The following is a 57,671-nucleotide window of genomic DNA, read 5'->3' as shown; positions in this document are numbered from 1 at the left end:
GACAACGCTCTTCAATACCATTCTCGGTCGTCATGAGCCTGATAAAGGGGAGATTCATATCCCTAAATCAGCGGTTATTGCTGAAGTTGCACAAGAGATCTACAACACTGAACTCTCAGCTTTTGAGTATATTTTGAGTGGAGATGAGGAGCTATTAGCGCTTCGTGAAGCTGAGGTGGAAGCCTTAGCACAAAATGATGCCGATCAGATTGCTCATATCTATGCACGAATTGAGGAAATTGATGGCTATCGGGCAGAGAGCCGTGCCTATCAACTACTCGATGGTCTAGGATTTAAGGTTGAAGATTATCATAAGCAGGTTAAAGATTTTTCCGGTGGTTGGCGTATGCGCCTCAATATTGGTAAAGCATTGATGTGTCGCTCCGATATTCTTCTGCTCGATGAGCCGACAAACCATCTCGACTTTGAAACAGTTGTCTGGGTGGAAAATTGGCTCAAACAGTATCCCGGCATCTTAATTGTGATCTCTCATGACCGAGATTTTCTCGATAATATCTGCACTCAGATCATTCATCTCTATCAACAAAGAGCAACCGTTTATAGCGGAAATTACAGTGCCTTCCTCCGCTTAAAAGCAGAGAAATTAGCACATCAACAGGCACAATTTGAGAAAAATGAGAAGACTCGTGCCCATCTCCAAAAGTTTATTGATCGCTTCAGCGCTAAAGCAACAAAGGCAAAGCAAGCACAAAGCCGTGTCAAAGCGCTCGAGAAGTTAGAGGATATTGTCCCCGTTGTGGCTGAAAATGAGTTCTCTTTCCAATTTCAAACGCCGGAAAGATTGCCCGATCCCCTCATTCGCCTCGATCATGTAAGCTTTAGCTATCAGCCAAGCGATATGATTCTCAAAGAGATCAATTTTACGGTAACACCTGAGACGAGAGTTGGCATTTTAGGACGAAATGGAGAGGGAAAATCGACACTCATCAAATTGATCGCCGGAGAGAATCTACCCACTTCTGGAACAATCATCGCATCAGAGCACCTCAAAGTGGGATATTTTTCCCAACATCAGGTGGAGTACTTAACACTAAGTGAATCGCCTATTTGGCATTTAACACAATTAGATAGCCAAATTACCACCCAAGATGCACGCAACTTTCTCGGTTCCTTCGGTTTTCATGGGGATAAAGTTTTAGAAGCGATAGCACCCTTTTCAGGGGGAGAAAAGGCACGTCTAGCACTCGCGCTTATTGTCTATCAAAAACCTAATCTACTCCTCCTCGATGAGCCGACGAACCATCTCGATATTGAGATGCGAGAGGCAATTGCAATGGCTCTACAATCATTTAGTGGTGGTCTCTTAATGGTCTCTCATGATGCCTCCCTTTTAGAGCTCTGCTGCGATCAGTTTCTTCTTGTAGCAAATCAATCACTCAAAGAATTTAAGGGTGATCTAGAAGATTATCGCCAATATCTCATTGAGCAGAATCGTGCTGCATCTCGAGCTGAAAAAGGAAATGTAATAACAGAGAAGCGACCACAGCATCATCTCGATCGAGAGACTCGCAAAAAATTACAGACAGAACAGAGACGCCTTACAAAAGAGATCGAACAAGCTGAAAAGAAGTTGGCAAAGTTAGCCCTGAAAATAGAAGAGCTTGAACAGCTATTAGGTGATCCTAGCAGTTATGAGACCCTATCTCCCGAACAGATCTTAACATTTGATCAAGAAAAAAGTACGCTCGAAGCAGAGAGCGAAACATTAGAAGAAGCATGGCTAGAGGCGGCGGAGAAGCGAGAAGAGATCACAGAGCAGCTGGAAAATTAAATCTACTTCCTCACTATCTCGGCACTAAAATAAAAAATGTGATTCGTTATAGTGAAGATACTTAAGAATCCTCTTAATATTGAATACCCTTAGATATCACTAAATACATTATCTTTATTTGTATAATAATTATCTTTCAAATTAATCTTTACAATTAACTACTCCGCTTATAACTATTTTGGTGAATATTTAATACTCTAAATAAGTTCTAAAATGGATTATTGCCACTAAAAAGATTACGCTATTAAAATGAGATTAAAAATATTGTGAAAAGATATTGTGACAAGATCTATAAAAATAGATAGAAGACAAATAGATAGAAGATAAGTAGATAAACGATATATTTCTAGAATTAGATAGAGATATAGATAAAAGATAGATTAAAGATAGAATTAAAGATCAACAAAAAAAATATATATAAAGATAATCACCTCTCAAGTGGTGAAAAAAATTAAAAAGTGATATAAGACAGCTATTCAGCTTTTATAACTTTTTATCAAGTTTTATCGGCTGATATCATTAGGAAAATACGGTAGGATTATCGCTGATTTTTAAAATCCTAAATCCTTCTTCATATTTTCTAGATGAAATGTGCTCGCAATGTAAGATCTTCGGAACTTGCACTGCGATCATTCTGTTATCACGCTGTTATAAAGCGTTGAGATGATCTCAATGACACTTGTTAAAGAACACTCTCTAACAGATGTTCCCAGAGAAATTCAACCCTAGATAACAGATCATTATCGCTCTGTAGGGTGTAATTTGAATAGATAAGGTCTTGAATAGATAAGGTTCTCTTCAATGACCTCACTCTAATCAAAGAGAAGAAGAATAACTACTCTACTTTTATAAACTTATAGCTGATAGGTATTTCGATATGAACAAAGCTGCCTTAAAAGCACTAAAAATAGGCGCCATCGCTACAGCACTCTTGGTGATAACCGGCTGTAGTGATCTTGCTCTCTTCAATCCAAAAGGGGAGATTGCCGAGTATGAAAAGTGGCTTCTTATTATTAGTGCTGCCCTTATGCTCATCGTTATTATCCCCTGTATTATCATGGCGGTTATCTTCCCTTGGTGGTTTAGAGAGTCGAATAAAAAAGCGACCTATAAACCTGAATGGCAAGAATCGAAGATCTTAGAGCGCTTCATGTGGGGCGTTCCCATTGCAATTATAGCGCTTCTGACCTTTATTACAGTGCAAAGCACGATCGATCTCAACCCTAAAAAACGGATTGAGTCGGAGAAGGAGGATCTTGTCATTGAAGTGGTCTCTATGGATTGGCAATGGCTCTTTATCTATCCTGAAGAGGGAATTGCGACAATTAACACCCTCTATCTTCCGGTCGATCGTCCACTTAAATTTCGACTAACCTCGCAGACGGTAATGAATGCATTTTTTATCCCCCAAATTGGTACCCAGCTCGATGTAATGAGCGGCATGGAGAATGTCCTCTATCTGATTGTCAATGAGGAGGGAACCTATCAAGGAGCCTCATACGGATATAGTGGTGCCGGCTACTCTGATATGAAATTTAGAGTCACAGCGCTCTCAGATGAAGCGTTTGAAAAATGGGTTACAGAGCAACAGTCTCACAACGATAACCCTCTCGATTGGGCAAAATATCAAGAGTTTGTCCAAGAGGAACCAATCAATGCCCCGGAACAATATTTCCACCCTATTGAAAAAGGGCTCTATCTTCGCGTGATCTCCCAATTCTTAGATCTCAAAGAAGTTGAGGAGCATATGCGCGAGCATCTCCATGAAGTTAACCGGTTAAAGCCTAATATCGAAGCACTATTGCATCACCCTGCTTCTCCGGTATTAACCCATATCCCCCATCAACAGTAGAGGATTCGTCTATGTTTGGAAGATTAACCATCGATAGTATTCCATGGAGCCACCCGATTCCCCTCGCGGCTTTTGGATTTATTATTCTTATCGTCTTAGCTGTCCTAGCAACGATCACTTTCACCAGAAGATGGAAGTGGCTCTGGACCAATTGGCTTACCACAACCGATCATAAACGCATCGGTATTATCTACATTATCGTCGCCATTATTATGCTACTTCGTGGCTTTGCCGATGCCATCATGATGCGCTCGCAGATGGCATTAGCCTCAACAGGGGATCAGGTCGGTTACTTACCACCAGAACATTATGATCAGATCTTTTCTGCTCACGGCGTCATTATGATCTTCTTCATGGCGACTCCCTTCTTAATTGGATTGATGAACGTGGTCGTTCCTCTTCAATTAGGTCGACGAGATGTAGCCTTCCCCGTATTGAATGCGGTGAGCGTCTGGTTAACGGTAGCGGGAGCAATTTTAATCAACCTCTCACTTGGTATTGGGGAATTTGCGAAAACAGGATGGGTTGCATACGCGCCTCTCTCAGAGAAGCTCTACAGCCCCGGCGTAGGGGTTGATTACTATATCTGGAGTATTCAAGTCTCCGGACTAGGAACCACATTAGCGGCGCTGAATATGTTTGTCACCATCTTAAAAGTGAGAGCGCCTGGGATGAAGCTCTTTCAGATGCCTCTGTTTACCTGGTCAACACTCTGTACCTCCATCTTAATTCTTGCAGTATTCCCGATCTTAACAGCAACAATGTTGTTACTTGGATTAGATCGTTATCTTGGCTTTGAGATCTTCACAAACTCATTAGGCGGTGGTAGTCAGATGATGTATGTCAATCTCATCTGGGCTTGGGGCCATCCTGAGGTCTATATCTTAATTTTGCCGGCATTTGGTATCTTCTCGGAAGTTGTTTCAACCTTTAGCCGAAAATATCTCTTTGGTTATAAGGCGCTTGTTTGGGCCATTATCGCTATCCTCTTTATGTCTCTTACCGTTTGGCTACACCACTTCTTCACAATGGGTGCCGGCGTCAATGTTAACGCATTCTTTGGCGTTACAACGATGCTCATTGCCGTTCCAACGGGAGTGAAGGTCTTTAACTGGCTCTTTACGATCTATCGTGGACAAGTGAAGATGGATGTACCAATGCTCTATGCTGTCGGCTTCCTGATTCTCTTTGTTTTAGGGGGAATGACCGGGGTAATGCTAGCGATTCCAGGGGTTAACTATGCCGTTCATAATACCGAATTTGTGGTCGCCCACTTCCATAATACAATTATTGGTGGTGTTGTCTTTGGTGTTCTTGCCGGCTATAACTTCTGGTTCCCTAAAGCATTTGGCTTTAGATTACATAAAGGCTGGGGATATGCTACCTTCTGGCTCTGGTTTATAGGCTTCCTCTTTGCCTTTATCCCACTCTACCTCGCCGGATTTGATGGTATGCCGCGCCGTATTAGTCAAAATATCGACCCTCGATATGGAACTTACCTCGTCGTTGCACTCTTTGGTGCTGTCTTAATCTTCTTAGGGATTATCGCTATTTTAGTCCAACTCTTTGTCAGTATTAAACAGCGTGAAAAATTGAAAGATCCAACGGGAGATCTCTGGAATGGACGCTCACTTGAGTGGTCAATCCCTTCACCTCCCCCTGTTTATAACTATGCGGTCATTCCACAAGTAGATGATATCGATATGTTCTGGAAATTAAAGCAGGAAGGAAAAGCTTATGATCCTAATCGACAATATCAAGATATCTATATTCCAAAGCACACTGCTCTCGGATTTGTCTCCGGTGGTGTCTTAGCTGGACTTCTCTCTTTCTCACTCGTCTGGAGCATCTGGTGGATGGCTATTCTCTTCTTTAGTGCGGCTATTATCTGGTGGATCATCGAAAGCTTTAGAGAGCATGAAGAGATCCTGATCCCGGCAGAAGAGGTTAAAGCTGCTGATGAAGCCTTCTTAGAACGTGTTAAACAGTATCAACTTGCACAAGGAGAACAGTAATGGCAACAACTACCTTAAGTCGTTCCGATATTCAATTACGCCAAGAAGAGGAGAGTGCTAACAACAAGGTCTTTGGTTTTTGGATCTATCTGATGGCAGACTCCATTATCTTTGGAACTTTCTTTGCGGTCTTTGTCGTTCTCTTACAGAATACAACCCATGGCCATACACCCCATTCGCTCTTCGATCTTGGCAATGCATTTGCTGAAACGGTGGCGCTACTAACAAGTAGCCTCACCTGTGGTTTAGCGATGTTGACGCTAAAAAGAGGAAAGATAGGCGCTACGATCCTCCTTCTGATCATCACCTTTATTCTCGGAGGCATCTTCCTAACATTAGAGATTAGAGAGTTCTTAGGCTTTATCGATATCGGGGCAACACCTCAGAGTAGTGGCTTCCTCTCTGGATTCTTCTCGCTTGTAGGTCTTCATGGTGCGCATCTATCGATCGGTATGGTCTGGATGTTGGTGATGATGTTTCAGCTGGCATTTAAAGGGTCAACCTTAGAGACACGTACACGCATGAAGCTCTTTAGCCTCTTTTGGCACTTCCTCGATATTATCTGGATCTGTATCTTTACTGTTGTCTACTTGATGGGGGTTTCACTATGACCGATCACAATACTACATTAACGGCACCGCAAGAGGCGATTGAGCAAACGACTCAAGAGGGGAAAGGAGAGTTGACAGCCTACTTAGTCGGTTACGGCTTCTCCATTATTCTTACCCTCCTCTCTTTTGGAACGGTTATCTATCTTAGAGAGATGCTCTCAATTGGTGTATTAGCCGGCATTTTAGCGCTGAGTGCTATCACACAGGTTATAGTGCAAGTGGTCTGCTTCCTCCATATTAAAAAAGGGGATAACGATGGCTGGAATGTGGCATCTCTCCTCTTTACCGGCATTATCCTTTTGATGGTTGTCGGTGGTTCTGGATGGGTAATGTACTATCTCCATATGAATATGATGCCCGAACTCCCACTCTAATTGGGGAGATGATTAAATGGAGTATTATTGTGAGAAGAGGTTACCTGATCTCGCTCTATAATCGAGTTTTTTCAATCTAGCTTTTCAACCTAACTTTTCAATCTAGTTAGTTACAAAGCTAAAAGCGATTACTCAAAGCGCGATCTTAAGCACCTCTTCTCACTACTCCTCTTGATAATATTGAGTTAAATAATCACGTGATCTATTGTAATTTTCGTCCATTTTTAAGGCTGATTAAGCATGGAATTATTTTAGGCAATCTCATCCCGGTGATTGCAGGCTATCTCTTAGCCCTCAATAGCACAGAAGCATTTCAATTCTCTCGCTTTATTGCCACGCTTTTGGGAATTAGTGTGGTAATTGCCAGCGCGACAATTGCCAATAATATTATTGATCGTGATATCGATCGCATTATGGCTCGCACCCAAAATAGACCGCTTGTCAATGGCGATATCTCCCTCACCACAGCACTCATTCTCGCCATTTTGGCTGCCATCATCGGCTTCTATCTTCTCTTTTTTCAAGTCAATGCCCTAGCGGGGATCTTCGCTTTAATCGGTTTTATCGATTATATCCTCTTCTATTCACTCATCTTTAAACGAAACTCAACGTTCAGCATTCTCGTTGGAAGCATCTCTGGTGCGGTTCCACCCCTTGTCGGTTATGTTGCGGTAACCGAGCAGATCGATCTCAATGTTCTCTATCTCTTTATCATCTTTGCAACCTGGCAAGTAGCACACTCCTATGCCATTACTCTCTATCGTAAAGAGGATTATCAATCTGCAAAGATTCCTATGGCACCTCTCTTTCTCTCTTTAAAGAGAACCCAAAGAGAGATGGCGCTCTATGTTGGCGCAATGACTATTGCAATCCTATTCCTGACGCTAAAGAGTTTTCATCTCCATGGGATGCAACTTCTAATTATAGCGATTACCCTCTATTGGTTGGTGGATATCTTAAGGCCTATTCAGATGGAAGAATCTCTCTGGGGGCGACGTCAATTTCTCAACTCCCTACTACTCATCATGGCATTCTGCTTTACGATTATGATCGATTATCTCTTAACCCATCTTATCGATCATCTCTAAGCATCAGCGATAATCGGCTGATATTCCCTATATACGAAAAGTTCTTACCACTACAGATACTCATTCCTCTTTAAAAATGCTATTTTGTTTAAAAAGAGAGACGAACAAAGTATCAATACGAAAGTGTCAATATGGAGGATCTCTCCATAAAAACGAATAAAGGAACAGATGAAGGAGTAATAAAGATGAATATACTTATCACGGGTGCATCGTCAGGCTTTGGACTCGAAGCGACTAAAATTTTTATTGAAAATGGACATACCGTTGTCGGTCTTGCGCGAAGACACAAGAAGCTAATGGAGATTAAGCACCTGTTAGGGGAGAATTTCTATCCTCTCACTGCAGATATGGCCAACTTAGAGTCGATTAAAGAGGGTATTGAAAATCTACCAGAGCCTTTTGATCAAATCGATATTTTAATCAACAATGCCGGTCTTGCACTCAACCTCAATCCCGCTTTCGATGTGGACTTTCAAGATTGGCAAACCATGATCGATGTTAATATTCGTGGCTTAAGCTATATCACCCACCTTATTCTTCCACAGATGGTAGCTCGTGATGATGGTTATATTATCAATATCAGCTCCACTGCCGGCAACTATCCCTACTATGGCTCTAATATCTATGGCCCAACAAAAGCATTTGTTACCAGCTTTTCACAAAATCTAAGGGCTGATCTTATTGGGAAAAATATTCGCGTCTCCAATGTTGAACCCGGTCTCTGTAGCGATACAGAATTCTCTAATATTCGCTTTAAGGGTGATGATGCTCGTGCAGAATCGGTCTATGCCGATGTAGAAGCGGTCACCGGTAGAGAGATCGCTGAGATTATCTACTGGCTCACGACACAACCTAAACATGTTAATATTAACCGTATTGAAGTGATGCCCACTATGCAGACCTTTGCCGGATTGACGGTCTATAAAAAGGAGAAATCGCCGAGTTAAACAGATAGCCAAAATGCCTACCCGCCTCTTTTAATGGCAAGTATTCATTGATTACCCTTTATTACCACTACAATATTACCACTCCAATCACCCCTTACACTTAATTTAGCAAGAGCAATCTATTATGAAAATTATCGATCTTCATTGTGACGCCTTAATGAAACTCTCTGATGCAAAAGGAAAACTCTCCTTCAAGGATTCAATAGCGCTCGATGTTAATCTAGATAAACTTCAAAAAGGGGGAGTTAAAGTTCAAGCTTTTGCACTCTTTGTCTCCCCCTCGCTCCCCTCCTCCGATCAATTTCAGGAAGTGATTGCTCAGATCCACTACTTCTATCAGGATATTTTAGAGAAGCATCCAGAGATGCGCCTCATTCGTTCCTGGGATCAGATATCACAACTCAAAGAGGGGGAGATTGGTGCATTTTTAACCTTAGAAGGGGTGGATCCTATCGGAAATGATCTCAAAAAATTGACGCTACTCTACCAATTAGGTGTTCGATCAATTGGCCTTACCTGGAACAATGGAAATCTAGCGGCTGATGGCGTTGCTGAAGCTCGAGGAGCGGGATTGAGTCGCTTTGGTCGTGAAATTGTAAAATGGTGCAATGAACATCAACTCTTTGTTGATGTCTCGCACCTTCATCCAACCGGTTTTTGGGATGTTATATCATTGGCAAAATATCCTATTGCCAGTCACTCTAATGCCATGACTATTTGTGAACATCGCCGTAATTTAACAGATGATCAGATTCGAGCGATGATTGAGCGAGATGCGATGATTCATATCGTTTTCTGCCCACCATTTGTGAAGAAAGGGGGGAATGCCACAATCATTGATGTGATCTATCAGATCAATCATATTGTCGCTTTAGGAGGCATTAAAAATATTGGATTTGGTTCCGATTTTGATGGAATTGAGTCGAAGGTCGAAGGTTTAAGCGATGCAAGCATGTACCCCAATCTTATTGAAGCGCTAAAAGCATTCTACTCTGAAGAGGAGATCGCCGGGTTTGCCTATCAAAACTTTTTAGATCGGCTGCCACAATCATAGCCTCTCACTATTACATTACTATTACTATTACTATTACTATTACTATTCTCAATTCTGCGCCACTCGGTGTCATAGAGCATGAATAGTTGAGTAGCTCAATAGTTGAATGACTCAATAGCTGAATATCTAATATGTAAGTATAAATTTATATTTTTTATTGTAAATAATAGTATGTTGTTATATATTATCAATATTAGATCTACCTACCCATAATGATTTTCGATCACTGATTGATCCCTCAGTTGATCGAAAGCTATCTAAAATCGCAAGATGTCGTATAAAATAGCGATATAAAATATGATGTAAGATATGCATGCAAAATAAAATAGTCGCATCAAATGAGGCGACTATTTTAAGAGTAAACACAATGGTAGTGAACTTATAGAGAGCTCAATTAATAGCTAGATGATGAGAATAACCATCTGATCGCTATTAAAATGGTCACATAAAATTACAACATAGCGTAATTATGAACTCTTTTTAGCAAATTTAATAATAATCTATGATCTACCAAGGTAGCGCTTCAACTTTTTTAGGTGTAACGCGCTTATCTGCAGGTAAGGCTCCCCCTGATTTTGAGGCTTTGCTGTTATAGTTGTTAGATTCCATCCGCTCAAAGCTCTCTCTAAGTTCTGGCGTTACATGATCTGCATAGATATTCTCTTTAGCAGGCGCTTCTTCCCGATAAAGCTCTCCTAAAATATGACGAACACCGAGTGTTAATTCATTGGAGACCACTTTTGCTTTCAGTTGGGAATTGTGAGTCGTCGCTGTTTGGGTTTTACCTAAATCGACATGACGAAAACCAAAATCAATCGCCGTATTAGGGGTTGCTTGATAAGAGAGGCCGGCACCTAATGACCAGGCAAAATTATTTTGAGAGCCTGATTGATAATTAAAATGATTACCATAATTCCCTGTCGATTTTAAGCGAGCATAACCAACACCGGCAACACCATAGAGCGAGAGATCATCCTTAAGCTTATAGCTTAAATAGCTATTGACCATTAGACGCTGACTCTTAATTTTTTGCTGATAAAAATCGCTCTCCGTTAAATTATTGTAGCTCTTAGATTGTGGTAGAACATACTCCAACTCTACACGAAAAATATCATCAAATTGGTAACCTGCAGCAACAGAACCATTGATGCTATTGCTATGCTTTGCGCCTTTTTTGACAACTTCATTCCCGGGAAGCCTAGATTCTCCCATTTTTTTTGCCTCCTGTCTTATCCCTAAAACATTGGCACCAGCATAAAATCCTGTCTCCATTTCAGCCAATGCACAAGGAGAGATACCTACTAATAACATGGAGGCCAATAGGGCGCTCTTTTTCATATCTTTTTCCTTCCCATAAAATAAATTAAAACTAACGATAAAGCTTGATTGATCCCACTTTACCAATTTTTTAACAATACAAGTTATTCTCTTTTTTAGCAATTTCTCTATTATACTGATAACAAATGATATTTTCGACTTTAACTTTCAACCCTCAAAACCAATAATCGGAAAAAAGAAGGGCTGTTATCCCCTCCTTTTTATAATAAGAAATTCTAACGAATAGTTTTAAAGAATAGTGCTAATTAACAATATAGTGAACTCTCTTAGCTAAATGGGTTAAAATTGTATAAGGAATTGTACCGGCCCATGCTGCAACCCTCTCTATTGGTAACCGTTCCCCAAAGATCTCGACAGGTTGATCCCAAGCACTTTTCGGCACGGAACGAAGATCAATCATCATCATATCCATCGCAGGTCTTCCCACAATTTTAGCGCGATGATCTCCCACTAAGACATAAGCCTCCTCACTAATTTCCCGAGGATAACAATCTGCATAGCCACAGGCGATCACTCCGATCGGCATTCGCTCTGTTGCAACAAACCTTGCCCCATAACCGACACTCTCCCCAGCCTCGATCTCTGTGGTATGGATCACTTTTGAACGAAGTGTGATGAGTGGACGTAAACCAAAATCAGCACCTGTTGTTCCTTCTATCGGCGAAACACCATAGAGCGAAATCCCCATCCGCACAATCGATTGATGGGTTGTCGGCGCTCGCAAAATTGCCGCTGAGTTTGCCATAGATTGGGGAAGCCCTAAGCGCTCTAATTGTGCCATTCGCTCAATCTGTTTTGGGAAAAGTGGCGAATCAGCTTCATCAGAGGTGGCAAAATGGGTCATCAAGGTGATTGAAGCAACGGTAGAGAGCGCTCTTAAACGCTCTACAACAGAGAATGCTTCCTCCGGCGTAAATCCTAATCGATGCATACCGGTATCGACCTTTACAAAGATGCCAATCGGTGCGGTAAGATCTGATTCCGCCAACATTCGAAGTTGTCGCTCATTGCCAATAGCGACAAGATAATTACTCTCACTTGCCCGCTGATACTCTTCTGGAGCAAAGACTCCCTCTAAGAGTAAAATCGGCAACTTGCCCCCTTTTTGCCGAATATCATCTGCCTCTTCTCGCATCGCAACAGCGATATAATCTACTGTTCGATTGATAATCGGTAATAGATTCTCCACTCGATGTCCATAAGCATCTGCTTTCAATACAGCACAATGTTGACTCTGGGGCGACTTCCCTTTCAAAATCTTAATGTTATTCTCTAATGCTGCATTAGAGAAGTAGGCGACTAACGGTCTCATATATTTCCTCTCAATCACTCACTATTATCTCTATCTTCTTTCAAAAATTGATAACGTGGCATTGCCTTGGGTTAAGGCGACTCTATTATTGGTGATATGGTGATATTTACATTAATACTTGTACTGATGGTACGCGCCCTGAAAGATTAGATGTAAAAAAGAGATTAGCGACTTCTCTTTGAAGATATCTGCTAATCTCTCAATCTCATCATGATTGGGCCTTAAAATTGTACTACTACTTCTAAAGATGACCAAGCATTGATCCCTGAATGGGGGATTCATTACTCAATATTTATTACTCAATATTTTGGAAGAGAATACCTCCACGCCCTTTTTGGATCTCGATAAACTTCTCTGTCCAATCCCCGGCAATAATCTGCAAGACGGCATGATGCGTTAAAAGCTTATTGCTCAATGCTTCTAGCTTCGGGAAATCCGCTAAAATATTCTCAACACCAATAGAGGCCAACGCATCGAAACGGATAAACATCGGTGCTAAAACGATATCCACCGCGGTCATCGTCTCTCCACTAAAATAGCTACGCCCACAGCGCTCTTCGAGCACTTTTAGGGTCGCTTTCATTGTAGCAAAATGTTGCTCAACTTCAGCTTCACTCTTAGCCCCCATACTCATATATTGCGGACCATATAGCTCGCCTGCAACACCCGCCCAGGCGCGCTGAATAGCTCTCTTTGCCGGCAATTTAGCATAGATTGAAGGAACCTTATGTAGCTCTTCGATATACTCCACAATAGCCATCGATTCGAAGAGAACCTCTCCTGTTGTCACCTTCATAACCGGCACTTTTCCTAAAGGAGACCACTCTTTAAACCACTCAGGTAATTCAGCATGCGGATCGAGCCAGATCGACTCAAAATCAACCGCTTTCTCATTTAATGCAATAAGGACTCTCTGCACAAAGGGGCAGAATGGGTACCCCACCACTTGATAACTCATATTGACCTCCAGGCTCTAATTTATCAGCAACTTATCTCTCTATTATGACGATCCATGTCTCCTAGCTGATCGGTAGCAACATGGGCAAAACATAGGTATATTGCTCCTTTTTAGTCTATCATAAGGGGAGCTTTAAGAAGCGATTATACAAACTTCTCTCCATTTTAAAAATGGAAAAGAGAGAAAATAACACAAATCAACTCCGCTACTGATTCAACCTTTTTTATGGTGAGTCATAGATCATCGAAGAGATGAAATGATTCCTCACTATTGCGCTACAATAGGCTTATGCAAGGACCATTACGCAATGGTCTTATACAATGGCCTTATACAATGCTCTTATACCATCTCTTACAACATAGCGAGTGCAGAATCACTCGACGATATAGAGAGATCGTAGATAGAAATAATCAAAACAACCAGAAACAACCCAAAATAACCAAGAATAATGAAGAAAATAACCGATAAAACAATCGGTTAAAAATATAGTTTACAAACTCAATCTGAAGCTCATAGGGAGAATTCTTATATGTCAATTCAACTTAATAGACTCACTGTTGCCGGTAAAGATGCGGCTACTTTTTTACAAGGGCAGATCACTGCAGATGTTAACCATTTAACCTCAATCTACTCAGAACGTGAGAATCAAGGATTAGGGGCGATCTGTAATCGTCAAGGACGTGTTATTGCCCTCTTCTGGATTATCAAAGAGGATGATGAAACTTTCCATCTCCTCCTACCTAAAGTGTTAGCAGAGCAGATCGAAAAGCATCTAAAGATCTTTATCTTCCGCTCAAAAGTGACTCTCCTCTTAGAGACTCCGACTGCAGATGATTTAGCAATGCTACCGGAAGGACTCTCTATTCCTTGGATCACAACCGACAATAGTGAAGCGTATGTTCCACAGATGTTAAGCCTTGATCTATTAGGTGCCATCAGTTTTAAGAAGGGATGCTATACCGGTCAAGAGATCGTTGCTAGAATGCAATATTTAGGAAAACATAAACGACGCCTCGCCCTCATTACTGCGGAAGATGAAAGTGATCTCCAATGCAATGCCACTATCACTAATCAAAGTGGCAAAGAGGCTGGGACAGTTGTCTATCATCAAGGTCAACAAGCTTTTGCTGTTGTAAGATTAGATGAGGTTACAGATACACCTCTTAAGATCAATGCCACCGTCACAATTGAAAAGATTTGGCATGAGGAAGAAGATCAAGATCAGAATTAATAATGAAGTAATCAATAGCGCTCAATCTCTGATTGAGCTCACTCTAGTACGCTCTGTGCATACTCTATGTCTGCTCAAAATCGGAGAGATCAATCATCGACGCCTTTAAGGAGAGAAAATAGATGAGTCAAAAACATATTGGTATTTTAACGGCTGGCGGTGATTGCCAGGGATTAAATGCGGCATTACGAGGAATTACTCTCGCTGCACTCAAAGAGGGGTGGAAGGTCACCGGTATTCATGATGGCTTTCTCGGTTTAGCGGAGATGGCGCATAGCGAATTAACCTTTGCAAATGTATATGATATTGCCGGCACAGGCGGAACAATTCTTGGGACTGGTCGCGGTGGTGGTAAATCTCAAAATACAGAAGAGGCGGTTGCTGCTTGTGTTGCTAGCTTTAATACACTAGAACTTGATGCCCTAATCTGTCTTGGCGGTGATGGAACGCAACGATTTGCCTCCTATCTTCATGCTGCTGGCGTTCCTGTCGTCACCCTTCCTAAAACAATCGATAATGATATCGCCCATACAGATGTAACCTTTGGCTATGATACTGCCGTTCAAGTCTCCGTTATGGCTCTCGATCGCTTAAGAACTACCGCTGATTCTCATCATCGTCTTATGATCTTAGAGGTGATGGGTCGCGATGCGGGATGGTTAGCGGTGGGAGCAGCCTTAGCGGGTTCTGCTGATATCTGTCTTATTCCTGAAATCCCCTACTCATTAGAGGCGATTGTAGAATATGTCCGCAAAAATATTAAGAATCGTCGCTCTGCCCTTCTCGTTGTAGCAGAAGGGGCGATCTCTCAAGAGAATCATCGCCTTGGCCTGACGCCTAAAAAGCATGCTGAAGCCATTAAGTTGGTCGATAGCATTCCTGAGCTTACCGGGATGCAATCACGCTTAACAACTTTAGGCTATGTGAGCCGTGGAGGCGCACCAACCGCTGCTGACCGCATCTTTGCGACCCAATGTGGTACAAAAGCGATTGAGCTCGTAAAAGAGGGGCGTTTTGGTGTCATGGTGGCAGATCAAGGACGTAAGCTTGTATCAGTACCATTAGAAGAGGTTGCGGGAAATCCTCGTCTTATTCCGGTAGACCATCCTCTGATCGAAACCATGCGTGCTACCAATATCTGTCTTGGTATTTAAAAGCAGTTAAAAATGATCCAGAAGAGAGGGATAAAAAAAGGTGTAAAAAGAGGATGTTACTCCAAATCACCTTTTACATCCCATCTTCTAACAACCTAAATCATGCCGACAGAGGAGGTAAAATATTATGATGTTACGCTTAAAACTGATACCATCATACTCCTTTATCGGAATTTTCCAGTTATATCTATAGAAGTTTATAAAATTGAACAGTATGAAGAAAATTATTAGCACAGCTCATGCCCCAGCGGCAGTTGGTCCTTATTCACAAGGGAATGTCTTTGAAAATTTAGTATTCACATCAGGACAGCTTCCACTAAATCCTGAGACGATGAAATTTCCGGAGGGAGGAATCAAAGAGCAAGCAGCACAAGCGCTTCAAAACCTCAAGGCGATCTTAGAAGCCGCCGATGCCGATTTCAGCACCGTCTTAAAAGTGACCTGCTATCTTGATGATATCAACGACTTTGCCGATTTTAATGAAGTTTATACCGAATTTTTCGGCACTGAAAATGCTCCAGCACGCTCCTGCTTTGAAGTGGGTGCTTTACCAATGGGTGCATTAGTTGAAATTGAAGCGATTGCTTATCGCAAGATCGATTAAGAATCGATAAATCATTAAATAGAAACGACTAAAAGAGAGGGAGCCATACAGATAATGGCTCTCTTTTTTATTGTCTACTTCTCCGTCAAATCAATAAAAAAGGCTAGAAGATCAATCGATCCTCTAGCCTTTTAATCATTGCTTTCAGTGACTAACTTCTCCCTACTGCGCAGATGTATCTGCTACTTTTGGTTGATCGAGCGGCTGATCGAGCGATTTATCACCTGCCTCATCACGCTTCTTCTTATCACGATTGAGAAGAATATAGAAGACCGGCGTATAGAGAAGAACTAAGAGTGTTCCCCCAATCATTCCCCCAACAACAATTCGACCAACAACATTCTGCGCCCCGGCGCCGGCACCTGTTGAGAGCGCTAATGGCATAACACCAAAACCAAAGGCCAGTGAAGTCATTACAATTGGACGAAGTCGTTCTTGAGAGGCTCGAATTGTAGCATCGATCGTTGACATCCCTTCCCGAACAAGATCACGCGCGAACTCAACAATCAAAATCGCATTCTTAGAGGTCAACCCGATTGTTGTTAATAACCCTACTTGGAAATAGACATCATTCTCAATCCCAAAGAGTCTTGCTGTCACTACCGAGCCAACTACACCGACCGGAATTGTTAATAGCACCGAGATTGGAACCTTCCATGACTCATAGAGCGCCGCCAAGCTTAAGAAGATGACAAAGACAGAAACCAAGAGCAACATCACTTGAGAGTTCCCTGCCTCCTGCTCTTCATAAGAGGTATCGGTCCACGCTACATTGATCCCTTGAGGGAGATGTTCTCTCACCAAAGCTTCAATCGCATCCATCGCTTCCCCGGTACTCTTGCCTGATGCTGCACTAATCGATAAAGGGAAAGAGGCAAATCCATCAAAACGGTTGAGCTGAGGAGGACCATAAGACCAGCGACCTTTCGCAAATGCACTAAATGGCACCATCTCACCCTTCGCATTTCGAACATACCAGCGATTGAAATCATCCGGCATCATGCGATAAGGCGCATCCGCTTTCACTTGAACATGCTTAACACGGCCACGATCGATAAAGTCATTAACATACATCCCCCCCCATGCGATAGAGAGCGCTGTATTGATATCACCAACCGATACCTGCAATGCTTGGGCCTTCTCACGATCAATATCAACATGATATTGCGCCGTATCAAATTGCCCACCGGGACGTAAAGTCGCGATATCAAGATCCGGTGAAGTGGCCGCTAAACCGATAAACTTCATTACCGAGTTCATTAAAGTATCATGCCCTAATCCGATTGTATCTTGAAGCTGGAAGCTAACTCCGGTGGCCGTTCCTAACTCAATAATCGGCGGCGGACTGAAGACAAAGATCTGCGCTTCTGGAATAGTGGTGAAGAATTTCTGAAGGCGATCCACTAATGCTGGAATCGATTCAGAAGCAGATTCACGATCAGCCCAAGGACGCAACTTCACGAAGAACATCCCCTGTTCACTACCTTGCCCTGAGAAGCTAAATCCAGCGACGGTCATAACTGACTCTACCGTCTGCTGCTCCTCTTTGATCAGGTAATCTGCAATCACTTCAAGAGGAATCTCTGTCTGATTGAGCGAGGTACCATTAGGATTGATCGTCATACCAATTAAGATCCCCTGATCCTCATCAGGCAAGAAGCTCTTTGGCAACTTCATAAATTGATATCCAATTGCTCCTAACCCAACAATAAGAAGAACAACAAAGATAATCGGATGCTTCAATACTTTCGCAATCGTTTTAGTATAGGTATCACTCACCTTATCAAAGCCGATATTGAAATATTTAACCGCCAATCCTATAACATGATTGAAGGGAGCAAAAATTTTCTGGAAAAAGCGACCGAGCGCTGTTTTAGGAACATGATGCTCTTTATGATCACGTAATAAGGTGGCACACATTGCCGGTGTAAAGATAATCGCAACAATTACAGAGAGAAGCATCGCCGTAATAATTGTGACGGAAAATTGTCGATAGATAACCCCCGTTGCCCCGCCTAAGAAGGCCATCGGCACAAATACCGCCGAGAGAACAACCCCGATCCCGATCAAGGCACCTGTAATCTGATCCATAGAACGACGAGTCGCTTCGAGAGGGGAGACCTTCTCCTCCTCCATAATACGCTCCACATTCTCAACAACAACGATCGCATCATCCACAAGCAGACCGATCGCCAATACTAACGCAAAGAGCGTTAATGTATTGAGGTTAAACCCTAAAAGATCGAGAATTAACATTGTCCCCGCTAAAACGTAGGGGATCGCCAACATCGGAATAATGGTTGCACGAATATTTTTAAGGAAGAAGAAGACAACCACAAAAACAAGAATAATCGCATCGATCAGCGTCTCTTCAACACTTGCTACCGAATACTCAACGAAAGGTGTTGTATCGTAAGGGAAGGTGTAAGCTAATCCTGAAGGGAAATCGACAGAGATCTTCTCTAAATACTTTTTCACCGATGTTGCCGTATCAAGCGCATTAGCACCTGACGCAAGACTAACCGCCAAACCGGCTGCCGGCGAGTTATTATACTTGACCGCCACCGCTTCCGATTCTGGAGAGAGCTCCACACGCGCCACATCGGAGAGAAGAACCTCACTACCATCTTCATTAACCCGTAGCTGAATAGCTTTAAACTCCTCAGGACTCTGTAGAAGAGATTGTGAGGTGACCGTATAGCTGATCAATTGATCCTGTACTGCCGGCATCGCTCCTAAAGCACCTAATGTTGCTTGTGAGTTCTGCTCTTTAATCGCAGCGACAACATCTGTCGGGGTCATATTGTACTTATAGAGTTTGATCGGATCGAGCCAGATATTCATCGCATAACTAGAACCGAAGAACTGAATCTCACCCACCCCTTCAATTCGACTCATCTGATCTTCAAGTGTCGAAGAGATATAGTCGCCAATATCCCCCGATGACATTGTGCCATCAGGTGAGTAGAAGCCGACAACTAAAAGGAAAGAGCCACTTGTTTTAGCAATGGTCACCCCCTGTTGTTGTACCGCTTGGGGTAATTTACTCAATGATTGTTGAATCTTATTTTGCACCTGTACTTGGGCAAGATCTGGATCAACGCCTTGGTTGAATGTCACAGTAATTTGGAATGTCCCTGAACTTGAGCTTGCCGAGTTCATATAGCGATAACCATCTAAACCACTAATGCTCTGCTCAATAACTTGAGTAACACTCTCTTCAACCGTCTGTGCACTCGCTCCTGGATAGACCCCGGAGATACTAATCTGCGGTGGGGCAATAGGAGGATATTGCGATACAGCCATGTTTCGTACCACTAAGAGGCCGATAAACATCGTTAAGATCGCAAGAACCCATGCAAATATGGGTCGGTCTATAAAAAATCGTGCCATAACAATTATTTAATCCTTTATTGTGTGATGATCATTTAATAAACACGCATTAAACTAATCGATAAGAGTTTACTGCAGCGTATTATCATCAGGAATAACCTCAACTTTTACCGGTTGTCCACCACTTCGCTGAATAGCTGATTGCACCGATTGTAAGCCTTTCACAACAACACGCTCACCTTCATTGAGCCCTTTAGCAATCACCCAATCTTGCTCATACGAACGTGAGATCTCTACCGGGCGAATATGAGCAATATTCTCCTCATCAATCACAACCACTGTACTAACGCCCCCTGGGCCTTGTGTCACTGCCTTTTGAGAGACGACTAACGCTCCCTCTTCAATCCCTTGCTGGACAACAGTACGAACAAACATCCCCGGAAGGAGACTGCCATCATTTTCAAATTGCGCTTGAAGGAAGATCGATCCCGTTGTCGGATCAACAGTTAAGTCAGAAAACTTGATATATCCTACTTTATCGTAGAGTGAACCATCTTCAAGATAGATTCGAACAAGATGGCCATCTTCCCACTCACCGGTCTCAAGATTTTCCACTTTTGTCGGCGTATAGACACCGCTCATAATCTTCTTACGCACAGCGGCATACTCAGCAGAGGAGTAGGTGATATTGACCTTCATCGGATTGAGAACCTGAATCACCGCCATCTCATTGATCTGTCCCGGTGAGACTAATGCCCCTTGGGTAAAGTTCGTCCGCCCAATTTGACCTGAGATGGGGGCTTCCATCTGTGTATAATCAAGATTGATTTTCGCATTTGTCACTTGTGCTTCTGCCCCTAAAACCTCAGCATTTGCCTGCATCAATGCCGCATTTGCATCATCGACATCCTGCTGACTGACGGCTTTCGATTTCTTTAAGGCATTTAAACGATCCGCTCTTAGACGCGCCGCATTCTGATTCGCCTTCGCCCGCTCTAAAGTTGCTTCCGCTTGAAGGAGGCTCGCCTTATAGGTTGCCGGATCGATCTGATAGAGTTGATCCCCTTCATTCACAAAGCTCCCCTCAGTAAAGTTAACCGAAAGAATAATCCCCCCAACCTGTGGGCGAACCTCAGCAATAACTGAGGCCTCAGTTCTACCGGGAAGCTCTGTCTCTACGGTGATATTTTTACGCTCAACCTCTTGGACAACCGCTTGCGGCACCATCATCATCGGAGCGGATTGATGCTCCTCGGAGCAGGCTGCTACCAATAGAGCAAGTCCGATACTTCCTGCAATATTTCGAATATATTTAAAATGATTTCGCTTTCTCATCTTATCTCTCATCTATGCCAAATTAATAGTTTAAGAAGTAATAATCTGTCCTATCGAGCTAGGCTTCTTCTCTATTACTCAATTTTTGTTTCTTGCTCTCTTCGCTTTAAACTGACGATATTTAACGCCTCATCTAATACCCTAATAGAGGCCAAAAATTGCTCTGCTTGCTCTACCCCGACAATGTTAGCAACATCTGCTAACCATTGACCATAAACCTTAGTTCTTAAGTTTTGATAATAAGCCGCCCCTTCAACTGTAACCTGATAGAGGGGAGAGCGCTTATTATGGGGATTGTCGATAGCTTCAATATAGCCATTTTCTAATAATAATGAGATCTGTCGCTGAACTGCTTGCCGGGATGTGGAACGAAGCTGTGCAATTTGTGGAACCGTTAATGGTTCCGGTTCACAATGGATAATAGATAAAATTGTCCAGCAAGAGTGAGTAATATCACTCTCTGCCTCCGTTAATAGATCTTCACTAATCCGATGCAGCTTTGACAAAAGGGTAAATATCTCTTGGAACATCGAAACAAAGAGCTGTTTCTGTTCAAAATGGTGATTTGTAGTCATGATCTCTCTTTTAGAAAGAATTAAAACGGTAGGCTAAATAGTAAGTCTTGACAACAATGTTGTCAATATTTTTCCAACTTAAAAATAAAGAGGAGCGAAAGAGTTTTCATACTCTCTCCACTCCTCTTCTGAGTTATTTTAAGTTTTTCAGAGATCGCTATTGAGTCAACTCTTGACGAACAATCTCTGCACCGGCACTCAATGCTCGTAATTTACCGTTAGCCACAGTGCGAGATAACGGGGTCATGCCACAGTTTGTACTAGGATAGAGCTTATCAGCATCAACAAACTGTAATGCTCTTCTTAAGGTCTCTGCGACCTCCTCTGCCGTTTCAATCTGATTCGTCGCTACATCAATTGCGCCGACCATCACCTTCTTCCCACGAATAAGCTCAATAAGATCCATTGGCACATGGGAGTTTTGACACTCAAGCGAGATAATATCGATCTTCGATTGCTGTAGTTTAGGAAAAGACTCCTCATATTGACGCCACTCTGAGCCGAGCGTCTTCTTCCAATCTGTATTGGCTTTAATACCATAACCATAACAGATATGGACTGCGGTCTCACACTTCAAGCCCTCAATCGCCCGCTCTAAAGTAGCAATGCCCCAATCGTTCACTTCATCAAAGAAGACATTAAATGCCGGCTCATCAAATTGGATGATATCAACTCCGGCCGCCTCTAGCTCTTTTGCTTCTTGATTAAGAATTTTAGCAAACTCCCAAGCGAGCTTCTCACGGCTCTTATAGTAATCATCATAGAGGGTATCGATCATAGTCATCGGCCCTGGCAATGCCCATTTGATCGGCTTTTTTGTATGTTTTCGCAAAAATTTAGCATCCTCTACAAACACAGGACGCTCTCGCGATACCGCATCAAAAACAGTTGGAACACTGGCATCATAACGATCACGAATGCGGACAGTCTCCCGCTTTTCAAAATCGACGCCGGTCAGATGTTCAATAAAAGTGGTGACAAAGTGTTGCCGCGTCTGTTCGCCATCGCTGACGATATCGATACCGGCAGCTTCCTGCTCTATTAAAGAGAGTAAAAGCGCATCTCGCTTAGCTTGCTGCAAAGCTTCCCCCTCTAATTTCCAAGGTGACCAGAGCTTCTCTGGCTCTGCAATCCAAGAGGGTTTAGGTAGACTGCCGGCAGTTGAGGTTGGTAGCAATTTTTTCATTTCAATTATCCCTATTTAATCTTTGTTATCGTTCTTGTTGTGATTGTTGTCGCACTTTATGATGATTCTTAATAATCATCTCTTCTCTTTTTTCTATTTATCGGAGTTACAATAACTCAACCTTCTCTGCCCAATCCTCTAAAATCTGCTGATAAGGCTTGATAAAATCCGCTTCAGTAAAGAGCCCTTGCTCTACAGCAAGACGATTACGCTCCTCACGATCATAAATTATCTGTGTTGATGAGAAATCTTGATTATTTAAGCTCGGCTGATAGATTGCACTTGCCGGTGCATTTCCGTTATAGATCTCCGGGCGATAGATCTTTTGAAAAGTCTCCATCGTACTGATAGTGCCAATCAACTCAAGATTACTATAATCATTCAAAAGATCTCCCGAGAAGTAGAAAGCTAAAGGCGCAACACTCCCTTTAGGCATAAAGTAGCGGACCTCTAACCCCATTTTAGCGAAATATTGGTCCGTTAAAGAGCGCTCACCCTGCTGATACTCCACCCCTAAAATAGGATGCTCATTATCAGTACGAGTGTAGGTTCTGCTCCCGGCAACACTTAGACAGATCACCGGCGCTTTACTAAAGTTTTGTCGATAGAGATCAGACTGTAAAAAGTATTGGAAAAGCTTGCCATGCAATTCGCCAAATTGATCAGGAAGAGAGAACTCCGCACGATCTCGATTATGATTTAATAAAAGAACGCTAAAATCATAATCTCGCACATAGGAGGAGAAGTTATTCCCCACAATCCCTTCAATTCGCTTACCTGTCTTATGATCGATTATTATGGTCTGCAAGATCTCAATCATCGGAAATTGTCTTCCATCTCCCTTAATATCGATATCGACAGAGATAATCTCCACCTCAACCGTATAGCGATCTCCCTTAGGATTATCCCAATTTGCTAAGCTATTGAAGCGGTTATTGATCATATTCAAGGTATTACGCAGATTCTCTTGGCGACTCTCACCGCGCGCTAAATTGGCAAAGTTTGTCGTTAAACGAGTATCATTCGATGGCTCATAATGCTCATCAAAGTTGATTCGTCTAATATTAAAGGTAAATGCTTGTGACATGATTTCTCCTGACTCTCAATAGCAGTAAATGGTTTATATCGGGGATAAGTGGGAGGTTGATGCGCTTGGTAGAACCCTCTTTGCTATTATCATTTTTAAAGGGTTAGCGAGATCGATTGTCTCTCGGGCGGCATCAGTAACTGAGAATCATTGTAGAAAGATCAATAAATGAAGTAAAATGATCATATTTCAATAATCGATGAATTTTACTCATAATTCAATTGCGTGATTCAATTACAAGATTTAATTGCGTGATTTAACTTCTAAGTTCAATAGAGGGATTAATTGTGGAGAATCTTAAAGTTAGATTCATCATGTAACTCATGACAAGATTCACCCTTAAGCTTCTGAAAATCAGAATCAGCCAACACTTAAGAAGAGATTACTTAAAACGATGTTAGAACGAATTCACCTTACCATTGTGCAGCAGGTTGAAAAGCAGGGCTCATTAACGGCAGCGGCAAAAGCCCTTCATCTTTCACAATCAGCACTTAGCCATAGTATTCGAAAATTAGAGCAACGATTAGGCATTGAAATCTGGCGCCGGGAGGGACGACATCTGGAGTTGACTCAATCAGGCGCTTATCTTCTCTCTATCGCCCATCGGGTTTTACCACAGTTAGCGCTTGCTGAAGAGCGGCTACAACAATTTGCGCAAGGGGAACGGGGCGCACTGCGGATCGGTATGGAGTGCCATCCTTGCTATCAATGGCTTCTCAAGGTAATCGCTCCCTACCTCAATGCCTGGCCCGATGTGGATGTGGATGTTAAACAGAAGTTTCAATTTGGCGGAATTGGCGCCCTACTCGGCTATGAGATCGATCTCCTGGTAACGCCTGATCCTCTCTATAAGCCTAACTTACAATTTGATCCCGTCTTCGCTTATGAGCAAGTGTTAGTGGTGGCAGAAGATCACTCCTTAGCTAAGGTCTCCTTTGCAACGCCGAAAGATCTAATTGAAGAGACCTTAATTAGCTATCCTGTCGATATTGGCCGGCTCGATATCTATAATCAATTTCTCTTACCCGCAGGTATTACGCCTAGGCGTCATAAAACAATCGAAACAACCGATATTATGTTACAGATGGTGGCAAGTGGCCGTGGTGTTGCTGCACTTCCTCGTTGGTTAATTGAAGAGTATCAGGATCGCTTACCGATCACCCCAATACGATTAGGAGAAAAGGGAATTGCCAAACAGATCTTTTTAGGCTCAAGAATCACTGATCAAAAAGTTGATTATATGGAGGCATTTATAGCGCTAGCCCGGCAATCACCTCGATAGTGATTCCCAACTCTCTAAGAAAGCATGCGAAGAGTACAAATCTACTCAGGCTCCACAGATCGAACAGGGCAAATCTAATCTAAGCTCATCTTAATCGCAAAAGCAGTCACTATCGGAGTGATAATTAGAGCTGCTAGATCTGCGCCGATCAGAATCAACATCAAACTATTGAGAGAATGCCCTTCTTGGAGCCGTGAAATTAGCTGCACACCCACCAATAAAATGGGGACATAGAGCGGCAAAATAATAATACTCAGCAGAAGACCTGCTTGGCGCAGACCAACTAACAGAGCAACACACATCGCCCCCACAAAGCTTAAAAGTGGTGTTCCTACCAAGAGAATCAGCGCTACCATCATGGACTCTGCTAAGGTAAAGCCCAACATTACCGCTAAAATAGGGGAGAAAATCACCAAGGGAAGCCCTGTCACTAGCCAGTGAGCAATGATTTTTCCAAGGATAATACTATAGAGAGGGGCACCACTGATCGCCATCTGCTCAAGCGAGCCATCATCAAAATCATTTTTAAAGATTCGATCAAGGACAAGAATAGTGGATAGCAATGCCGCAATCCAGAGAATCGCCGGCGCGGCAGTTTTTAGTAATTTTTGATTCTCCAAGCCTAACCCTAATGGAAAGAGGGAGATAATAATTAAAAAGAAGATAAGCGGCATAAAGATCTCCGAGCGATTACGCATCGCAACCCGGATATCTCGCATAATAATATCGATGACGACACTAAGCATGGGCTTGATACCTCTCGATCACTAATGTTTTAGAGACCACATCTTCTGCTGGTGCTTGATGGGAAGTGAAGATAATTCCCCCGCCACACTGATAATGGGATTTCATCTTCTCCTCTAATAACGCAATTGAATCGATATCGAGGGCGGTAAAAGGCTCATCTAAGATCCAGATTGCACTCTCTTCAAGCCAGAGTCGTGCTAACGCAACACGCCGTTTCTGACCCGCCGAAAAGTAACGAATTGGTCGCTCCTCCATTGGCAAGCCTAAAAGTGCAAAGACCTCTAAAATCTTCTCTCGGGCAATACGTTTTCCTCGTAACTTTAAGAGAAATGTTAAATTCTCTATCGCCGTTAAATCAAGATTAAGACTCAACTGATGACCGATGTAGGAGATCTCTTTCGAATAGTGATGAAGCAACTCTCGCCGCTCAATTTGATCGAGATAGATATCCCCCTGATAACGCTGGCTAATACCGGCAATCACACGTAACGAGGTGGTTTTACCAGCACCATTGCGCCCTTTGATATAGAGAGACTCCCCATTTGTTAAACTGAACGAGAAGGGTTGAAAGATCGGTCGATAGTTTCGTGTGACACTGAGAGCTTCCACCTCTAATAGAAAGGGCGCTACCATAGATCTACTCCACAATATGGTCTAAAAGAAGATTGATTCCCTGATTAAGATCAGGCACTGCCACAGCGGTCGACTCAATATCACCTGCAGAGGTGATCGGATCCCCATTGAGGCTAATCTTTGCAGATGCGCTTAAATCATACTTTGTCGCTAATGATGCGGCTCCCGGTATTAAGAGATCTTGATCCCCTATTGTTATCGTCAATGGGAATGATTCGATCGCTGCAATCGGAATTCGCTTCGCCGCTAAAGGTGGTCCTACCGGCTGATCTCGAAGATAGATAAAGAGAACGGCTTCATCTGGAAGATCATTCACCACTGCCTCTGAAAGCGTAATTGTTACAGGAAGTGTTACCGCGTTAGCAGCTGCCGGAGGGAGATTCGCACCACTTCCGGTTAATGTCTCAATCATAGCTAAGATAACCTGGCGATTCTCTGAATCTTCAGGGTAGAGATCCGCTAAGATCGAGAAGAAATGCATCGCTTTATCTACCTTCTGGTTCTCAAAGAGAACAGTACCGTAGTAGAGCAGAAGGCTCTCATTGGTCGCATTATTTAAGACAAATTGATCAAAGAGCGCTTCTAAACGATTATCGAGTTGATAATTATTCTTCGCTAATTGAATATTGAGAAGCGTGTAGTAAGTATTGTCATTCGATGGATCGAGACGATATAGATCGAGATAACTCTTCTCAGCTAATCCTAACTGATCCATATTGAGATAGATCTTCCCTAAAAGATTGAGCTCTTTAGGATCGGTATGATGATCGCGTGAACTCATTAAGTTGAGTGCCGCTAATGTTCCTAATAGATTCTGCTGTAACGGCTCAGGGGGATTAAGATCCATCAAATTGCTCTCTCGCTGGAGATCTTCAATTGTTGTCGCAGCTAACCACTCTTTTACATAAGGTAATGCTGCCGCTCGTTGTGTATCGAGATTCTTAGCATCATCAGAATAGCCGTCAACCCAGAAGTAGAGCGCCGAAAAACTGATAATCGCCCCACTAAAAAGAAAGGTGATCCCCTTGAGTGCCGGAGTTAAGGGGCGATCTTTATGAGCAACAGCCAAAAGATCCTTTGCAAGCTCAATTTTTGTTGCTTCATAGCTCTCTTTATCGATCTTCCCACGGGCTAAATCATCATCGAGTGTCTCTGTTTCATCGATATATTTATCCCGATAAACCTCTTTAAGCCGTGAATACTTTCCTGCACTCTTGCCCCATAGAGCAAAGCCAATAAAGAGGAGCGAGATCAGGATGAAAAGGAGTGTGTATGTTATACCTAGTGCCGTCATGTTAGTTATCTTTTCTCGTCAATATTTCGTCTAATCGTGCCTGATCTTCTGCTGTTAACTCTGGTGTTGCCGTCTCTGCTATCACAGCCGGTTTACGGCGCTTTGCGAAAAAGACTAATACTAAAATCAGTAGCAGCAGGACAAAAGGGCTAAACCAGAGCAACCACGTTACCGGTTTAACCGGAGGGTTATACATCACAAAGTCACCATAACGCTCAACCATAAAGTTAATAATCTGCGCATCGGCCTGACCATCGATAATCATGTCATAGGTTAAATCACGCATATCTTGCGCAAGAGGAGCATCTGAATCAGCAATATTCTGATTTTGACACTTCGGACAGCGTAATTCACGAGTTAGACTCTGAAAGCGGCGCTCATCGACAGGATTATTAAACTCATAGAGATTAACTGAAGCAAAACTCGCTCCTGATGTAAGCAGTAGAACCAATGTGATGATTGAAAATAGATATCTCACTACTGATCTCCCTTCGTCTGATCTGTTTGAGCCTGATCACCATGATGCTCTTTAAAGCTCGATTCATAGATCGCTTTGAGCTCATTATTCCATAGGTCAACTGTCATCTCGCCCACATGGCGATAGACAATCACATTATCTGCATCTAAAAAGTAGGTCTCCGGTGCGCCATAGACGCCCAGATTAAGGCCGATTTTGCCACTCTCATCAGCAATCGTGAAGAGATAAGGGTTACCTAAATCTCGCAACCATTGATAAGCTAATTGTGGATCATCTTTATAATCGATACCATAGATCGGTACACCTGTTGCACCAATCTCCTTGAGTGCTTCATGCTCTGCCTCACATGTTGGACACCAAGTTGCCCAGATATTGAGAAGCGCAGGACCTTGAATATCTTCATCAGTCAAAATTCGCGCTTGCGCCCCTGGTGCGGCTACCTCATAAGCACTAAATGCAGGAAGTGGCTTTCCCTTCAATGCCGAAGGGAGGTAGCTTGCATCATTCTCTAAACTCATAAAGAGAAACGTTAAAAAGCCCACCACAACAACGACAATACCGGCAATAATTGCTCTTAACATCGATCCCTCCTATTGAACTAATTCTATATTATCTGTCGATTGAAGCTGCTTTCGTCCAATGCGATAGCGTCGATCTAGCATCGAAAGAAGTGCTGCGATCGAGATAATGATACCACCCAGCCAGATCCAGCGAACAAAAGGTTTTACATAGAGTCGAATCGCCCATGCATTCTCAGCACGTTCTTCAGCCATTGCTACATAGAGATCATCGAGAAGTGAGGGACGCAATGCAACTTCACTAATCGGCATTCCACTAACGGTATAAGTTCTCTTCTCTGGATACATCATCCGTAGCGGTTTACCATTTTGATAAACCTGAATAACCCCTTTTGTTCCGATATAGTTAGAACCTCGAACCTCTTCTAACTCTAGCAGTTCAAATCCATACTCTCTTACCTGAACAGTCTCACCGACTCGAACTAAACGATCCTGCTCATCACTATAATGGGAGGTGAGGGTAATCCCTACAATTGTCACAATAAGCCCTAAGTGACCCAGATTCATCCCCCAACGAGAGAGCGATTGCGCTTTTAATGCTTGGAAGAAATTATCATTCTTGCGACCATTGAGCTTAATCTCAAAGAGAATTCCAAAGAAGACCCAGTAACTTAAGATAAGGCTAATAACAACTAGAGGATCAAATTGTCCGGCATAGAGATAACTACTGCCCACTCCAAAAATAAGAGCGAGAAGCGCCATAATGCTCAAAGGCTTTTTAATGCGCGAGAAAGAATCTTGCTTAAAGCGAAGAAGCGGGGTAAAGCCTAAAACAACTAGTAAAAGAAGTGAGATCGGAACAAGATACTCATTGAAATACCCCTCACCGACTGAGATCTTCCCAATCTGTAAGATATCAACAATCAGCGGATAGAGCGTTCCTAAAACAACAACAAAGCAGGCCACTGAGAGGAAGATATTATTAAAGAGAATTCCTGACTCTTTCGATACCAAGCTAAGATGTGACTCTTGACGAATCTTATAAGATCTAAAGAGCAATAATAGGAAGGCAAAGAGAGTGATAATTGCTAAAAGGAAGAGGATAAATTGCCCTCTAGAAGGATCCGCTGCAAAGGAGTGAACTGAAGTTAACACTCCAGAACGAACAAGGAAGGTTCCTAACACACTTAAACAGAAAGTTAAGATTGCAATAATCACTGTCCAGAGAGTAAATGCTTTACGCTTTTCAGTCGCAGCTAAGGAGTGAAGGAGCGCTGCACCTAAAATCCAAGGGATCAATGAAGCATTTTCAACTGGATCCCAGAACCACCAGCCGCCCCAACCTAGCTCATAGTAGGCCCACCAGCTTCCCACCGTGATTCCTAATGTTAAAAATCCCCACGCCGCTAAAGCCCAAGGACGAACCCATCTCACTGAGAGCCGATCAATATGGCCAGTGAGCAAAATGGCACACATAAAGGCATAAGGAACAGCAAAACCGACATATCCCATATAGAGAAGTGGCGGGTGAATAATTAAGCCGACATCTTGGAGCAGAGGATTAAGATCTCGCCCATCATAGAGATCGAGCGTTAAGTTTCGTGCAAAGGGATCTGAGGTGAAGATTAAAAAGGCGATAAAACCAACGGTAATCCCCCCTAAGACAGCCAATGTTGCTGATGAGAGCTCTAAAGGCATCTTCCGAGTGTAGAAGACAACCGCTAACATCCAGAGTGTTAAAGTTAAGACCCAGAGCAACATCGAGCCTTCATGTCCACCCCAAATCGCGGTGATTTTATAGATCCCCGGCAATTTTGTATTCGAGTTTTGAAAGACGTAGGAGAAGCTAAAATCACTCACCCAAAAGAGGTGCCCTAAATAGACAAAAGAGAAGGCAACAAGCACAAAAAGCCATATGGTTAATGGCCTTGCGCTATACATCAATTGTGGATTACGAAATTTGATACCGACGAGCGGTAAGATAAAGAGTGCTATAGAAACACCGAGCGCAATATAGAGCGCGAGCTGACCCAACGGAAGCATAGTTTTTATTAATCCTTACTTATTAATTCTATAGAGCTATAAAGCGATAGAGCTTTTGATTCTAATGGAGTGTTGAGTTAAATCGGTCATCAAAGAGATCATCAAACTAATCATCTGTATCACGACCGACTTTCAGTGACGGCGCTTTTTTTATCAGTACCGCTAACGTGAGTACCATTCACTCAACCTCTCTTAATACTCGATCTCTCTCAATTAGATATCTTTCTCTTTAAATCGATGACCTTGTGACTCTAAAGTAGCTGCAACCTCAGGTGGCATATACTCTTCATCATGCTTTGCTAAAATTTCATCGGCCACAAACTGATTCCCTTCAACAAGAACCCCTTTTGCAATGATCCCCTGCCCTTCACGGAAAAGATCTGGCAAAATCCCATCATAAGCGACAATAATCTGTTCTGATGAGCCATCTACAAGCGCAAACTCAACTGCTAAGGTATCGGCACCTTTATGGAGCGATCCCGGCACAACTAAGCCTCCGACACGAATTGTCTTCTCTAAAGGTGCTTCACCATTGTGAACCTGCTCTGGTGAATAGTAGAGATTGAGATTATCGCGTGATGCAAACATTGCAAAACCGATAATTAAGAATGCAGCAATAATTACTGCAATGACCACATAGAGACGCTGTTTCTGCCTCGGAGACATGATGCTCCCCTGCTTCCTTCTATTAAGCTGCTGACCCATTACTCTAATCCCTCCGCTTTCATTGCTCGTTTTAAATTTCGCCCTTCTGCCATCAATGAGACAATGAGCCCTAATAGACAAATTGTGACAAAAGCATAGCAACTCCATACATATACTGTATGTTTGCCCATATCAAATAGACTTAAAAACTCAGCCATTTATTTATAACCCCAACTTTTAATTTAATTCTACTTCATTTTTAAGTTGTCCCGACCATCCCCTCAAGATCGATATTCCTTTCGTACGATATTCCCTACAATGTATCATCACTGCCGGGTATACGCCTGCAATAACTGCTCTTTATAGATCAGATGAGTACTCTTTAATAAAATATAACCGACCGTAAAAAGTAGATAAGCGATCAACATCAACATTAACGGTTTAAACATTGCAGGATCTAAACTCGGTCCGCCTGAAGCAAAGAGGGTGCTCTTCTGATGCAGTGTTGCAAAGAGATAGACCGAAGCTTTAATAATCGGCACAATCACAACACCGATCACCGCTAAAATCGAGATCCCCATATTCGCCTTTTCACGATCTTCAAAAGCGCTATCGAGCCCGATATAACCTAGATAGAGGAAAAAGAGAATCAAGACCGAGGTCAATCGCACATCCCAAACCCACCAGGTTCCCCAAGTCGGTGCTCCCCAAATTGCGCCCGTCACTAGCGTGATCAAGGTATAGACAGCACCTAAAACTGCCGTCGCCCGAGCAATAACGGGGAAGAGTTTAATTCGGAAGATAAGATACATCACGCTCATAAAGGCAATAAACATATAGAGCCCTGATGAGAGAATAGCTGCCGGCACATGGATATACATGATCCGAACGGTATCTCCCTGCTGATAATCTCGGGGAGAATCAAATAATCCATAATAGAGTCCTACCGCTGCAAATAGCGCACTTAAGAGAAATGCCCACGGGATAATTCTCTTTGCTAGGCGTATAAAGTATTTGTAGCTGATGAGGCGTTTAAAGAAGATAAATCGTGGCTTCTTACTCTCTTTTGGAGCAGGTTTTTTCAATTGATCGTTATTGGTCACAGGTAACCCTTTATCCAAGAATTTATTCTAAGATCTCTCATTTTAAGGGAAACAGTATAGCAAATCCTAAATTATCGGCACCAAAAGAAAGTGAAAAATAGACAAAAACAGCATCGATGACAAGAGATAGCCTCTATCTCAGTTAGATAGCGAAAATAACCTCTCTTTCCTGCTGTCGATACAATGATCTTTACCGAAACTCATGTTACTATAAAAAAATGACATGTTCTTTTAGACATCACTATTCTATATACATTCCATATACATTCTATATACATGTATTCAACTCATATAGATGTGTTCATATACATATGTTTCATATGCATGAAATAAACATGAAGGGAGCAGTTAAAAAATGATTAAAACCATCATTCTCCTCAAAGAGTCAGGTTCACTCGAAAAGCGTGTAGCACTCGACCCTAAAAATTGTGAGCGCCTCGTCAAGGCGGGCTTTAAGGTTATCGTGACACCTGATGCCGGCATCAATGCCTACTTTAGCAATAATGCTTATGAGCAGGCAGGCGCAGTTGTAGAGTCACCTACCTTTGATGAGAAGGCGATTATTCTCTCGATCAATGCCCCAACAAAGACCTTGACTCAGAAATTTAAGGCGGGCTCTCTCTCAATTTCCCTCCTTGATCCCTACCGCAATCTCTCTCTTGTAGAGCTTCTTGCAAAACAGGGTGTTGATGCATTAGCTCTTGAATTTATCCCACGTATCACTCGTGCGCAAAGTATGGATGTACTCTCCTCTCAAGCCACTATTTCAGGCTATCAAAGTGTCCTCATCGGTGCGGATCTTTCACCGCGATTCTTCCCTATGCTCACCACCGCTGCCGGCACCATTCGCCCAGCTAAAGTCTTGGTAATTGGCGCAGGCGTCGCCGGTCTACAAGCAATTGCAACTGCAAGAAGGTTAGGAGCTCAGGTTGAAGCTTACGATATTCGCCCTGATGCAAAAGAGCAGGTAGAGTCTCTCGGCGCTAAATTGGTCGATACAGGAGTTAATGCCGCTGGCGAAGGGGGCTATGCTCGTGAGTTAACCGAAGAGGAACGCGCACAACAAGCAGCAGCTCTTGCAAAACATGTTAAAGAAGCACATGTCGTAATTACTACTGCCGCTATCCCGGGGAAAAGAGCACCTATTATCGTGACGAAAGAGATGGTGGAATCGATGCTTCCCGGAGCCGTCATTGTTGATATGGCTGCAGAGACGGGCGGTAACTGTGAATTAACCAAAGTGGGCGAAACCATTAAGGTAGGAGAAGTGATTATTACAGGACCACGCAACCTACCTTCAACTGTTGCGATTCATGCATCAGAGATGTTCTCACAAAATATCTATAATCTGATCGCACCCTTTATTACTGAAGATGGATTTAGTCTCAATCTAGAAGATGAAGTGATCAAAGATTCTCTCATTACCCATGAGGGTAAGATTATCTCTGATCGTATTAGCAGCCTTATTTCAGCTTAATTGCTCAAGGAGATTTTTATGATAACAGGATTTGCAGCGCTCTATATTGTGGTGCTTTCCGCTATTTTAGGATTTGAAGTCATCTCTCGGGTTCCTGCAATTTTACATACCCCATTGATGTCTGGCTCCAACTTTATTCACGGAATTATTCTTGTCGGGGCCATGATTGCACTTGGCCATGCGGATGGTTTCTTCCAAACATCACTCGCCTTTATCGCGGTTGTCTTTGGTGCGATCAATGCGGTAGGTGGCTACTATGTCACCGATCGAATGTTGGAAATGTTCAAATCTAATAAACAAGAGGAGAAATAACAGATGGGATCTCTCTTAGTTAATATTGGCTATTTTATTGCCGCCATTGTCTTTATCTACTCGCTTAAGAGTATGAGTCACCCCTCTACGGCACGCAAAGGAATTCACTATGGTGGATTAGCGATGGTATTAGCCGTAGTGATTACCATCTTCCATCCGGCAATTACTCATCATGCCTTTCTTACCAATCTTCTCTTGATTGTGATCGCTATCGGCATCGGGTTTGTTATTGCTAAACGCTCAGCACTCAAAGTTGAGATGACCGATATGCCCCAGATGATCGCAATCTACAATGGTGTCGGCGGTGGTGCAGCAGCAATTATCGGTGCTATTGCACTTCTACAGATCGGTATGCCGGATGCAAATGATAGCTCTAGAACCTTGCTTCTTGCCGCATTAGGGGGCTTTATTGGTGCCGTCTCTTTTACCGGTTCGATTGTTGCTTGGGCAAAGCTCGATGGTCGTATGACCTCCACAATTCGCTATAAAAATCGCAATATCGTCAACCTATTTCTCTTCGGTTTTGCACTACTCTTAGCGATTCTCCTTGCTTCTGAGCCAGCGCCGCACTACTTTATGCTCTTTCTATTCTTTGCATTCACCTTAGCATTAGGGGTCTTAATTGCGATCCCTATCGGGGGTGCAGATATGCCGGTGATTATCTCGCTCTTTAATGCTTTAACCGGTATTGCCGTCGCCTTTGAGGGGATTGCGCTTGATAATGGTGGATTGATCATTGCCGGAACCGTTGTTGGTGCCGCAGGAACGTTATTAACACTTCTGATGGCAAAAGCGATGAATCGCTCTTTGAGCAATGTCCTCTTCTCTAACTTTGGCGAAAGCAAAAGTGAAGCGGGAGATATTGAAGGCTCCATGACCGAAAGTGATGCGGCTAATGCGGCGATGACAATGGCATATGCTGATCGCGTTATTATCGTTCCCGGTTATGGTTTAGCGGCAGCACAAGCTCAACATAAAGTTGCTGAACTTGTGAAGATCTTAGAATCACGTGGCGTAGATGTGCGTTTTGCAATTCACCCAGTAGCCGGAAGAATGCCAGGGCATATGAATGTGCTTTTAGCAGAGTCAGGAATCCCTTATGAGAGCATCTTCGATCTCGATGAGATCAATGATGAGTTCAAAGATACCGACGTCGTTCTCGTCATTGGGGCGAATGATGTTGTTAACCCGGTGGCTCGTACCGACAAATCAAGCCCAATCTACGGCATGCCAATTCTTAATGCGGATCAAGCAAAACAGGTATTTGTCATTAAACGTGGACAAGGTTCTGGCTTCTCAGGGATTGAGAACCATCTCTTCTATCTCGACAATACCGACATGGTCTATGGAGATGCTCAGAAGGTTGTCAACGAAATGATTACAACGCTTAAATCACTCTAATGAGGACTGACAACTAAAATCTTAGATAAATCTTAGATCAAGGTAAGATTCAAGATAAGATTCAACTAAAGCACTAATCGATTTAACTGATTAGTGCTTTTTTATTGTCCCTCTATTACCTCCCTATAGCCCGCCTTACCACACGCACCTTAGTGCTCTTCTTATTGATCTTCTTATTGCCACTTTTTATTATTTCTCCCATCCCCCACCTCATTAGCCACTCCATTATCCCTCGTACTTAGCACCGGCAACGCTATCTGTTACCTACCGTTATCCACAGCTCAATCTATGACACAGAGATCGCTCATGATGCTAAAGCAGGTAACATGGGGATCTTCAGACCATCGCCCAAATGTTCTTAAAGAATCCACAGAGTTATCCACAACCTACTTATGGAAAAGAGAGCCTTTATGGTTCTACACAGCTTCTCCCAATAGTTATCCTCAAAGTTATCCACAGACTCCTCGCTTCTTTCCACACTTCTAGATAAATCTTGCTATATTGAGAAGAACGCTTATCGTTTATCGCTTACCGATAGTTTATTGAGAGATTGAGGAGGAGAGATCATGAAACAACTCTGCAGCAATGATGCAACCATCTACGCTTTTGACAAAAACAACACCCCCAAATTGAGTATTAAACCTGGCGAAAAAGTCAAAATCATCACCAAAGATTGCTTTAGTAATCAAGTTGATGAGGAGAATCGTTTAGCGGATATCAATTGGAATCAGATTAATCCCGCTACCGGCCCTATCTTTATTGAAGGCGCAGAGGCTGGTGATATCTTAAAAGTGACCATCCACTCAATCACATTGGCAGATCAGGGTGTCTGTGCTGTCGGCCCGGGCTTTGGATTAGTCCCGCTCCCCCAGATGACCCAAAAAATTATCCCCATTGAAGAGCAACAGCTCCACTTTAGTGATGAGATTGTCCTGCCACTGACGCCGATGATTGGCGTGATAGGGGTTGCACCTGATGGAGATCCTATCTCTACAGGAACGCCGGCTGAGCATGGTGGTAATATGGATACAAAGCTGATCAAAGAGGGCGCGACACTCTATCTTCCTATCTTTGTTGATGGAGCGCTTTTTGCCTTAGGAGATCTTCATGCCGCAATGGGAGATGGTGAGATTGGAGGTTCTGGCCTTGAAATTGCCGGGGAGGTGGTTGTAACTCTCGATCTTATTAAGGAGCAAACCTTAACACATCCCGTTGTTGAGAATGAGGGGAGCTTTGCCTTTTTGGTTTCACGTAAAACAATTGATGATGCTTTAACTGAAGCGACCCATCTTGGCGTCCAAAAATTAGCAGAACAGCTCAATATCTCCCTTGAAGAGGCCACGATGCTCGGGAGTATCGCTTGTGATGTCGAAATTAGTCAATTGGTCGACCCACAACTTACCGCTCGATTTGTAATCCCAAAACGATTATTGCCGGCACTCTTTTAAAGAGTCCTCAACTACAATTGCGCTCCTCAAATCGATCATCATCAACGATTTGATCTTTTCTACTCCTTACACATATGGTGAGCGCAAGGAGTAAAAATGAGCATAAAAATGGGGTAAAAACATGTTTTTACCCCATCTCTCTTCTGTCTCAAATCTCAATAGCGATCTAGATCTTAAATCCTTAGACCACTAAACTTGAATGACTTAAATGACAGCTACCTGTCAATTATCAGTTATAAAATCACCATTAACTAGCCGTCTCATCCCAGTTTTTACCGCTACCGACCTCAACAATCAAGGGTACATCCAGTTTAAGGACATCAGTCATTGCGTCAACTAACAACGCTCGAACCTCTTCCATCTGCGCAATAGGCGCTTCCAAAATTAATTCATCATGTACCTGAAGTAGCATCTTGGCGGTCAAGTGGGAATTTTCTGCTAAAGAACGATCCACTTTTAACATGGCAAGCTTAATAATATCAGCCGCAGTCCCTTGAAGAGGCGCATTAATCGCTACCCGCTCTGCCCCCGATCGCGCAATGGCATTACTACTATGAATACCAGGAAGATAGAGCCTACGTCCAAGCGCGGTCTCTACATATCCATGTTTCTTCGCCTTCTCTTTTGCCTCTTCCATATAATTTAACACCCCAGTATAGCGACTAAAATAGAGGCTGATATACTCTTGTGCCTGTGTACGAGAGATCCCTAATTGCTTTGCTAAACCAAACGCGCCCATCCCATAAATCAGACCAAAGTTAATCGCTTTAGCGGCTCGTCGTTCTTCCCCGGTAACCTTCTCTAAAGGAATACCAAATACCTCCGCCGCAGTAGCTGCGTGGATATCCTTCCCCTCATTAAATGCTCTCAACATTGTCTCATCTTGGGAGAAATGTGCCATCAACCGCAACTCAATCTGCGAATAGTCAGCCGCTAATAACAAAGAGCCCTCTTTCGCAATAAAAGCTTCGCGAATACGGCGCCCCTCTTTTGTTCGAATTGGGATATTTTGTAAGTTTGGATTAGAGGAGGAGAGGCGCCCAGTACTTGTTTGTGCTTGATTAAAAGAGGTATGGACACGACCGGTTTCAGAATTGATCTCCGCCACTAATGAGTCGGTATAAGTTGAGCGAAGCTTCGAAAACTCCCGATACTCTATAATAATTTTGGGCAGTGGGTAATCTTCTGCCAATTTCTGTAACACATCTTCTGCTGTAGAAGGCGCGCCTTTAGGGGTCTTCTTAATAACCGGCAAGCCCAATTTCTCAAAGAGAATCTCCCCTACCTGCTTTGAAGAGCTCATATTAAACTCTTCTCCCGCTAGCTCATAGGCCTTTGTTTCAAGTTCTGAGAGATTCTCACCAAATTCAGCACTTAACTGCTCTAGATGCGCAGCATCTACCAAAATCCCCTCATGCTCCATCTTAGCAAGCACCGAAATTAAGGGAACTTCCATCTCTTGATAGACCTTATATTGAGTTGCTTCAGAGCGTAGACGAGGCAGAATACTCCGTTGAAGTTGAAGCGTAATATCAGCATCCTCACAAGCATAGAAACTCGCTGTCTCAATATCGATCTCATCAAAACGTTTTTGTGATCGTCCTTTACCAGCAATCTCCTCAAAAGGAGTGGTTTTAAATCCTAAATAGAGTTCTGCTAAAGCATCCATATTGTGACGATTGCCAGTGGGATCATAGATATAGCTCGCAAGCATAGTATCATCAACAATACCTCGCAACTCAACACCCTGTCGCCTTAAGATATGCCAATCAAATTTAATATTTTGTCCAACTTTCGGAATCTTCTCATCCTCTAAAATAGGCTTTAGACGCGCCATCACAGCATCAATTGCTAATGGATTCTCAAGACCAGCCTGTTTAAAGGGAATATAGATCGCATCCCCCGGCGCCACTGAGAGGGAGATTCCAACAAGATTAGAACGCATAAACTCCAATCCATCAGTCTCTGTATCTAAAGCAAGAAGTGAAGCGCTCGGAATCAGCGTTAAATAGCGCTCAAGATCATTTAGATCAGTAATTGTTTGGTAGAGACGCTTAGCCGGCAAGGAGGGATTGATCCAATGTGCCGCAAGTTCAACTTGATCACTTGCTACCGATTGAGCAACAGGCGGTACGAAGCTCTCTCCCCCATCGGCTTTATCGAGTTCTAAGAGCAATTGGCGGAATCCAAAATCTTGGTAGACCTCTCTAAGACGCTCAATAAAAGGGGGATTCGGTGTTAAATCCTCTACTTTAACGGGTAACGGCGCCTCTAATAAGAGTGTGGTTAACGTTTTAGAGAGATCCAAGAGGTCGAGATTCTCACGTAATCGCTCCCCCACCTTCCCCTTAATCTTCTCTGCATTTTCAACAATGGCATCTAAATCACCCCACTCATGAATCCATTTTGCAGCTGTTTTAGGTCCAACCCCCTGAATGCCGGGAATATTATCGGCACTATCCCCCATTAAAGCTAAATAATCTCGTACCTGCTCGGGATAGACGCCATACTTCTCATAAATTTCAGCACGACCTAACATCTCATTTTTCATGCCGTCATACATTGTAATAACGCCATCTTCTACCAATTGTGCAAGATCCTTATCGCTCGAAGCGATAATGGTGCGTAAACCTTTCGCCTTTGCTTCAACCGCTAAAGTTGCGATGACATCATCTGCTTCAATACCGGGAATCGAAATACGGGGAAATCCCATAAGATCGATAATTTCATATAGGGGTTCAATTTGTGCTCGCAGATCTTCCGGCATTGGAGGACGATGCGCCTTATAATCTTCAAAAAGATCATTTCGAAAACTTTTACCACTTGCATCAAAAACAACACCGAGATAGTCGGGCTTAAATTCTCGTACTAACTTCTCAAACATACTAATCACCCCTCGAATTGCACCTGTTGGTCGCCCATCGGGGCTTTTCAATGGAGGGAGCGCATGAAATGCACGAAAAAGAAAGTTAGAACCATCAACGACTAAAAATGTTTTTGACATGGGTAGAATTAAACCTTTTGATTAATCTATGCTGCAATAGTAAGCGATCGATAAAACGCGCTATAAGATTATTAATATGACCCCTGATTATACAAAAAAAGCAGGAGCTTGGCTCCTGCTTCTCATCTTCTGCACAATAACTTCTAAAATAGAGACTCTATGAGACAAAGTTATTGTAGATAAAGATCACCAATATAATGGATAAAAACCCGGCTAATATTTGGCGAATACGTTTCACGGGTAAAACATAGACCAATTTTGCGCCGATAGGTGCAAAGATAACACTGGTAATTGAAAGCCCTATCACTGCCGGATAGTAGACAAATCCTAAAGAGGATTCCGGAACACCTTCAACGCCCATCCCATTAAAAATGGCATTCCCTGCACCTGCGGCAGCCATAATCATTCCAACGGCAGAGGAGGAGGCGATTGCATTTTTCATCTTATAACCGATCTTACTTAAGACAGGCACAATCATCACACCACCGCCAATCCCAACAAAACTAGAGACAAAACCGATCACACCCCCAACTAATACAAAGAGCGGTTTAGCAAAGTGTGAGACACTCTCCGCCTCCTTCTTAGATGCGGTGCGCAACATGTTATAAATAGTGTAAGCTAAGAAGATACAGAAGAGCAGTTGTAAAATAAGATCATTCATCATTGTCACAACAAGACTACCGATCGAGACACCAATCATTGCGCCAATACCTAGTAGGAAAACAACGCCCCACATCACCGATCCTCTTCTTTGATGAGCAATAACTGAAGAGAGACTCGTAATTCCTACAACAGCAAAAGAGGTTCCTAAAGCAACCTTCATTATCAATTCAGGATCCATGCCGATAGAGACTAAAAAGAAGACTAAAGTCGGCACCACTACCGTCCCGCCTCCAACGCCCAACAATCCTGAAATAAGACCAATAATACAACCTAAAAACAGAAATATTAATAACTCAATACCCATCCCATCCTCTCTTACCTGATATTATCGCTTGCAATAATCGCCCATCAACTCGCGGCACTACCTCGTTCACTTTCTATCTCCTAATGAACAGTAGAAACGGATCGATTAACAATCGTCTATTAAAAAATATGACAAAACGTGACCAAATATAGCGCATCCATAAAGCATCTGTAACCATATATAACCACGCACAATACAATATATAATAATATATTATATATTGTATATGGATTCCTAATTATTATCAGCGGCAGCCATTTTGCCATAAGAGATCAACAATACCACACCTCACAGGGATCCTACCGCTTTTCCCCTCCCTATTTTTCTCATAGCTCTTTTGAGAGAATTCACCCCTAAAAGTAGAAATAGAAATATTGATAAAATTCAAATAGTTAGATAAAACTATTTTTCTAAAGCGATTAAAAAAGAACTTAATGTTTGCTTTTTCCAACTAGAATTGATACTCATAAAGGTGTCGGCTTAATAAAATTTTGTGCTTAGATTGATAAAAAATATCAATAATAGATCACCACAATCTGGGCACATTCAAAGGAGGACTAGGCTAAAGAGAGAAAATACTCTCACGGCTTAGTAGGTATGGTGAAGTAGCATCGAGTCTCACAATAAGAAGAAAAACAAGAGACCAGATAGGCTTATAGATCTAGGAACCTACGTTTGTCAGGCGTAGGTTCCTAGATTACTGTTCAAGATGGCTCTGCGGTAAATTCATCTAATTTACACGGGGGCACATCTTGAAATCGGTAGCGGCAGGCGTTGAGTCCCGTTTTAGACCCCTCCCCTGCAATTGATCGAAGACCAATTCAGAACATTCAACATCAATTCTTCAATCAATATTCTTCAATCATTCATTTAGATCGCTCCTCATAATGCATCTTCATGATGCGTTACACGTAGCAGAGATCCTTGAAACTCACTATAAAACTCAATGTGAAATTCGATATGGAGTTCAATACGATCTTCTCCTGAAATCTTCCCTAAAATCCCCTATAATTGTATAATTTGGTATTTCATTTCCAGTGCGAAATGGTGCGTGCTCTATCATCATCGAAAGAGAAAACTCCACCATTTAATATATTTGATATTTAAGGACTCAATTATGCGATCACACTACTGCGGACTCGTCAACGAGGCGCTTCTCGATAAAACGGTTACCCTCTCTGGCTGGGTACATCGTCGCCGCGACCATGGCGGAATTATTTTCGTAGATCTTCGGGATAGAGAAGGAATCGTGCAAGTGGTTATCGACCCGGCACATCTCACCACTCCTTTTGAAGAAGCAGAAAAGATTCGAAATGAATTTGTTATCAAGATTGAGGGTGAAGTTATTGCTCGTCCTGATGGAATGGTCAATCCTAATATTGTTTCAGGGAAAATCGAAGTTATTGCAAAGCGTTTAGAGATACTCAACAGCGCAGCGCCTCTTCCTTTCCAACTTGGAGATGATAAAACATCTGAAGAGGTTCGCCTTAAATATCGTTACCTCGATCTGCGCGATACACGCATGCATCAAAACATCATGCTTCGCTCAAAAGTAACACGCTATATTCGTAAAGCGCTTGATGAGCAAGGCTTTCTCGATATTGAGACCCCATTTTTAACAAAAGCAACGCCGGAAGGCGCTCGTGACTATGTGGTCCCTTCTCGCGTCCATCATGGTGAGTTTTTTGCGCTACCACAGAGTCCACAACTCTTTAAGCAGCTCTTAATGGTGAGCGGTTTTGATCGCTACTATCAGATCGTTCGCTGCTTCCGTGATGAAGATCTTCGCGCTGATCGTCAGCCTGAATTTACGCAGGTGGATATTGAGACCTCATTCCTCTCCTCTGATCAAATTATGGATATTGCCGAGAAGATGATTCGTGATGTCTTTAAAGAGTCTATCGATGTCGACCTCGGTGATAACTTCCCTCGTATGACTTGGCATGAGGCGATGGCACGTTTCGGTTCTGATAAGCCTGACCTTCGTATCCCGCTTGAATTCACGGATGTCACTGAGTTGATGAAAGGGTGTGAATTTAAGGTCTTTAAGGATGCTGCAAACCGTGAAAATGGTCGCGTAGTTGCGCTTAATATCCCTAATGTTTCCGATCAATTTACTCGTCGTCATATCGATGAGTATACAGAGTTTGTCGGTCGTTACGGTGCGAAAGGCCTTGCCTATATCCGTGTCAATGATCTATCTGCAGGTCGTGAGGGATTACAATCTCCGATCGTTAAGTTCTTAGATGATGCAACTCTAACTGCTCTACTTGAAGCAACTGCGGCAAAAAATAATGACATCATCTTCTTTGGTGCGGATAAAGCAACTATCGTCAATGATGCAATTGGTGCGCTCCGTGTGAAGATCGGTAAAGATCTCAATCTCTTAACCACTAAATGGGCACCTATGTGGGTTGTTGATTTCCCGATGTTTGAATATGATGAAGATGCAAAACGCTATGTTGCCGTGCATCACCCCTTCACAACACCCAAAACAGGTATCGACTCCCTTAGTGACCCAGCAAATGCTATTGCAAATGCTTATGACTTAGTCCTCAATGGAACAGAGCTTGGCGGCGGATCGATCCGAATCTTCAAACATGATGTACAGATGAAGGTCTTTGAACTTCTCGGTATCGATAAAGCTGAAGCTGAAGAGAAATTTGGCTTCCTGCTTGATGCACTTAAATATGGTGCACCACCTCATGGAGGAATCGCATTTGGACTCGATCGCTTAGTGATGTTAATGGCAGAAGCGAGCTCAATCCGTGATGTAATCGCTTTCCCGAAAACACAATCAGCTGCATGCCTCTTAACGGATGCCCCGGCCCATATTAGCCAAGCACAATTAGATGAGCTTGCTATTGCTGTTGTTGAAGGTGAGAAAGAGACACAAAAATAATCATCTACCAGTCGTTAATCCACCGATTAACGATCACAGTACGATAACAATATGGTAATAATTGCATAACGTATTGTGACCGATAAGCAATAAACCCCTATAAGAGCGATCTGTAGACTCCTCTTGTAGGGGCTTTTCATATTGACTAAATTCTTTTCGATCCACCGCTTTTTAGCTTTTTTATAATTTATAGTTTATGAAATCTGAGATGTGAGTTTTGAGTTTAGGGCGATGTTTTATCCCTTATATTTAGATCTCAGTAATAAAAAAATCCCCTAAGGAGGATTTATCCTTAGGGGCAAATTGTCGGTTTTATCTTCTAGGGGGATGCATATAAACCGACAAGGGACATTACTACTTTTACTAATTTCACAAAGAGATAGAGAGAGATAACACCACCGAGCCATAAGCCTATCATCCAAATAAGCTGTGACTTCAATGATCTTTTAGGACCGCGCCCCGACTGAGATTGATCTTGCTTGTTATTTACAGCTAATTGCTGCTCATCTACCGCTTTTTTGAGTGTTTCTCTTCCCTGTTTCATCTTAATAACCCTCTCCTTGCACTTTTCCTCTAAAGACATAGTAGATATAACCTGTATAGAGTAGAACGAGCGGAATAAAGATCAGCGCCCCGACTAATGAGAAGGTTAAAGTTGATTCTGGCGCAGCTGCCGTAAAGATCGTGACCTGAAAAGGTACAATATAGGGAAGCAAGAAGCCCACTAACGCGCCAGCACCTAATACCGCCATCAATAGAGAATAGACAAATGGTTGCCAATGCGTATTAGAATTCCTAATAGAGCGCATCAAAATAGCCGCAACAATTATGGCAACCAGATAGAGTCCACCAAAGAGATAGACCTTCCAGAGATTCTCTGCCATAAAGAGTTGCTCTTGCCAAATCATCACCGTCCAAGCCAGAATAATTGTCGCTAAAAGGAAAAAGAGTAGCGCAATTTTACGGGTTAAATGACGAATATGTGTCTGTAGCTCCCCTTCTGTCTTCTTAATCGCCCAAGTTGAACCTAACAGCGCATAGAAAGCTGTTAAACCTAAACCAGAAACAATGGAGAAAGGAGAGAGCCAAGCCCAAATTCCACCAGCCATTACAAGGTCTAACGCCCCTTTTGAGACATATCCTTCAGGTGCATTGATTGCATCTGCTGCAGGCATAAAGTCAAATCCTTGCACCAAAGCACCTGCAATAACACCTTGGAAGAAAGCGGCAAAGAGCGAACCTAAGAAGAATGCATTATTCCAGAAGTTTCGACGATTTTCTGAGACTCGTCCTCGGAACTCAAAAGAGACCCCTCTAAAGATAAGCGCCATCAGAAGAAGAATAACGGGAATATAGAATCCTGAAAGTACGACAGAATAAGCAATGGGAAAGATCCCAAAAAGCGCAGCACCGCCCAAAATAAGCCAGGTCTCATTACCATCCCAAACCGGGCCGATACTATTCATGAGCGTGGTGCGATCCTCTTCCCGCTTCACAAAGGGGTAGAGCATTCCCACCCCTAAATCAAAGCCATCTAGAACGACATAGATCGCAACACCTAAAAGGATAATGCCTGTCCAGATGATAACTAACATATTGTAATCCATGATAGACTCCTTACTGCTCAGCTACAGCGACATCAGAACTTTGAGGTCCTCTGCGCAAAATACGGAAAAGGATCGTCACTCCAAATAAGAAGACTACGAGGTAAGCAATCACAAAGAGCGCTAATGACACCGTTAAATCTCCTGCGGTATGTATAAAAGAGTGTCCCTCAGTAACGCGCATAATGTTATAGACCAACCAAGGCTGACGACCAATCTCTGTGACAAACCAACCGGCTAAGACTGAGATCAAACCACTTGGTCCCATCCAGAGTGCAAAACGGAGTAACCCTTTCTTCTCACCCAAGGTCTTCTTATGTCTCTGCCAAACACCCCAAATCCCTAAGATAACCATTAAGAATCCTAATCCTACCATTACGCGGAAGGACCAGAAGACCCAACCAACAGGAGGAATATCTTCTTTCGGGAATGCTTTTAAGTTCGCAACTTTACCATCAAGTGTATGCGTTAAGATTAAACTTGCTGCATAGGGAATCTCGATCGAGAAGTAATTTTTCTGCTCCTCTTGATTAGGAATTGCAAAGAGAATAAAGCCCGTTCCTTCCCCCTCTGGCGTTGCATCCCAATGTCCCTCAATTGCTGCTAATTTAGTAGGCTGATGATCCCGTACATTAAGGCCATGGATATCACCAATAACTACTTGGAAAATTGAGACAAAGAAGAGTGTTACCAAAGACATACTCAACATCTTCTTAACCGCCGCATTGCGATGCCCACGCAAGAGGTGCCAAGCTGCTGTTCCTGAGATAATCAACGTTGCCGTTAAAAGTGCTGCTGTCAACATATGCACCATGCGGATCGGCAAAGAAGCACTGAAAAGAATCGCAAGCCAATCTTTCACCACAACAACACCATCCACAATCTCAATCGCACCCGACTCAAGCGAAGGGGGGGTCTGCATAAAGCTGTTAGAGACTAAAATCCAATACGCAGAGAATGTTGTTCCTAATGCAACCATTGCTGTTGCAAAAAAGTGCATCTTCGGACCAACTCGATCTCGACCAAAGAGCATAATCCCCAAAAATCCTGCTTCTAAGAAGAAGGCGGTAATGACCTCATAGATCAGCAGCGGCCCCGTCACAGAACCCGAGAACTTCGAAAACTCACTCCAGTTAGAACCAAACTGGAAGGCCATCACCACACCGGAGACAACCCCCATAGCAAAGGCAACGGCGAAAAATTTTACCCAAAAATTATAAATATCCATATAGACTGGTTTTTTAGTCTTTAACCAGAGTCCTTCTAGCACAACGAGCCACATACCGAGCCCTATTGTTATTGCCGGAAAGATAATATGGAATGAGACTGTAAACGCAAATTGGATCCGCGCTAACAAAATTGCACTCATCATATCTACTCCACAAACATGAGATCTAATCACTTGTAACGTAGCAATTACGACAAAACTACATAATTACTACGATTACAAACCTATACCTTTTTGCTTCTCCTTAAATTAGGGCAAATAGCATGAGTTCAATGTTATCAAATCTTATATTTTATAAATAATACCTTTATTGTGAGTATGATATACTTTTTTGTTATAGATAGATCGATCTAATATTTTGATAGCAATAAAAAATAGCCCCATAAATACAAAGCCCTATAAATAGGGTAAGATCATAGATAGAGAACTGAATAAGTAATAAGGGCGCTTACTAATAGAGTGCCAAATATTTCCCTTATAGCTTCATTTCATCCTCTTCTAAGATCGTTCGATCATGCCTAACAAAACCTATTTGTTGCAATAACTCAACTAACAACAACTAACAACAACTAACTGCAGCAATTAACAAAACAATTAACCGAACAATAAGTCATTATAAAAGCAAATATCCTAGGCGATGGTGTTTAAGAGAGGAGTCTCCCTTCAGGGGAAGCTATAAGTGATAGTAAGGCAAAGAAAAAGGGAAATAGTAAAACTGGAAAAAGTAGTAAAATAGGGAATATAGAGGGAATAATATGGAAAATAGACAACTACACTACTTCGTGACAGTCGCGGAATTAGGCAGTGTCGCGGCAGCTTCAAGAACACTACATATTGCCCAGCCAGCAATTACTCGACAGATTAAAAATCTTGAGGAGAGTGTCGGCGTAACGCTCTTTGAGCGACACGCAAGAGGAATGGTCTTAACCTCTGCTGGTAGAAAGTTTTATCAAGATGCGATCAATATTCTCAACGCTATTGAACGGGCAAAATCTCAAGCAATTAAAGCAGATCAAGGTGATATCGGCTATCTAAAAATAGGCATTACCCCACAACATATTTGGCTGACTGAAGTACAACAACATCTCAGCGAGTTCCGGAAACACAACCCCGAAATCTCTCTTAATATCTGTACTATGCACTCACGAAAACAGATTATGGCGCTGCGCAATGGCGAGCTTGATGCCGGCTTTATGTTTATTCGCCCACAAGATGATAATGACTTTTTAGGTCGTTTTCTCTATAAAGAGTCGATGTTATTAGCGATTAACAAAAATTCAGCCTTTGCTGATCATCCTCCTAAAAAGATCGACGAACTACGCACCGAACCTTTTATCTGGTCTCCTGAAAATCAGGCCTTCGACCTCTATAAAATGATTATCGATGAGTTAAGGCGCCACGACTTTACGCCCAAAATTGATCATGAGGGCTGTGATTATAATTCGATGTTAAGCCTTGTCTCCGCGGGTCGAGGCTATACCTTTGTTCCTGCAGTTGCAAAGTATCTAAAGGTCTATAATGTTGTGATGCATTCACTGCCAGAACTTGATGTAACCTTTGACCTCGAACTCGTTTGGCGCCGAGATAACATCAATCCGAGCCTTCCGCACTTTATTAAAAACTATAACCATCAAATGCGTCGCTTAACCTAGTGGGCGTCCCCCCTCTCCTCAAAAATTTCTGTATTCGATAAAGAATCATTAAACAAGAAGCACTCTTGCCGTAAATGTAATGTCGAAGAAGTGATACCAAAGAACCCTTATGGCAAGAGAGGGAAATCACTGCTTCTCTACGCTTAAATCTCAAAAGTGTTCTCACTCTACTTTTGAATCTGCGGTATAATAAAGCAGAAATTTATTGATTTAAGGAGAAAGGGATGTCGATGATTGAAGATACAGGAATTAACTTCACAGATTCCGCAGCACTTAAAGTAAAAAGCTTAATCGAAGATGAAGGTGATCCAACACTTAAACTTCGTGTCTATATCCAAGGTGGTGGCTGCTCTGGCTTCCAATATGGTTTTGCTTTTGCTAATGAAGTGGAAGAGGGTGATGTTGAAGTCGTTAACCAGGATGTAGTTCTCTTAATTGATCCACTAAGTTACCAATATCTAGTGGGAGCTGAAATCGATTATGTAAATGATCTACAAGGGGAGCAATTCGTTATCCGTAACCCTAACGCAACAACAACTTGTGGTTGTGGCAACTCATTTAGTGCATAATCCACCCTATTAAGAGTATTAATAAGAGTTTTTTATTAAGTAAAGAATGAAGAAGACACCTATCTAACAATCATCATTAGATAGGTGTTTTTCTATCTATGGACCAATAGAAGTGTTCGATAGGATCTTTTGAAAATTTTTAAAATAACTGTCAATGATAAAAATATAATGATAACAATTAGTTATATCAATATATTATAAAGAATAGCTATATCAGTTCGTTATCGCAATTGATGGTCAAGAATCTCTCATGACACAAGCGACAATTGTAATCACTAATAATTACTCATTGAGATGGCAATTTATCTATAATGATCATGTCTTATCATTAATTAATGATTCTACTTATACTTTTATTCTTTATTAGCGCAGATCTGATCTGATTATGTTCTATTAGAATACATTCAAATATACATTTGTACTTTACATTCATATCGATATTGAATATTGATATTGAATATTAATATTTAGTTACACTTATCCATATTGAGTGACATTGAGTTTCATTTAATATCACACGCTTCCCTCAAGCTTAACAGCTGATGGAAGAGCAATATGACCACTACCTAATGAGTTTACTATGACAACGACTGCAATTTTAGTTTTAATTATTGCCATTATCGCCATTCTCCTAATCTTTTTAGGGATCAAAATGGTGCCTCAAGGCTATGAATATACAATTGAGCGCTTTGGTCGCTATCGAAAAACTATTACTCCAGGAATCTCCTTTATTGTGCCAATCTTTGATCGTATCGGCCGTAAAATTAATATGATGGAGAGTGTTACAGATGTCCCCTCACAAGCAGTCATCACAAAAGATAATGCGATGGTTCGTGTCGATGGAGTTGTCTTCTTCCAAATCAATGATGCCGCACGCGCAGCCTATGCCGTTAATAATCTAGGCTCCGCAATCTTAAATCTCACAATGACCAATATCAGAACAGTGATGGGATCGATGGATCTTGATGAGCTCTTATCTAAGCGAGATGAGATCAATGCAAGTCTTTTAGCGGTTGTCGATCATGCAACTGAACCTTGGGGTGTTAAAGTTACTCGAATTGAGATCAAAGATATTGAACCGCCTCGCGATCTTGTTGATTCCATGGCTAAGCAGATGAAGGCTGAGCGAGAAAAACGAGCGGCAATTTTAGAAGCTCAAGGGATCAGAGAAGCGGAAATCCTCCGTTCAGAAGGGGAGAAACAATCGGCAATTTTAGCAGCGGAAGGTAAAAAACAAGCAGCAATCTTAGAGGCAGAAGCACGTGAACGCCTAGCGGAAGCGGAGGCAAATGCAACCCTGATGGTTTCTCAAGCCATTCGAGAGGGAGATGTCCAAGCGATTAATTACTTTGTCGCCCAAAAATATGTGGAAGCATTTGGTAAAATCGCAGAGAGTAAAAATGATAAGATTATTATGATGCCGATGGAGTCTTCAGGCATTGTTGGCTCTATTGCGGGTATTGCGGAACTTGTTAAATCTGCCCAGAAGGACTCTAAATGATTGCACTCTTTTCAGATATTAACCCAATGATGCTCTGGCTCATTGCCGGGGCATTACTGATTCTACTGGAGATCATACTACCTGGCGTCTATCTCTTTTGGATCGGAATCGCCGCATTAATGGTTGGCGGTGTATTGAGTGTTATTGATCTATCCGTAACGCTACAAATCCTACTTTTTGCTATTTTTGCACTTCTTGCTGTCATTGTCGGTGTTAAGACCTATAAAGGGAAGGAGATTAAGAGCACCCAACTCAACCAAATCAGAGGCTCTGAGTTTATCGGTCGAGTGATGACAATCGATAAAGCCGTGGTGAATGGTCAAGGTCGCATTGCCCTAGGGGACTCTACTTGGTTTATCGAAGGGGAAGATCTTCCTGCAGGAAGCCAAATTAAGATCAAGGCCGTTCGGGGTAATACTCTACTCTATGAAGTAATTCAACGAGCATAAATGAGGAGATAACGTGCAACACCAAGATCATTTCAAATCTGATCAACTCCTCTCAAAAGGAGCGATTCTACTATTCTCTCTACTGGTGATCTTTATCACCGCTAGTGGCAGTAACGCTCTTTTAACCTCTCCCATTCACCCTATTGCTCTCGTCTTGGGAATCCTGCTGCCCTCCTATCTCTTTCTCCTCTTTGCACTCGTAAGGCGACACTCACTCTTTACCGATCTTCTACTATTGCTACAAAAGGGATGGACAAAAATAGAGAAACCCCTTCGAAAGGGTCTCTCATCTTCCCCAAAAGAGCAAGGAAAGTGGCAAGGAGAACTGCAAGAGAAATTTAAAGAACCCGACCCTAAGCAGCTAATCTATCTTACCAAAGTTGTAATGCATGGTGCCTGGATTCTGGTTTTTGCGACCCTTCTTGTCACGCTATTTTTTCAGTTTACTCTCAAACAGTACTCTTTTAACCTCTTTAGCACCCTCTTTCCTGATCGAAGTGATCTCTACTTCCTTATTATCCAATTTTTCAATTTTCTCCCCGATCTTATCTCGGGAGAATTGATCTCGCTGGAAATAGTAGAACATAGCCTCAATCTTCCTCCGACAGCGATTGAGAATGCCGCATGGGCTCGCTGGATCTTAGTGATGATTGCGCTCTATGGTTTAATTCCTCGCATTTTCTTCTTTCTCTTTGCGCAACGGCGTTACCGCAACTACCTCAAAGCGGAACAGAAAGTGCAAGAGAACCGGCTTCACTTAGGAAAAGAACAAGTGATCGACCCTGCAAAATCAGCCCCTAAGAGTGTACGTTCACCAAAGCTTATACGCCATGGAGAGGGGAGAAAAGTGATCGCTCTCGATTACGCGGGCCCTCTCCCTCAAGCAGGTCGAGAACCTGACGATAATGTGGAGATTATCAATAGTCGTGCTGATTTTCAAAAGCTCTCAACACTCTTAGAAACAAAGCCACTTGCGCATCTTACGATCTACATCGATACTCAATTAACCCCTGATAGAAGCTTACTACGTCGAATCTATACAGTGATGAACTTAGCATTAAGTGCTGACATTATCTTAGTTACGCATCAAAATAGTCAGCGGGAAGAGGAGTGGCAAAAAAAATTGCAGGCTAATCTTTTTCAAGGGGAATCGATTCTACTCTTCCCCTACCCTTCAACATAGAAGGATCTGTAAAATAAGTAGGTTAAACCGGAATCTAAATGGAGCAAAATAGGGTTATTATGGGGCTAAAAACTTTAAAGATCGCTATTGTGGGTCATACAAATACAGGGAAGACCTCCTTGATCAGAACAATTACCCGAGAAAGAAACTTTGGTGAAGTTCGAGATGAAGCTTCAACAACGATCGATGTAGCAGAAATAAAGAGAGCCTCCCAAGAGCTCACCTTCACCTATGTTGACACCCCAGGTATTGAAGATGCGATGGGGGTTCTCGATCTTTTAGAAGAGAGATATCCATCCCGCTCTCGCCTTGAAGAGTCAACAAACCTACTTAAATTTGCACAAGACCAAGCGGTTGAAGCAATTTTTGATCAAGAGGTTAAAGTCATTAAGCAGCTCTTTGTTGCGGATCTTATCTGTTATGTTATCGATTGTCGTCTCCCCTTCTTACCTAAGTTTGATGATGAGTTAACACTGATAGAGAAGACCCATAAGCCCATTCTCCCCATCCTCAACTTTATTCAAGGTGAACATCTTACCGATTGGAAGCAACATCTTAAAGCTCATGGCATTCATCACTATTTAGAATTTGATACGATTATGCCCCCGCAAAAACGTCGATTCTATGAGCAGATTGCCATTATGTTTCCAGAGTATTATGCGGAAATTATGGCTTATAACGATCTCGAAGAGCTAGCTGATCAACAACGCTTAAATCAAGCAATGCAGATAGTGGCGAATTTCTATCTCAATTTAATGACGTTACAACTCAAAGAGAAGCAGAATGCCGCTGCTGAAAAGGTGATGAAACGGCTCAATCAGATGATTGAAAAATTAGAAAAGCGAGCCTTTGAAGCCCTGCTCTCACTCTACCAATTTAATCGAGATGACATTGCCTATTTTCAATTAGCCGTTGAGGGTTCTCAATATGAACAAGATCTCTTTACAAGTGATAACCTCATCGATTTCTCAATGCAATTTGGAAAAGGTGCGGGAATTGGTGCCGGCCTCTTTGCTGGTGTTGATGCTTTAGCGGGCTTTACCACTCTCGGCGCCGCTACCGCTACTGGAGCAATATTAGGAGGACTGACGGCCTCTTTCAAACATTACGGCACCTCTTTACTCGATCATCTCAATAATCTAGAGACCTACTGCATCAATGATACTGCGATAGATCTTCTTGTTTCAAGAATGCTCTATGTTGTCGGACTACTCAATGGGAGAAGTCACGCGGAGCTTAATCCGATCTATCTCCAAGAGATTAAAAATAGTGATAAACGAGCCCTCAATCACTTTATTACTGAAAATAGATATCTCCGCGCTTATCCCCAATATTTTGAAAAAGAGGGACCAATGATCAATAGTAAACGGCAAAAACTTCTCTCTGAATTGAGTAAAAAACTAAAAGAACTCTATCTAAAGAGCATCAAAGAGAGACCCTCTCACAACACAGCAGATAGGAATTGATCCAAATAGGCATCAAGTCGATATCAAATGGATGCCAAATCAGATAAATAGATTAAATATTTATAAATATTTAAAAAAGAGAAGAAAAGAGGGATGATTAACTAAAATCTAATTGATAAAGTGCAAACTTTTCAGGATCTTCCCCAACTTTAACAATAGGATATTGAGCGGTTTCTAAGATGATCGATTCTGATACTGAGCTATTAGCTGACTCAATAAGCAGCTTTCGTCCTTGTAATGCCGAACGGTCAAGGCCCCAATTTCTATCAGGATTAAGGCTTAACATCTCAGCGCCCTTCTCCATGACATAAGCTAAAATTACCTCAGGGATCTCTTTCATCGTGCTACAGATCATATTCCCCTTACCTGCACCAGGAAAACGGTCAACAAGCGCTCTATAACTATTGGTCGCAAGATAGAATCGATCTTCGGGCAAGATAGGTTTACCTTGATAAGCTAAGTTCATGATCCGCTCACTATGATGATCCATTATTGTTAAATCAGGTGCATAGCGAGGGGGGGGTGTAGGATCTATCTGATAGGTAATTCCTTTAATAACATCAAAGTTATAAGGGCGATATTTTGCCCAATTGATAAGATGTTGCGCCTCATCTGCCGGCAGAATCTGATGGTAGATACTCGCGCAGCACTCTAGCCACTCTTTAAGATTTTCTCCAGAAATTTCCAATACTACCAAATAGTTAGGGTAAACATAGAGATCCGCAATATCTTTAAAAGAGAGCTTTCCAGGCGCTATTTCGGTAAAATAAGTTGGATCATCTTTACGGCTTCCCACCTTAAAGAGCGGAACCGCGGAGAGAAGAGGAAGATCTTCACTATAGGGGAGATCTGCAAGTAACTTCTCAGCGGCATATTTCTGTGCATCAGCAACAATCTGAATACAGTTATCATCCTGAATTAGAGAGAGATAACTATAAAAGCCACTATCAGTATGACCAACAGGAACATTCATCGTCTCTCGAATCATCTCATGAGCGCTTTCGATGCTCTGCCAATAGCGAGGATTGATCGACCGGCCGGGCGCTAAATAGTGATCCACACCTCTCAAGCTCCCCTTGCCTCCCTCACAGTGCCATTTATCATCGATTTTCACTAACTCAAGATCAATAACACCTAACCATTTAGCCCACGAACCGGGCATTACTGTCGGGGTTCCACATATTGTGCCGGCGTCAACATCAAAGCCCAATTCAGAAAGTTCACGATAACTCTCTGAGGGAAAACGGCGATGCTGATGCCCTGTAATTAGAAGATCAACACCTTCAATTTGGGCAATATAGTAGCCGCTATTTTCCATCTCCTCTTCAAAGGGGCGTTTCGAGAGTCCTGTATGCGCTAAAACAACCACTAAATCAGCACCGGATGCTTTTAATTTTGCAACTTCCCGTTTAACCGCAGAGTAAGCATCATGAGTGATTAGACGATCATTGGCAATAGCATATTCATCAAGATGAGTTTTATCCCAAGTCATAATCTGGGGAGGCAAAATACCGGTCACACCAATATTTAATGCCACCTCTACCCCGCCTTCACTCTTAAAAACTCTCTTTAAAATAATAGAAGGAGGTAAGAAAGGGATGCCATCTTCTGTCTCGATATTAGCATTAACATAAGGAAAATCTGCTTGTGCTATCACCTCAAGCAAATAGGGGACACCAAAGTTAAATTCATGATTTCCAAGCGTTGCGGCATCATAACCTATTGCATTCATTAATGAGTAGGCAGGATGCCCATTTGCAACGGCATAATCACGCAAATAATCGGACATAGGAGATCCTTGTAGCAGATCTCCATTATCAAAGAGCAAGGTATTACAGTTCTCACTTCGGGCGTCTTCAATCATATTCGCAAGACTAATCAGCCCCAAGCGATCGACAACTTGATCCTTATAGTAATCAAAGTTTGTATAAAAACCATGGATATCAGTTGTTGCGAGAACTCGTAACTTTAACCTATCACTCACCTGTTTCATAAAATATTGCTACTCATCCCCTATTGCAGCTAATAGACCTGCTTGGTTCTCTTGAATTAAGGGTTCAATAATCTGATCTAGATCGCCGTTGACAATCTCATCAAGTTTATAGAGCGTTAAATTGATTCGATGATCTGTAATTCGTCCTTGAGGATAGTTGTAAGTACGAATCCGCTCTGAACGGTCACCGGATCCAACTAAACTACGGCGAGTTTCACTCATCTCTTTCTGCTCACGTTCACGTTCAGCCTCTAAAAGTCGGGATCCAAGAAGACTCATCGCCTTCGCCTTATTCTTATGCTGTGAACGTTCATCCTGACACTCAACCACAACGCCGGTTGGTAAATGCGTAATACGAATCGCTGAATCTGTTACGTTAACGTGCTGTCCACCGGCACCTGATGAACGGAATGTATCGATTTTAAGATCTGCAGGATTAATCTCAATCATCTCTGTTTCAGGAATTTCTGGCAAAATAGCCACGGTAGCAGCTGAAGTATGAACTCGACCTTGGGATTCTGTCTCAGGAACTCGTTGAACACGGTGTGCTCCCGATTCAAACTTAAGACGAGAATAAGCACCCTGCCCCTCAATACGAGCAATCACCTCCTTATACCCACCATGCTCTCCATGATGTTCACTAATTAACTCCACACGCCATCCACGCTCTTCTGCATAACGCATATACATGCGAAGCAGATCACCGGCAAAAATTGCAGCTTCATCACCACCTGTCCCGGCACGAACCTCAAGGAAGATATTACTATCATCATATGGGTCTGTTGGTAATAATAAGATACTGAGTGACTTCTCTAATCGCTCTTTCTCAGCCTCTAATAAGGGAAGCTCCTCTTTTGCCAACTCCTTCATCTCACTGTCGGAGCCATCAAAGATCTCTTTAACATCTTGCAATGCAGCTTCATTACGCTTCCACTCATTAAACTCTGCAACAACAGGGTCTAAGTGAGCATATTCTTGTGATAATTCCCTAAACTTATTATTATCACTAATTACTTCTGGATCCGATAGAAGATGAGACACCTCTTCTAATCGTTCCGCCAATTCATCTAACTTTATAATTATACTGTCTTTCATAAGTACTTATGCGCTATAATAGTGGATTAAAACATCTATCTGCCATTATCTCAAATCTAGAGGCTTTCGTATACATTGCGAGTTAATCAATTATGAAACTAATGCACCTACTATTTCTAATATTAGCTCTCGTATTAGGGTTACTTATTAAGCAACTCTGGTTCGATACAGATTCTGGACCACAACAGATCGGAGAATTGCAAGTAAAATTAGAGGCATTAAAAGAGCAGAATAAGAAGTTACATAATCAGAATAATCATGCTCGCCAAATTATTAATGGCATTAAACATAACTACTCTGCAAGAGAGGAGTTAGCAAGAAAGCACTTAGGGCTAATTAAAGAGGATGAGACATTTTTTCATGTCATCCCATCTGACGACTCATCAAAAAAATAGATCTATCTACTAAGGTGATCAACCGGGCCGTGGAAAATCAAATCTCGTGCCCGCAATGAGCAATCTCTCAATCACTAAACCTTAAAACGATTCATCCCCATATATTTACCATGCTTATTGCTTATTGCTTATTGCTTATTGCTTATTGATAATAAGAACAGCTGATGCGTTGCCGAGTTTTATGATTGTGATCTTTTAACGATCCCGTGCAGGCAAGCTTTTATTGATCACTTGCCTGCAAATGTGTGATAACTCTACGACTTAAAATTGATCTTCAATATCAATAGATCTACCCACTAAGACAATCAACGGAGCCGCGGGAGCCTACTATTTCATTCTTATCACTATTGAATGCCCGCGGAATGGCATCTTTGGTGCCGGCTTCATGTCTACTATTCTATCTATACCTTTGCCTACTACTCTAGACCTACTCGCA

General features: G+C 42.3%; 49 protein-coding genes (1 of these 49 running past the window's edge). 25 read left to right on the top strand and 24 right to left on the bottom strand.

The window, feature by feature from the left end:
• The 8 genes from DC077_RS03295 to DC077_RS03260 form a co-directional block, all read left to right on the top strand.
• Positions 1 to 1,792: the 3' portion of an ABC-F family ATP-binding cassette domain-containing protein gene (locus DC077_RS03295; protein ID WP_109200917.1), read on the top strand. 119 nt of this gene lie to the left of the window's left edge; 1,792 of the gene's 1,911 nt are visible here — the last part of the coding sequence; its start codon lies off the left edge, out of view; its stop codon occupies positions 1,790 to 1,792.
• A gap of 877 nt (positions 1,793 to 2,669) precedes the next feature.
• On the top strand, positions 2,670 to 3,644 hold the full coding sequence (cyoA, locus tag DC077_RS03290) for a ubiquinol oxidase subunit II (protein WP_109200918.1): 975 nt from the start codon (positions 2,670 to 2,672) through the stop codon (positions 3,642 to 3,644).
• 11 nt (positions 3,645 to 3,655) lie between these two features.
• On the top strand, positions 3,656 to 5,659 hold the full coding sequence (locus tag DC077_RS03285; protein WP_109200919.1) for a cbb3-type cytochrome c oxidase subunit I: 2,004 nt from the start codon (positions 3,656 to 3,658) through the stop codon (positions 5,657 to 5,659).
• The gene (gene cyoC / locus DC077_RS03280; RefSeq protein ID WP_109200920.1) at positions 5,659 to 6,270 is read left to right on the top strand and encodes a cytochrome o ubiquinol oxidase subunit III; all 612 of its coding nucleotides are present in this window, start codon (positions 5,659 to 5,661) and stop codon (positions 6,268 to 6,270) included. Before DC077_RS03285 ends, cyoC begins: the two co-directional genes overlap by 1 nt.
• Positions 6,267 to 6,644 carry a cytochrome o ubiquinol oxidase subunit IV gene (gene cyoD / locus DC077_RS03275; protein ID WP_109200921.1) on the top strand — a complete coding sequence of 126 codons (378 nt, stop codon included), beginning with the start codon at positions 6,267 to 6,269 and terminating at the stop codon, positions 6,642 to 6,644. Before cyoC ends, cyoD begins: the two co-directional genes overlap by 4 nt.
• Positions 6,645 to 6,841: 197 nt before the next feature.
• Positions 6,842 to 7,732, top strand: coding sequence for a heme o synthase (gene cyoE / locus DC077_RS03270; protein WP_239990329.1), 891 nt, complete (start codon positions 6,842 to 6,844; stop codon positions 7,730 to 7,732).
• 185 nt (positions 7,733 to 7,917) lie between these two features.
• Positions 7,918 to 8,679 carry an SDR family NAD(P)-dependent oxidoreductase gene (locus DC077_RS03265; RefSeq protein WP_109200984.1) on the top strand — a complete coding sequence of 254 codons (762 nt, stop codon included), beginning with the start codon at positions 7,918 to 7,920 and terminating at the stop codon, positions 8,677 to 8,679.
• Positions 8,680 to 8,803: 124 nt separating this feature from the next.
• Complete coding sequence (locus DC077_RS03260) at positions 8,804 to 9,733, top strand: dipeptidase (RefSeq protein WP_109200922.1); 930 nt, start codon at positions 8,804 to 8,806, stop codon at positions 9,731 to 9,733.
• A 507-nt stretch (positions 9,734 to 10,240) separates the two neighbouring features.
• Here DC077_RS03260 and DC077_RS03255 read toward each other — a convergent pair.
• From DC077_RS03255 to DC077_RS03245, 3 genes are all read right to left on the bottom strand, one after another.
• Positions 10,241 to 11,071: an outer membrane protein gene (locus tag DC077_RS03255; protein WP_109200923.1), complete on the bottom strand. Its 831-nt coding sequence runs from the start codon at positions 11,069 to 11,071 to the stop codon at positions 10,241 to 10,243.
• A 241-nt stretch (positions 11,072 to 11,312) separates the two neighbouring features.
• Entirely contained in the window at positions 11,313 to 12,383 is a 1,071-nt protein-coding gene (gene alr / locus DC077_RS03250; protein ID WP_109200924.1) for an alanine racemase, read from the bottom strand.
• Between the two features lie 295 nt (positions 12,384 to 12,678).
• Entirely contained in the window at positions 12,679 to 13,341 is a 663-nt protein-coding gene (locus DC077_RS03245; protein ID WP_109200925.1) for a glutathione S-transferase family protein, read from the bottom strand.
• A 529-nt stretch (positions 13,342 to 13,870) separates the two neighbouring features.
• Between DC077_RS03245 and ygfZ the strand changes: the two genes are divergently transcribed.
• The 3 genes from ygfZ to DC077_RS03230 all read left to right on the top strand — a co-directional run bounded on the left by ygfZ (position 13,871) and on the right by DC077_RS03230 (position 16,330).
• On the top strand, positions 13,871 to 14,572 hold the full coding sequence (gene ygfZ, locus DC077_RS03240; protein WP_109200926.1) for a CAF17-like 4Fe-4S cluster assembly/insertion protein YgfZ: 702 nt from the start codon (positions 13,871 to 13,873) through the stop codon (positions 14,570 to 14,572).
• Positions 14,573 to 14,694: 122 nt separating this feature from the next.
• Positions 14,695 to 15,726, top strand: a complete 1,032-nt coding sequence (locus DC077_RS03235) for a 6-phosphofructokinase (protein WP_109200927.1) — start codon at positions 14,695 to 14,697, stop codon at positions 15,724 to 15,726.
• Positions 15,727 to 15,940: 214 nt separating this feature from the next.
• Complete coding sequence (locus DC077_RS03230; protein WP_094566605.1) at positions 15,941 to 16,330, top strand: RidA family protein; 390 nt, start codon at positions 15,941 to 15,943, stop codon at positions 16,328 to 16,330.
• Between the two features lie 162 nt (positions 16,331 to 16,492).
• On the opposite strand, the gene DC077_RS03225 is transcribed toward DC077_RS03230, so the two are convergent.
• The 5 genes from DC077_RS03225 to DC077_RS03205 all read right to left on the bottom strand — a co-directional run bounded on the left by DC077_RS03225 (position 16,493) and on the right by DC077_RS03205 (position 23,846).
• On the bottom strand, positions 16,493 to 19,723 hold the full coding sequence (locus DC077_RS03225) for an efflux RND transporter permease subunit (RefSeq protein WP_109200928.1): 3,231 nt from the start codon (positions 19,721 to 19,723) through the stop codon (positions 16,493 to 16,495).
• 69 nt (positions 19,724 to 19,792) lie between these two features.
• The gene (locus DC077_RS03220; RefSeq protein ID WP_109200929.1) at positions 19,793 to 20,998 is read right to left on the bottom strand and encodes an efflux RND transporter periplasmic adaptor subunit; all 1,206 of its coding nucleotides are present in this window, start codon (positions 20,996 to 20,998) and stop codon (positions 19,793 to 19,795) included.
• A gap of 74 nt (positions 20,999 to 21,072) precedes the next feature.
• The gene (locus DC077_RS03215) at positions 21,073 to 21,573 is read right to left on the bottom strand and encodes a MarR family winged helix-turn-helix transcriptional regulator (RefSeq protein ID WP_109200930.1); all 501 of its coding nucleotides are present in this window, start codon (positions 21,571 to 21,573) and stop codon (positions 21,073 to 21,075) included.
• A gap of 157 nt (positions 21,574 to 21,730) precedes the next feature.
• A complete protein-coding gene (locus tag DC077_RS03210; protein WP_109200931.1) occupies positions 21,731 to 22,759 on the bottom strand; it encodes a methionine synthase in 1,029 nt (342 codons plus the stop codon).
• 106 nt (positions 22,760 to 22,865) lie between these two features.
• On the bottom strand, positions 22,866 to 23,846 hold the full coding sequence (locus DC077_RS03205) for a DUF1852 domain-containing protein (RefSeq protein ID WP_109200932.1): 981 nt from the start codon (positions 23,844 to 23,846) through the stop codon (positions 22,866 to 22,868).
• Positions 23,847 to 24,240: 394 nt separating this feature from the next.
• Between DC077_RS03205 and DC077_RS03200 the strand changes: the two genes are divergently transcribed.
• The gene (locus tag DC077_RS03200) at positions 24,241 to 25,128 is read left to right on the top strand and encodes a LysR family transcriptional regulator (protein WP_109200933.1); all 888 of its coding nucleotides are present in this window, start codon (positions 24,241 to 24,243) and stop codon (positions 25,126 to 25,128) included.
• A gap of 74 nt (positions 25,129 to 25,202) precedes the next feature.
• Here the strand turns inward: DC077_RS03200 and ccmB are convergent, their stop codons facing one another.
• The 9 genes from ccmB to ccmC form a co-directional block, all read right to left on the bottom strand.
• On the bottom strand, positions 25,203 to 25,874 hold the full coding sequence (gene ccmB / locus DC077_RS03195; RefSeq protein ID WP_109200934.1) for a heme exporter protein CcmB: 672 nt from the start codon (positions 25,872 to 25,874) through the stop codon (positions 25,203 to 25,205).
• Entirely contained in the window at positions 25,867 to 26,508 is a 642-nt protein-coding gene (ccmA, locus tag DC077_RS03190; protein ID WP_109200935.1) for a cytochrome c biogenesis heme-transporting ATPase CcmA, read from the bottom strand. The genes ccmB and ccmA overlap by 8 nt, the downstream gene beginning before the upstream one ends.
• 4 nt (positions 26,509 to 26,512) lie before the next feature.
• Complete coding sequence (ccmI, locus tag DC077_RS03185; protein ID WP_109200936.1) at positions 26,513 to 27,802, bottom strand: c-type cytochrome biogenesis protein CcmI; 1,290 nt, start codon at positions 27,800 to 27,802, stop codon at positions 26,513 to 26,515.
• A gap of 1 nt (position 27,803) precedes the next feature.
• The gene (locus DC077_RS03180) at positions 27,804 to 28,280 is read right to left on the bottom strand and encodes a cytochrome c-type biogenesis protein (RefSeq protein ID WP_239990287.1); all 477 of its coding nucleotides are present in this window, start codon (positions 28,278 to 28,280) and stop codon (positions 27,804 to 27,806) included.
• Entirely contained in the window at positions 28,280 to 28,861 is a 582-nt protein-coding gene (locus tag DC077_RS03175; RefSeq protein ID WP_109200937.1) for a DsbE family thiol:disulfide interchange protein, read from the bottom strand. Before DC077_RS03175 ends, DC077_RS03180 begins: the two co-directional genes overlap by 1 nt.
• A gap of 9 nt (positions 28,862 to 28,870) precedes the next feature.
• Positions 28,871 to 30,841 carry a heme lyase CcmF/NrfE family subunit gene (locus DC077_RS03170; RefSeq protein WP_109200938.1) on the bottom strand — a complete coding sequence of 657 codons (1,971 nt, stop codon included), beginning with the start codon at positions 30,839 to 30,841 and terminating at the stop codon, positions 28,871 to 28,873.
• Between the two features lie 213 nt (positions 30,842 to 31,054).
• Positions 31,055 to 31,507, bottom strand: coding sequence for a cytochrome c maturation protein CcmE (ccmE, locus tag DC077_RS03165; RefSeq protein WP_109200939.1), 453 nt, complete (start codon positions 31,505 to 31,507; stop codon positions 31,055 to 31,057).
• Between the two features lie 38 nt (positions 31,508 to 31,545).
• Positions 31,546 to 31,704: a heme exporter protein CcmD gene (gene ccmD, locus DC077_RS03160; RefSeq protein WP_109200940.1), complete on the bottom strand. Its 159-nt coding sequence runs from the start codon at positions 31,702 to 31,704 to the stop codon at positions 31,546 to 31,548.
• 108 nt (positions 31,705 to 31,812) lie between these two features.
• Complete coding sequence (gene ccmC, locus DC077_RS03155) at positions 31,813 to 32,589, bottom strand: heme ABC transporter permease CcmC (RefSeq protein WP_239990285.1); 777 nt, start codon at positions 32,587 to 32,589, stop codon at positions 31,813 to 31,815.
• A 355-nt stretch (positions 32,590 to 32,944) separates the two neighbouring features.
• Between ccmC and DC077_RS03150 the strand changes: the two genes are divergently transcribed.
• From DC077_RS03150 to DC077_RS03135, 5 genes are all read left to right on the top strand, one after another.
• Positions 32,945 to 34,066: an NAD(P) transhydrogenase subunit alpha gene (locus DC077_RS03150; protein ID WP_109200941.1), complete on the top strand. Its 1,122-nt coding sequence runs from the start codon at positions 32,945 to 32,947 to the stop codon at positions 34,064 to 34,066.
• Positions 34,067 to 34,084: 18 nt separating this feature from the next.
• The gene (locus DC077_RS03145) at positions 34,085 to 34,378 is read left to right on the top strand and encodes an NAD(P) transhydrogenase subunit alpha part 2 (RefSeq protein ID WP_094566589.1); all 294 of its coding nucleotides are present in this window, start codon (positions 34,085 to 34,087) and stop codon (positions 34,376 to 34,378) included.
• A 3-nt stretch (positions 34,379 to 34,381) separates the two neighbouring features.
• Complete coding sequence (locus DC077_RS03140) at positions 34,382 to 35,779, top strand: NAD(P)(+) transhydrogenase (Re/Si-specific) subunit beta (protein WP_109200942.1); 1,398 nt, start codon at positions 34,382 to 34,384, stop codon at positions 35,777 to 35,779.
• A 306-nt stretch (positions 35,780 to 36,085) separates the two neighbouring features.
• Positions 36,086 to 36,265 carry a hypothetical protein gene (locus DC077_RS10620; protein ID WP_133243397.1) on the top strand — a complete coding sequence of 60 codons (180 nt, stop codon included), beginning with the start codon at positions 36,086 to 36,088 and terminating at the stop codon, positions 36,263 to 36,265.
• An 80-nt stretch (positions 36,266 to 36,345) separates the two neighbouring features.
• Positions 36,346 to 37,227: an acetamidase/formamidase family protein gene (locus DC077_RS03135; protein ID WP_109200943.1), complete on the top strand. Its 882-nt coding sequence runs from the start codon at positions 36,346 to 36,348 to the stop codon at positions 37,225 to 37,227.
• A 247-nt stretch (positions 37,228 to 37,474) separates the two neighbouring features.
• Here DC077_RS03135 and polA read toward each other — a convergent pair whose 3' ends face one another.
• Together polA and DC077_RS03125 are read right to left on the bottom strand one after the other, a co-directional pair.
• Complete coding sequence (gene polA, locus DC077_RS03130; RefSeq protein ID WP_109200944.1) at positions 37,475 to 40,231, bottom strand: DNA polymerase I; 2,757 nt, start codon at positions 40,229 to 40,231, stop codon at positions 37,475 to 37,477.
• Positions 40,232 to 40,388: 157 nt separating this feature from the next.
• On the bottom strand, positions 40,389 to 41,198 hold the full coding sequence (locus DC077_RS03125; RefSeq protein WP_109200945.1) for a sulfite exporter TauE/SafE family protein: 810 nt from the start codon (positions 41,196 to 41,198) through the stop codon (positions 40,389 to 40,391).
• Positions 41,199 to 42,315: 1,117 nt separating this feature from the next.
• Between DC077_RS03125 and aspS the strand changes: the two genes are divergently transcribed.
• Entirely contained in the window at positions 42,316 to 44,100 is a 1,785-nt protein-coding gene (gene aspS / locus DC077_RS03120) for an aspartate--tRNA ligase (protein WP_109200946.1), read from the top strand.
• A 319-nt stretch (positions 44,101 to 44,419) separates the two neighbouring features.
• Here the strand turns inward: aspS and DC077_RS11030 are convergent, their stop codons facing one another.
• The 3 genes from DC077_RS11030 to DC077_RS03105 are packed head-to-tail and all read right to left on the bottom strand — an operon-like array spanning position 44,420 to position 47,076.
• Positions 44,420 to 44,644, bottom strand: a complete 225-nt coding sequence (locus DC077_RS11030) for a hypothetical protein (protein WP_239990284.1) — start codon at positions 44,642 to 44,644, stop codon at positions 44,420 to 44,422.
• Position 44,645: 1 nt separating this feature from the next.
• Entirely contained in the window at positions 44,646 to 45,707 is a 1,062-nt protein-coding gene (cydB, locus tag DC077_RS03110; protein ID WP_109200947.1) for a cytochrome d ubiquinol oxidase subunit II, read from the bottom strand.
• 10 nt (positions 45,708 to 45,717) lie between these two features.
• On the bottom strand, positions 45,718 to 47,076 hold the full coding sequence (locus DC077_RS03105; protein ID WP_109200948.1) for a cytochrome ubiquinol oxidase subunit I: 1,359 nt from the start codon (positions 47,074 to 47,076) through the stop codon (positions 45,718 to 45,720).
• 611 nt (positions 47,077 to 47,687) lie between these two features.
• Between DC077_RS03105 and DC077_RS03100 the strand changes: the two genes are divergently transcribed.
• The 6 genes from DC077_RS03100 (at position 47,688) to DC077_RS03075 (ending at position 53,752) form a co-directional block, all read left to right on the top strand.
• The gene (locus tag DC077_RS03100) at positions 47,688 to 48,584 is read left to right on the top strand and encodes a LysR family transcriptional regulator (protein ID WP_109200949.1); all 897 of its coding nucleotides are present in this window, start codon (positions 47,688 to 47,690) and stop codon (positions 48,582 to 48,584) included.
• Positions 48,585 to 48,808: 224 nt separating this feature from the next.
• Complete coding sequence (gene erpA / locus DC077_RS03095) at positions 48,809 to 49,153, top strand: iron-sulfur cluster insertion protein ErpA (protein ID WP_133243396.1); 345 nt, start codon at positions 48,809 to 48,811, stop codon at positions 49,151 to 49,153.
• Positions 49,154 to 49,733: 580 nt separating this feature from the next.
• Positions 49,734 to 50,654 carry an SPFH domain-containing protein gene (locus tag DC077_RS03090; protein WP_109200950.1) on the top strand — a complete coding sequence of 307 codons (921 nt, stop codon included), beginning with the start codon at positions 49,734 to 49,736 and terminating at the stop codon, positions 50,652 to 50,654.
• The gene (locus DC077_RS03085) at positions 50,651 to 51,103 is read left to right on the top strand and encodes an NfeD family protein (protein WP_109200951.1); all 453 of its coding nucleotides are present in this window, start codon (positions 50,651 to 50,653) and stop codon (positions 51,101 to 51,103) included. The genes DC077_RS03090 and DC077_RS03085 overlap by 4 nt, the downstream gene beginning before the upstream one ends.
• Before the next feature lie 13 nt (positions 51,104 to 51,116).
• Positions 51,117 to 52,286: a DUF2868 domain-containing protein gene (locus tag DC077_RS03080; protein WP_109200952.1), complete on the top strand. Its 1,170-nt coding sequence runs from the start codon at positions 51,117 to 51,119 to the stop codon at positions 52,284 to 52,286.
• Positions 52,287 to 52,345: 59 nt separating this feature from the next.
• Positions 52,346 to 53,752: a GTPase/DUF3482 domain-containing protein gene (locus DC077_RS03075; protein ID WP_162297632.1), complete on the top strand. Its 1,407-nt coding sequence runs from the start codon at positions 52,346 to 52,348 to the stop codon at positions 53,750 to 53,752.
• Positions 53,753 to 53,849: 97 nt separating this feature from the next.
• Here the strand turns inward: DC077_RS03075 and DC077_RS03070 are convergent, their stop codons facing one another.
• Positions 53,850 to 55,745, bottom strand: a complete 1,896-nt coding sequence (locus DC077_RS03070; RefSeq protein ID WP_109200954.1) for a bifunctional 2',3'-cyclic-nucleotide 2'-phosphodiesterase/3'-nucleotidase — start codon at positions 55,743 to 55,745, stop codon at positions 53,850 to 53,852.
• A 9-nt stretch (positions 55,746 to 55,754) separates the two neighbouring features.
• Complete coding sequence (prfA, locus tag DC077_RS03065) at positions 55,755 to 56,840, bottom strand: peptide chain release factor 1 (protein ID WP_109200955.1); 1,086 nt, start codon at positions 56,838 to 56,840, stop codon at positions 55,755 to 55,757.
• A 92-nt stretch (positions 56,841 to 56,932) separates the two neighbouring features.
• Between prfA and DC077_RS03060 the strand changes: the two genes are divergently transcribed.
• Positions 56,933 to 57,235 carry an FtsB family cell division protein gene (locus DC077_RS03060; protein ID WP_109200956.1) on the top strand — a complete coding sequence of 101 codons (303 nt, stop codon included), beginning with the start codon at positions 56,933 to 56,935 and terminating at the stop codon, positions 57,233 to 57,235.
• Positions 57,236 to 57,671: the final 436 nt, after the last annotated feature.

Origin of the sequence: Ignatzschineria cameli, assembly GCF_003121895.1 — a bacterium.
GTDB lineage: Bacteria > Pseudomonadota > Gammaproteobacteria > Cardiobacteriales > Wohlfahrtiimonadaceae > Ignatzschineria > Ignatzschineria cameli.
The sequence above is the reverse complement of the archived record's forward strand: the minus strand, read 5'-3'. Positions and strand labels throughout refer to the sequence as shown.

Bases quoted from the DNA above. Each gene is read 5' to 3' on its own strand.
- cyoA (WP_109200918.1), top strand. From the start codon at position 2,670: ATGAACAAAGCTGCCTTAAAAGCACTAAAAATAGGCGCCATCGCTACA.
- DC077_RS03285 (WP_109200919.1), top strand. From the start codon at position 3,656: ATGTTTGGAAGATTAACCATCGATAGTATTCCATGGAGCCACCCGATT.
- cyoC (WP_109200920.1), top strand. From the start codon at position 5,659: ATGGCAACAACTACCTTAAGTCGTTCCGATATTCAATTACGCCAAGAA.
- cyoD (WP_109200921.1), top strand. From the start codon at position 6,267: ATGACCGATCACAATACTACATTAACGGCACCGCAAGAGGCGATTGAG.
- DC077_RS03265 (WP_109200984.1), top strand. From the start codon at position 7,918: ATGAATATACTTATCACGGGTGCATCGTCAGGCTTTGGACTCGAAGCG.
- DC077_RS03260 (WP_109200922.1), top strand. From the start codon at position 8,804: ATGAAAATTATCGATCTTCATTGTGACGCCTTAATGAAACTCTCTGAT.
- DC077_RS03255 (WP_109200923.1), bottom strand. From the start codon at position 11,071: ATGAAAAAGAGCGCCCTATTGGCCTCCATGTTATTAGTAGGTATCTCT.
- alr (WP_109200924.1), bottom strand. From the start codon at position 12,383: ATGAGACCGTTAGTCGCCTACTTCTCTAATGCAGCATTAGAGAATAAC.
- DC077_RS03245 (WP_109200925.1), bottom strand. From the start codon at position 13,341: ATGAGTTATCAAGTGGTGGGGTACCCATTCTGCCCCTTTGTGCAGAGA.
- ygfZ (WP_109200926.1), top strand. From the start codon at position 13,871: ATGTCAATTCAACTTAATAGACTCACTGTTGCCGGTAAAGATGCGGCT.
- DC077_RS03235 (WP_109200927.1), top strand. From the start codon at position 14,695: ATGAGTCAAAAACATATTGGTATTTTAACGGCTGGCGGTGATTGCCAG.
- DC077_RS03230 (WP_094566605.1), top strand. From the start codon at position 15,941: ATGAAGAAAATTATTAGCACAGCTCATGCCCCAGCGGCAGTTGGTCCT.
- DC077_RS03225 (WP_109200928.1), bottom strand. From the start codon at position 19,723: ATGGCACGATTTTTTATAGACCGACCCATATTTGCATGGGTTCTTGCG.
- DC077_RS03220 (WP_109200929.1), bottom strand. From the start codon at position 20,998: ATGAGAAAGCGAAATCATTTTAAATATATTCGAAATATTGCAGGAAGT.
- DC077_RS03215 (WP_109200930.1), bottom strand. From the start codon at position 21,573: ATGACTACAAATCACCATTTTGAACAGAAACAGCTCTTTGTTTCGATG.
- DC077_RS03210 (WP_109200931.1), bottom strand. From the start codon at position 22,759: ATGAAAAAATTGCTACCAACCTCAACTGCCGGCAGTCTACCTAAACCC.
- DC077_RS03205 (WP_109200932.1), bottom strand. From the start codon at position 23,846: ATGTCACAAGCATTTACCTTTAATATTAGACGAATCAACTTTGATGAG.
- DC077_RS03200 (WP_109200933.1), top strand. From the start codon at position 24,241: ATGTTAGAACGAATTCACCTTACCATTGTGCAGCAGGTTGAAAAGCAG.
- ccmB (WP_109200934.1), bottom strand. From the start codon at position 25,874: ATGCTTAGTGTCGTCATCGATATTATTATGCGAGATATCCGGGTTGCG.
- ccmA (WP_109200935.1), bottom strand. From the start codon at position 26,508: ATGGTAGCGCCCTTTCTATTAGAGGTGGAAGCTCTCAGTGTCACACGA.
- ccmI (WP_109200936.1), bottom strand. From the start codon at position 27,802: ATGACGGCACTAGGTATAACATACACACTCCTTTTCATCCTGATCTCG.
- DC077_RS03175 (WP_109200937.1), bottom strand. From the start codon at position 28,861: ATGTTAAGAGCAATTATTGCCGGTATTGTCGTTGTTGTGGTGGGCTTT.
- DC077_RS03170 (WP_109200938.1), bottom strand. From the start codon at position 30,841: ATGCTTCCGTTGGGTCAGCTCGCGCTCTATATTGCGCTCGGTGTTTCT.
- ccmE (WP_109200939.1), bottom strand. From the start codon at position 31,507: ATGTCTCCGAGGCAGAAACAGCGTCTCTATGTGGTCATTGCAGTAATT.
- ccmD (WP_109200940.1), bottom strand. From the start codon at position 31,704: ATGGCTGAGTTTTTAAGTCTATTTGATATGGGCAAACATACAGTATAT.
- DC077_RS03150 (WP_109200941.1), top strand. From the start codon at position 32,945: ATGATTAAAACCATCATTCTCCTCAAAGAGTCAGGTTCACTCGAAAAG.
- DC077_RS03145 (WP_094566589.1), top strand. From the start codon at position 34,085: ATGATAACAGGATTTGCAGCGCTCTATATTGTGGTGCTTTCCGCTATT.
- DC077_RS03140 (WP_109200942.1), top strand. From the start codon at position 34,382: ATGGGATCTCTCTTAGTTAATATTGGCTATTTTATTGCCGCCATTGTC.
- DC077_RS10620 (WP_133243397.1), top strand. From the start codon at position 36,086: ATGATGCTAAAGCAGGTAACATGGGGATCTTCAGACCATCGCCCAAAT.
- DC077_RS03135 (WP_109200943.1), top strand. From the start codon at position 36,346: ATGAAACAACTCTGCAGCAATGATGCAACCATCTACGCTTTTGACAAA.
- polA (WP_109200944.1), bottom strand. From the start codon at position 40,231: ATGTCAAAAACATTTTTAGTCGTTGATGGTTCTAACTTTCTTTTTCGT.
- DC077_RS03125 (WP_109200945.1), bottom strand. From the start codon at position 41,198: ATGGGTATTGAGTTATTAATATTTCTGTTTTTAGGTTGTATTATTGGT.
- aspS (WP_109200946.1), top strand. From the start codon at position 42,316: ATGCGATCACACTACTGCGGACTCGTCAACGAGGCGCTTCTCGATAAA.
- DC077_RS11030 (WP_239990284.1), bottom strand. From the start codon at position 44,644: ATGAAACAGGGAAGAGAAACACTCAAAAAAGCGGTAGATGAGCAGCAA.
- cydB (WP_109200947.1), bottom strand. From the start codon at position 45,707: ATGGATTACAATATGTTAGTTATCATCTGGACAGGCATTATCCTTTTA.
- DC077_RS03105 (WP_109200948.1), bottom strand. From the start codon at position 47,076: ATGATGAGTGCAATTTTGTTAGCGCGGATCCAATTTGCGTTTACAGTC.
- DC077_RS03100 (WP_109200949.1), top strand. From the start codon at position 47,688: ATGGAAAATAGACAACTACACTACTTCGTGACAGTCGCGGAATTAGGC.
- erpA (WP_133243396.1), top strand. From the start codon at position 48,809: ATGTCGATGATTGAAGATACAGGAATTAACTTCACAGATTCCGCAGCA.
- DC077_RS03090 (WP_109200950.1), top strand. From the start codon at position 49,734: ATGACAACGACTGCAATTTTAGTTTTAATTATTGCCATTATCGCCATT.
- DC077_RS03085 (WP_109200951.1), top strand. From the start codon at position 50,651: ATGATTGCACTCTTTTCAGATATTAACCCAATGATGCTCTGGCTCATT.
- DC077_RS03075 (WP_162297632.1), top strand. From the start codon at position 52,346: ATGGGGCTAAAAACTTTAAAGATCGCTATTGTGGGTCATACAAATACA.
- DC077_RS03070 (WP_109200954.1), bottom strand. From the start codon at position 55,745: ATGAAACAGGTGAGTGATAGGTTAAAGTTACGAGTTCTCGCAACAACT.
- prfA (WP_109200955.1), bottom strand. From the start codon at position 56,840: ATGAAAGACAGTATAATTATAAAGTTAGATGAATTGGCGGAACGATTA.
- DC077_RS03060 (WP_109200956.1), top strand. From the start codon at position 56,933: ATGAAACTAATGCACCTACTATTTCTAATATTAGCTCTCGTATTAGGG.